Origin of the sequence: Endobacterium panacihumi, assembly GCF_050847465.1 — a bacterium.
Classification (GTDB): domain Bacteria; phylum Pseudomonadota; class Alphaproteobacteria; order Rhizobiales; family Rhizobiaceae; genus Neorhizobium; species Neorhizobium panacihumi.
This window is the reverse complement of record NZ_JBOZRA010000003.1, coordinates 503,250-544,591: the sequence shown is the minus strand read 5'-3', so window position 1 is coordinate 544,591 and position 41,342 is coordinate 503,250. Positions and strand designations below refer to the sequence as shown.

The window sequence follows — 41,342 nt, the reverse complement described above, 5'->3', positions numbered from 1 at the left end:
GCTGCACGACCCGGGCGGTCTGGCGAGGATTGGTTGCGGGCTTGGCCATGTTTCTTCCTTTCGAGCCGAAGCGGTTCCGGCCCCGTGCCGGCTTGCCCTTCGGTGCGGTCGACCCGAACCGGCGGAAGACGGGCGCTTCAAGGTCCGGGCTCGTCCAGTGCAAGCGGAGCCGATTTGCGAGCGAGCGGGGCAAAAGCCGTGCGATGTCGAGCGAAGCTGCTCCGTGCAGGATGGCGGGTCCGGCCGCCCTGCGGCGCGCTAGCGGCCTTGAAGCGCACGGACGCCGGTTCAGACCGCAGCAAAACCGAAGGACAAACCGTCACGGTGCCATGACTGGACTTTGAAAGGGACATGGCTCCAGCCCGCCCGGCTACCACTCCTCGACCTGACCGGTCTGTTCGCTCGATACCGCTACGCTGCCGTCCGGTCCGCTCCCGATGTCTGCGTTGGGCAACCGATAGGATTGAAGCCAGGTCGGGCCGTGGGTGTTTCGGAGAACTCGCCGCTTCCCCTGGAGATGTGGCCGAGGAGTATTTCGCTGATGCGCGCGACGGGAAACCCGTCGGCGCTTGTCCCGAATTCGACGCTATCGGCGGCGGGATTGGTGCATGCTGGATTGTTTGCACGTGGGTTTGAAGGTCCGTTCATTGCCGGGCTCCTTTTTAAAGGGTGCGGAAAAGCGAACCGCCGGCGCGGGGGGCGGCGGCGGAACGCTTGATCTGAGAGGGTCGGAGACTATTCGGCCGCGATACCGTACGCCGCCTCGTGATCGTCCAGCGTCGCCGCATCTTCCGCGGTGTCCGGCGTCTCGGGGAGGCCCGCCTCTTCGTCGTCATCCGTGACGAAGCCGTTAGGCTCTTCCTCCGTGGTATCGACGTCGTCTTGCGGCGCAGTCTCCTGATCAAGATGCTTGAGGAGGGCGACGGCGTCCGCCGGCTCCGGCGCGAAGAGTGCCGAGGGATGCACGAGGTTATTCTCGCCTTCGAAATGGGTAACGAGAGCGGAGCGGGTCTCGCGGACACGCGCACGCGGCTCAATCCCGGCATCCTTGGCAACGTTTTCCAGCGCCTGACGCGACAGGGATGCGAAAAACTCCTCCGACCCCATGTTCGGCAGATAGCTGTCCGCGCCGATCGCTTCTCCCGCAAGGCGAGAGACGACGCCGCTGTTCGACATGCCACGGCGGCATGAAAGCACGTCGATCAGAGTTGCTCGCGCCGCAACGCGAACGGTATCCATATCGAATGCGAGCCTGCCATCCTCCGTCAACAGACGAGCAACGTGACGGCCAAAGCGAGCACCGCCATAGAGCGCGCCGCCTGCGCCGGAATCGACCCGCACGTTCTGACCGGCAAAGGCGAGGACGAGCAGCGCCATCAGCATGTCGTCCTCGATCGGAGCGTGGCCGAGCGCGTCGTGCAGCGCATCGGTGCGGAAATCACCGATCATGTCGTGCCCCTTCTGCGTGACGTCTGGCCGGACCTTCGGAGTGACGATTGCGTCAACTTCCTCACTGGTTCCGACCGAGCCGCCACCAGCAGTGCCCTTTGGCTTCTCCGCCTCGGGCATGCGGTAGTAGACAGTCTGCACCTTGCCATCGCGATCGAGATAGAGCGCGGTGTGGTCGGACTTCGACGGCTTGCCATAGACCTGGGAAGCCTTTTTCGGCAGTTCCGGCTGGCCCCAGTTATTGACATCGACGATCCCGCCCTTCTTCGGCCGATTGCTCGTCATCCATTCATGCTGGGCGCCGAGGAAGCCCTCGACATTGGTGGTGTAGCGACCATCCTGGTCGGCCGGCGCGAAGAGGTCCTCGACCCATTCGATGCCGTAGGCGTCGCGCAGATCGTCGCCGAAGCTCGCGTCCTTGGCATACATCCGCTTCTTGGTCAGCGCGTTCGCGATCTGCCACCAAGGAGCCGTGTCGCCCTTTTTGGGCTTATGTGCTTTCCAAACCTCCTTCTGATCGACCTGGCCTGCGGCAGCGATGATGCGCAGCTGTTGCTCGGACGGCATGTCGCCGAGCGCCATCTGTTCGAGCATGGTCGGCAGCACATTGGCGAGCAGGCGCAGCTTGCGGATCTGGCGGACGGGAAGGGCGAGAGCGACAGCGATCGCTTCTTCGGTCCAGCCGAGAGCCACCAGCCTCTCAATGCCGCGCCACTGGTCGACCGGGTTGAGGGCTTCGCGAACAGTGTTTTCGACCATCGAACGCATTGCGCCGTTGTCTTTGGCGGCGTCGACAACCAGAATTTCGATCTCCTCGAGACCGGCGGCGATTGCAAGCCGGACCCGGCGATGACCGGCGTCGATGATATAGCCGTTGCCACCATCGACTTCCTGCGCAACAACAGGCGGCTGTACGATGCCCACGGCCTTGATGGTGGCCAGCATCAACGCATCGGCCTGCGGCGACGGCTTCGATTGGCGCATCCGGTCGGGATTTTCCCTCAAAGCGCGCGGGTCAACTTTCATGATCTGCATGGGATTCGTCCTTGTCTGGAGAGCATCGGACCGGCGCCTTGCCAGCCCTTCCTGTCTTCATATTTCTCGAAGACAGCTCCTGGACCGCCGAGCGGCCGGACTGCCGCAACTGCGGCCGAGCATCCCTGCCGGGCAGGACGAGCGGGGCCTCTGCCCTGCGATGGACGACCGGCCGAGATCGTGCAGGCGGCGGTTGAGCGTAAGCGCCGGCAGGAGGACCGATCTGCGACCAGTTCCTTCTTCTCCTCCATATTCTTTTTTGGGAGACAGCTCGGCAAAGCCGCACGTTGGGCTCTTCACGTCCATTCTGAGAGAAAGGTATCTCTGACTTTACCGCTGCGAGCGACGCCGGACGCCCAAGATGCTAGTCGGCGATTTGCTCAACCCTGTCGCCAGGGCGAAATTGCCACGTAATATCTGCCGACATAATCACGATATCAGGTCCGCCACGACATGAGCGAGCGGGCATCTGCCATCATGCGCTTCAAGACAGCTCGTTTGCCCTTCTCATCAACCGCCACGATCTTTTCGGTAGGCTGGTGGTGATCGTCCGCTTGCGCGTTTCCTGGTCGTACGTGCTCCTGCACTTCGCATTTGGCGGCGACGGTGATGTGCGAGATCGCGGCCTCGTCGAATTTCACACAAACAGCGACCGGCACGCCTGAGCAAATACGATCAATCGCATTCTGGGCCGCCGCTTCCTCGTTATCGGCTTCAATCAGAGTCGTCTGGGTGACAAGATAAAACGGCATTCGGTTCCCACGGTCTTTTCCGCAATGAAATCTCATCGACTTCGTCCACCCGTCAAGGGCTCGCGATGCCAAAAACGGCGCGGCCAATCGCGGGGAAACGCTTCGAATTGCGATATGTGGTGTCGGAACTTCCCATCACCAAGGCAACAAAAGATGCATGGCATGGGTTTCGCCCTGCCGTTTTTTAGGGGAAGAAAATGTATTCAGTTGGCGTTGAATACGATCGACTGTTACAGCTCGACACCGTCGCTGAACGCAAATCGAGATGACATGCCCACGGACCTGGAGACACGAAAATCAATGGCCCAGAGGGTCATCGACCATGCTCGTGAGCGTGGCACGCCGATAGACACGAACCCGGCATTCATCGCTCTGCTCGATCGGTGGGTCGGCGGCGAGATCAACTTCGACGAGCTGCGTGGGTACTACAACGATATGCTCAAGACGCAGGCCCGTGAGCGACGTGGCCGCTGGGCGCGCGGCGCCGGCGCTATCGAGACAGAAGCGGTCGATCTCCAATCAGGCGCCGATGGCCAAGAAAAAAAGGGCCAACGGTGAACCGTGGCCCATAAGATATGGAGGTCAAAACCTCCAGAGGGGAACAGCTGCTGCAGCGGCACTGGGAGGAGACCGCGAATACGCATCAGCTATGATTGCTTATGCCTGAACTTTCATCAGCCTGCACATAGAATTTGCGCATAGCGTTATGCACCTTGTGGCATGCCGTCGTCATCGGCAGCGTCGGCCGCCAATAACGTTTCGATCTGGCGGAGCGTCTCTCGCTTTCCGTTGAGCTCATCGGCGAAAGCAAAGCTGCCGCCATCACGCGATCGGTAAGACGTCAACCTGCGCTCCGCCTCATCAAGCCGCCGGCGATACTGGCGCTGCTCGTCGTCAAAGCCATCAAGCGCATGCTCCAGACGTGAGATGGCGCCGAGCGGCGTGACCGTGATGGATAGATCAATCTCATATTCAGCGCCGGTTCGCTGAAGCAGCGTTTCAAAACGATAGCCATCGCCCTTGCCGTAGCGCTCGCCCTCATAGGCCAGATCGAAGCCGCCAATCGTCGCCAGATGGACCTCACCCTCCTGCTGGATCTGCAATAGCGTAAGGATCTCCTTCATCAGCGCCCGACCGGCTTCCTTGCGCTCGGTGTGATCTTTACCGAGCACCACCATGGTGAAGGCATCGCCTGTGGTTGGAAGGAGACGCTGGATATCCTGGCCAATCTGACCGATGCGTCGCGTTGAAATCTCGATCTCACGCTCGGCGTCGCGCATCTGCCGACGGACAGCATACTGGTCGTCTTCATGGGCGGCGCGAAGGCGTTCGAGCCGGGCAATGTCGGCCTCCAGCCCAGCTTTCTGCATCAGCCGCTCGTCGCCGGACGCGATGGCCTTGGCCATGGCGAACTGGTTGGCCGCACCTTCCCCGACATCCTCCAACCGCCGGATGGAGGTGTCGCCCGACAACGCTGCAGCGATGAACCGCGCCTTGCGCTCGTTGTTTTGCCACATCGAGGCGTCGAGCGAGCCTTCGGTTGCATAGGCGAAGATATCGACCTCGTCGTGCTGGTTGCCCTGACGCACGATCCGGCCTTCGCGCTGCTCAATCTGCGACGGCAGCCACGGCACATCGAGATGATGGAGCGCCTTTAGCCGCAGCTGCGCATTGACGCCTGTGCCCATCGTCTCCGCCGAGCCGATCAGGAACCTCACCTTGCCGGCGCGGACATCGCCGAACAGCCGCTGCTTGGCCTCGGTCTTTTTGAAGTCCTGCATGAAGGCGATCTGCGACGCTGGCACACCGAGCCTGATCAGCTCGTCGCGGATGAACCGGTAGGCCGAAAAGCCGCGGGTCTTTTCGACATTGATCGTGCCGAGATCGGAAAAGATCATCTGGGCTGCGCCCGGCAGATCGAAATCCTTGCCGTCGGGGCGGCGATAGATGGCGTCGCCGGTCTCCTGCCAGATCCGGTGAGCATTGCGGACGAGGAGATTCAGCTTGTTTTCGGTCTCGTTGCCGGCCGCCGGCATGACGAAGCGCAGGTCGACCGCCGCATGGCGGCCGTCGGTGATGACTGAGAGCAGGATGTCGTCACCAGGCTTGGCCGGTCCCTCGCGCTTTTCGATCGCCTTGATCCGGGCGTCGAGGGTCTGCTGATAGGTCTTGAATAGCGGTGTCGGCTTCGCTGTCAGGATCTGACGGCGGCCCGTCGAGAGGTTGGGCACCCTGACATACTGACGAAGGTCGTCCGGCATGACCACGTCGGCAAACGAGCGGAACATGGCGATCAGCTCGGGCACGTTGACGAATGAGGCAAAACGGCTGACCGGCTTGTATTTGCCCGACGGCTGAATCTCGAGTTCGGTCGTCGTATCGCCGAAGCAGGATGCCCAGGCGTCGAATTCGTGCAGCCCGCGCTCGGCAAGGGCGTCACGGCCGAGTAGACGTTGGACCGAGAACATCTCGCCGAGCGTATTGGTGATCGGCGTGCCAGACGCCAGCACCAGTGCACGACCGGGGTTCTTCGTCTCGATGTAACGAGACTTCACATAAAGATCCCAGGCGCGCTGCGATCCATTCGGATCGATCCCCTTCAGCGTCGACATATTGGTGGCGAAGGACAGTTTTCGGAATTCCTGCGCCTCATCGACGACGATCTGGTCAACACCGATTTCCGAGATGGTGAGAAGATCGTCCTTGCGGGTGGCGAGGCCTTCAAGCCGCTCCTGCAATCCCTCCTTCAGCCGCTCGAGGCGCTTGCGCGAGACGCGGTCCTCGCTATCGACCTTGGTCAGCAGGTCCTCGTAAAGTTGTAGTTCGTCCTGGATCATTTGGCTCTCGAAGGCCGACGGCACGGCGATGAAGCGAAACGCCGAATGCGTGATGATGATCGCATCCCAGGTCGCCGTCGCCGCCCGGCTGAGGAACCGTGCGCGCTTGTCCTTCGTGAAGTTGGTCTCATCGGCGACGAGAATGCGGGCATTCGGATAGAGCGCCAGGAATTCGCGGGCGGCCTGCGCCAGGCAGTGGCCGGGCACGACGAGCATCGCCTTGGCGATCAGGCCCAGACGGCGCTGCTCCATGATGGCGGCAGCCATGGTCATTGTCTTGCCGGCGCCGACGGCATGGGCGAGATAGGTCGAGCCATCGGCGATGATCCGCCAGATGCCACGCTTTTGGTGCCCGTATAAAACAAAGGCGCCAGAGGCGCCGGGAAGTTTGAGATGGGAGCCATCGAATTTCCGCGGCGCGATATTGTTAAAGCGATCATTGTAATCTCGGGCCAGCCGATCGGTGCGATCGGGATCGATCCAGACCCAGTCCTGGAAGGACTGCTTGATCCTCTGCAGCTTGTCGCGCGCTGCCTCCGTATCAACCACATTGAGAACCCGGCGCTCGCCGTCAGCGTCCCTGAAGACGTCGAAGATCTGCGGGACCCGGCTATTGAGCGCATCGGCTAGCAGGTCGCCGGCGTTGCGACGGCTGGTGCCCCATTCCGATGTGCCGGCGGCGCTGTAGCCGAGCTGACGCGCCTCCACGGTCCATGAGCCAAGTTCCGGCATGTGATGGATGCGGACACCGGCGTCCATCTTCTCCTTCACGAAGGCGACGACGTCGGCAGCCGGGATCCACGGTGCTCCGAGACGCGCGGTGATGTCCGAGGCGCGAAGGTCGGCCGGTTGGACATCCTGAAGGGCGCTAACATTGCGCTCATAGGCCGGATCGAGCTCTGCTGCAGCCTGGGCGGTGGTGAGCTTGGTACGGACGGCGCCGGAGAGATATCCGTCTGCCGTTTTCCACGATCCATCGGTGGGATCGCGGAAGATGGCGTCGCCCAGCTCGTCGATTACCGCCGCCGGATCGCTGTGGAGCAGCTCGGCGATATGCTCGATATCGACATAGCCGCGTTCGTTCAGCACGACGGCCAGCGCATCGGCGGGGGAGGTGATCGTCGGTGCCGCCGGCGGCGCAATCACGCGTTCGGAAAAGATCGGGCCAGGCTTCGCCGTCTCGGTCTCCAGATCGTAATCCTCGATCGAGGCGACCAACCAGCAATCGGGATCATCGCGAAAGGGTGCAAGGTTCGGCTGGCGATGGGTTTCCTTCACCGCGCCGGTCTCCGGATCCTCCTGGACCGAGACAGTCGTGTGGTTGATCGGACCGAAATCGCGGACGAAAGCCGACCAGGCCAGACGCAAGCGAACCTGAAGATCGCGCCAAGGGCAGTCCGTTTCCTGCGCCTTCAGCACCTCGCGCACGGCATCGCGGATCGGGATCAATTTTGAAATGATCCGGACATGCTTTTCCGAGATCCCATCGCCCGACCGGCCTTTCCTGACCGTGACCGGTACGGCTACGCCGTCGAGCATCTGCATCAGACCCTTTGAGCGATCGAGGAAGAAGCTGCCTTCGCGAACACGCCCATCCTTCGGCTGCAGGTCAACGATCTCAGCCAGTTCATCCTCGAGATCGACGTCGATGGGCGTCGGCTCGCCGTCATAGATTTCGGCCGGCAGGAGATCGATGGCAGCGGCGAGGGCGGCTTCAAGGTCCTCTTCTGCGCGGAGAAGGCAAGTATAGGTTTCGCCAAAAGGCCCCGAGGTCAGCGCGTGTGTGCCGAGCACGAAGCCGGGGTGCCGGGCGAACCACCTGTTGATGCGGATCGCACCCTCGTCGTCGGTGGCGGGCCTGATCTCATCGACATCGAGCCACATCTGATCGCCTTCCGGCTCGCCGGGCTTGCGCTTGCGGAAGAAGAGGATGTCGACGACGACATCGGTTCCTGCATCCCGACGAAAGCTGCCCTCAGGCAGCCGGATCGCCGCGATCAGATCGGCCGACTTGGCGATATGCTCGCGTGCCGTGGTATCGGCCTTGTCCATTGTGCCGTGTGAGGTCACGAAGGCGGCCAGCGCGCCGGGCTTCAGGAGAACGATCGACCGTGCAATGAAATAGTCATGCAGGCGAAGGCCGAGCGACCGATAGGTTCGGTCCGAGCGGACGGTGCGATCGGAAAAGGGTGGATTGCCAATGGCGAGATCGTAGATCGGCGCCAGGTCGGTGCGGGCGAAGTCGCCATTGATGATGCGAGCCTTCGGCTGCAGCAGGCCGACGATACGGGCTGTGACCGGATCGAGTTCGATCCCGGTGACATAGGCTGCATCGCGGAACGGTTCCGGCATCAGGGCTGGAAACAGACCCGTGCCGATACCGGGCTCTAACACCCGGCCGCCGCGCCAGCCGAGTTTTGCAATCCCGGCCCAGATTGCCCGAATAATGAACTCTGGTGTGAAGTGGGCATATTGGGTGCAGCGGGCGAGCGACGCATAGTCCGCCTCGGAGACGGCAGTTTCGAGTGAAGAGCCGAGATCGTCCCAGCCGTGTCGGAAGTCGACCTCGCCTGGGCGGCGAAACATGCCGTTGGCCAGCTCGCCGGCGCCGAAGCCGGTGAAGCGGATCAGCTGCGCCTGCTCCTTGGGCGTTGCCGGCCGGTCCTTGGCAATTCCGTCGGCAACGAGGATTGCCGCGACATTCGCACGGGCGCGATCTTTCCAGGAGGTGGCCAGTTCGCGGTCACCGTCAAGATAGAAGTTTGCCCGAGACACTGCTCGCCGAACAGGCGTGGCAATGACAGGGAGGGCAGGGGCCGATGCGGGCGGAGTGGGATCCGGGTCGTCATCATTGGCTGCATCGGGAGAGAAACCGCCAAACGCGGTCACACCAAGCCCGAGCCCGGAGGACAGGGCAGAGCTGCCGAACATATCGAAGGTAAAGGGATCATTGCTCATGAAAAGCTCCTTTGGAATGCGGACGTGCGAAATCGTCCGGTCGAAGTTTCGACCGGCTACAGCGACCGGATTGTGGGGGTAGGGTCCGGCTTAAGCCGCCAGGACCGTGGGGAGGTGGCGCAGGTGAACCGGCAGCTTGGCGGCGATCTCGTCATCGGTCAGGTTGTCGAGCAGCTTCAGGAGAGTGCCTTCCTTGCCACCATAAAGCATGACCGTACGATGGCCCTGTATCGGCTTCGGCCAGCGGGTGCCGGCATAACCACGATAGTCGTCCGCGGTGGTGCTCCAGATGTGCTCGAGCCGTTCTTCGCGGCTCATCGCCCGAACCAGCCGGGTTTCGCGGTCGACGATCGCAGATCGCATCGCCTCGACCGAATTCGGATCAGAGAGGTCGCAGTAGGTGTGGAAATAGCGCACAACGTCATCGATCCGCATCACGTAGAAGACCGACGTGACAGAACCGGTCATGAACTCGCGCATCGCAAAGATCGGACCGCGCATCCAGAGTGGTGGAATGATGTCGAGCATATAGGTGTAGGAAGTCTCGGCGATCTCGAACCATTCGCCGGCATAGGTGGCAGACTGATCACCATCAAAACGGTCGGGGCGCCTGGCGTGCCGATCGAACATCCGGAACATGTCGTTGCGCTTGGCTACACCCTGAAACACTTTGCGGGGGAGGGACATTGAAGTCATCAGCTTGATCCTTTCGGGGTTCGGGGACCGAAGGCGGTGCTGTCCTCTCGACCTCACCCTTCTCTTCAGTCCCTCGTCACCGCCCGCTCGGCCGGCCTCGTGTCCGGCTGGGTCAAGGGCCGGCTCTTGCCGGGCGAAGCCTCCCTTGATGCGGTCGGCACGCATGCGGCAGACCTCATCTTTTCTCCGTCTTCCTTTCTCGCTTTTCCTTCTCCCTGTTTTGGAGAACCTCGTTCCAATCGTCCGCCGAAGGTCGGAGGCGCAGCCAGTTGCAGCCGGCACGCTCGGCGATGACACGCAGTCGTTCCGCATAGGCATCCCCTTGAGAATTGGCGTCGGTGGCGGCGACGAGATTGACCCCTGGGAAAGCGGCTAGCACAGAAAGAGCGGCATCTGTTGTGGGCGACCAGCCGCCGCCGGTGCTGAGATAAAGCGTTCCCTCGCGCGGCCCCTCGATGGCGGCGAGGCTCATCGCATCGATTGCGGCCTCGGTGACGCAGAGGCGAGAAGCATCGCTCGCTCCTATACGGAACAGCACCTTCGAGCCCCCCGTGGAAAATCCACGCCATTCGGGACCGCGCTCTTCCCAGCCGACCACCGCGCCACTGCCATCGAAATGCGCAGCCCACATGCTGCCATGAGGTCCTTCCCGCAGGATGTCCTGCCGAATGGCGTGCCGGACGATGGCAGGGGGGACCCCGCGCTCCCAACAAAGATAGCGCCAGGTGTCGGAGCCGGGCGACGGCGTCCGTCGGCTTCGCCAACGCTCCTCAAGGTCTCCCGCCGAGCCTGAAGAGCGCGGGGACGTCCATTCCGGACGGGAAAGTCGAAACCCGACCAGACCCGCGACCGCTTGCGCCGCGACCGGAAAAGTGACCTTATCAAGAAACATGGCGAGCGCGAAAACGTCGCCTTTCTCATCGCTCAGTGGATCAAACCAGCCGCGCCCGTCATGCGTCACGATAATGATGTTGCCGCCATGCCGGTATTTGACGGCTCGACGGGTACTTTCCCTCCCATCGAGTTCATATCCGGCCCGCTCCAGGACAGCTTCGCAACTGACCTTAGCGCGTAGCGCCTCCAATTCTTCCCTTCTCATATTTCCTTCGGCCGCAACGCGGCCGTCCCTTATTCTTCCCGCGAGTTTGCGGGCACAATTCCGCCCGCCGCGAAGAGCGGAGGGGGCAAGGGCGCGGCAATCAAGTTGCAAATTTGCACCTTGATTGCCGCGGCGAAGCTTCCCTTGCGGCCGACAGCACGCCAGCGGCAGGAGCATGCGGGTCTCAGTGAGACCCGCGAGGGAAATACTCGTGCACGATCTCCAGATCGTCTTCGTCATCGAGTTCGTCGGACGGAAGGACGCCGAATTCGTCCCCGGATCTGAACAGAGTGATGGGGACCATCAGGTCGTTGCAGAGGTGGAAAGCGTGCAGTTGAGCGAGAGAGAGATCGTGTGCCATGGTGAGAAGCTCCATCGGAAGCGGGCCAATTCCCGCTGATGGCTCCTCAAAGGAACAGGGACGGTCGCGATCACCGCGGAGACGGAGACGGAGCGGCGGCAGCTTGGCTGCCGACCCCTTGAGGGTTGATCGACGGAGATCCGGACCTGGTCCAGGACGCCATCACAAGAAGCGGGATTGAAGTGCTTTCGGTGTTGCCGGTCCTGAAGGTCGATCGCCGACCATTCATTGAAAAGCACGACGTAATTCCCACCGCCGACTATCCGCAAACGCCAGAGATGGCCGTGACATGATTGCGCGGAGACTGCTCTGGAGGGTGAACAATTCGCCCATCAAGGGTAATGAACGGCAAACCGCGTCACAGAGCTCATGGATTCCCGCCGAGCGGTCAAGCAAACGAGAGCCGATCCGTCGGCGACGAAGGCGGCCCGTCAAAGTGTCGATGCTGCAAAGGTGGCGCTCTGAGAGCGCGAACCCGTGTGGTGGGAAGACGGCGCACCGGACAACAATCGGAAGCTTGCCAAAAACACGTCGTATCGCGCGTGGTTCGAGATGCTGAAGCGATCCCCTTAGGGCTTTGAACCGCCAGCCGGGTTAGCTGGTGCCGCGAGGTTCTCCGGCTCGCCGTGCGCGGGTGCCGAAACGGATGACGTTGTCCGCGGATCTGTCGTCGGGCCGATAAGATAACTTCCCACGGCCGCCGCGATGGCGACGATGACCGCGGTCACTCCAATACGGATCATCCGTTTGTTTGATCGGTTTATTTCGCTCAACGTTAAACTCCCTATTCCTCTGCGAGCACACTCAGCTGCCTGGCGACGGCTCGGCCGCTTCTGCACCCGCAGTGCTGCCCGACGGCGTTCCATTGCCAGATTTCGCCTTACGTTCTTTGGCCTGGTCTTCCTGTCGTTGCAGATCACGTTCGATCGTCTCGCGCGAACCTTCTGCAGGGTCTTGCTCGGAATGGTTTTTCAGGTCGGTCATTCTCGATATCTCCCTTGTGTCTGCCCAACTTTCTCCGCACCCGGATGGTTCCGCTCGTGGTGCTCGGCGTTTTGCTGTTGGCTGCGCCTTGACAGCGGACTGACAGACGACATGTCTTGCGGATGAAACGCATATCGCCGCCCACGACAGACAGACATCCCGATCGATTTCTGCAATGCCAGGAAGCGATGGCCAGCGCGTTCGCGGATATTGCCTTGGAGGCCATCAAAGCCGGCTGGAATGCTGAAGAGGTTGCCTCGGCCATGGTGGAGCTGGCCGATCATATGATGCTGGGTATGATCGCCAACCGCGACCTTGCCCAGGACCTTTCGATCCTCAGGGGACGATGAACAGATGTGCGGACGGTTTACGTTTGAACACGAATGGCCGGCCTTTGCCGATCTCTACGACCTGCAATGGGATCAGGAACGGGGCCGAAACACCCAGGCTCGCTACAACATTTCTCCGACACAGGACGTTCTGATCGTTCACAACGATGCTGAGGGGCGTCAGATGGCCGAAACCGCTCGCTGGTGGTTGGTGCCGTTCTGGGCAAAGGAGCTCCCGAAGGGCGCCATGTTCAATGCCCGCATTGAGACGATCGGGACCTCGCCTGCGTTTCGCGATGCGTTCAAGTCGAAGCGGTGTTTGATCCCGGCCGACGGCTTCTACGAATGGACCTTCAATCAGGATGACGGCAAAAAGGACCCATGGCTCATCTATCAACCGGGCGGTAGCCCCTTCTCCTTTGCCGGGCTTTGGGCGCACAATGAGAAGCTTGGCATCACAAGCTGTACGATCGTCACAATGCCGGCAGCAGATCCGATGACGAAGCTGCACGACAGGCAGCCCGCCATTCTTGGCCCAGCCGCCTACAAGGAGTGGCTTGATCCATCAACGAGCGGGGCACGCGCGAAAGAACTCGTGGAAAAGCAGAACCTCGACGGAGTGCTGGAATTTCACCGGGTCTCCAGAGATGTGAACTCGTCGAGGTTTACCGGAAAGCCCGAGGTGAACCCGCTGTGACCATGGCCCCAGTTTCAGTGGAAGTTCCTGCTCTTCACCTTCAGCGTATCGATATGCAAATCCGGTATGAAAATGTCGCGAACCTTGTTTGGCCTCGGCCGATCCCGAGCATCTCCACCCCCGGGTGAACCGTGCGCGAACTCGTCGCCGCGTCCGGTCGGATGCCTGAACTCGGCGTCACGATCGGACAGGGCCGCAAGATCTTCGGACAGATCCTCGAGCTGCCGTGCGATCAGATGAACGACCTCGCCCTCGCGCTGGATTTTTCCATGGATGGCCATCATGCTCGCCCCAAGCACGACCCGTCGCCGCTTTTCGAACAGGCTCGGCCAGACGACAATATTGGCAATACCAGTTTCATCTTCGATCGTGATGAACATCACCCCCTTGGCGCTTCCCGGCTTCTGGCGGACCAGCACCAGTCCGGCGGCGCAGACAAAACTCTTGTCCCGCGCGTTCATCGCGTCTGCGCAGGTGATAATCCGGCGCGCGGCAAGGTCGCGGCGAAGGAATGATATCGGGTGCTCCCTCAGCGTCAGCCCGACATGCGCATAATCCTCGACGACGTTATGACCTTCTGTCATCTGCCTGAGCGTGACCTCCGGCTCCTGTTGCTCGGCCACGGCCCTCTCCTCCCGAGCCGCGGCGGCGGCGAACAGCGGAAGCGGCTCATCGCGAAGGGCCTTGATTGCCCATAGGGCATCGCGCCGCTCCAGTCCAAACGCCGGCCGGAACGCGTCGGCTTCGGCAAGCTGGACGAGCGCCTCGGCCGGCACGTCCGATCGTCGCCAGACATCATCGACAGTTTCGAATGGCCGCTCCATGCGCGCGGCAACAATCCGCGCCGCATCCGCAACTGCCAGACCGGCCACCTGCCGCATCCCCAGTCGGATGGCGTGCCGGTTAGTGCCTGAAATTTCCTCGAGTGTGCAGTCCCATCGCGAATGCTGCACAGAGATCGGACGGACCTCTACCCCATGCTTGCAGGCATCGCCGATGATTTGCGCCGGGGCATAAAAGCCCATCGGAAGCGAGTTCATCAGTGCGGCGGCGAAGGCATCCGGAAAGTGACACTTGATGAAGCAGGATGCGTAGGCGATGAGAGCGAAGGACGCCGCGTGGCTTTCTGGAAAGCCGTAGGAGCCAAACCCTTCGAGCTGTTTGAACGTCCGTTCGGCGAATTCGCGCGTATAGCCGTTGTTGATCATACCGTCGATCAGCTTGGCCTGAAACCGTGAGACACCACCGGTAAATTTGAACGTCGCCATCGACTTGCGCAGCTGGTCGGCCTCGCCGGCGGTGAAGCCTGCGCAAACCATGGCGACCTTCATCGCCGATTCCTGAAACAGCGGCACGCCCAAGGTCTTGCCGAGCACGGCTTCGAGCTCGGGCGTCGGGTATTCGACTGGCTCCTTGCCCTCGCGGCGTCGAAGATAGGGGTGAACCATGTCCCCCTGGATCGGCCCGGGCCGGACGATCGCGACCTGAACAACAAGGTCGTAGAATGTCCGGGGTTTGAGCCGTGGCAGCATCGACATTTGCGCCCGGCTCTCGACCTGGAACGTCCCGAGCGTATCGGCCTTGCGGATCATCGCATATGTGGCGCTATCCTCCTGCTTGACCCTGGCGAGATCGAGATCCTCTCCCTTATGCTCCCGGATCAGGTCGAACGCCTTCTGCATGCAGGTGAGCATGCCGAGTGCCAGCACGTCGACCTTCATCATTTTCAGCGCCTCGACATCGTCCTTGTCCCATTCGATCACCTGGCGATCTTCCATGGCGGCCGGCTCGATAGGCACAAGGTCATCGAGGCGCGAGCGCGTCAGCACGAAGCCGCCGACATGCTGACCGAGATGTCGAGGCGCCCCCATCAGCTCGCGTGCAAGCCGAAGTGTCATCACTAGACGATAGTCATCCGGGTTCAGGTTCAGCTCGCGGACATTGCGCTCGGTAATCTCTTCCGACCACGACCAGAGGCCCGATGACAATGCTTTGGTGACATCCTCGGGCAGGCCCATCGCCTTGCCGACATCCTTGATGGCGCCCTTGGCCCGATACCGGGTGACGGTGCAGACCAGTGCAGCGCGGTCGCGGCCATAGGTCCTGTAGATCCACTGGATGACTTCCTCGCGCCGTTGATGTTCGAAATCGACGTCGATATCCGGCGGTTCGTTGCGTTCCTTGGAGACGAAACGCTCGAACAGCAGGTCGTTGGTCTCTGGATCGATCGACGTTATGCCAAGGATGTAGCAAATGGCAGAATTGGCGGCCGATCCCCTGCCTTGACAGAGGATGTCTCGGCTGCGGGCGAAACGGACGATGCTGTAGACGGTGAGGAAGTACGGCGCGTAGTCCATTTCCCTGATCAGATCGAGCTCGTGCCTGACGGAGCGCAACACCTTTTGGGGAAGACCTTCGGGGTAACGGATCGGAATACAGTCACGAACACACTGTTCCAAGGACTGCTGGGCGTTCATCCCATCGATCAGCGCTTCCTCGGGATATTCATAGGTGAGCTCTTCCAGTGAAAACCGGCACTGCTCGACAATTTCCATCGTCCGCGCCAGCGCCTCCAGATACCGGGTGAAGAGCCGCTCCATCTCCTCCGGCGGCTTAAGATAACGGTCGGCAAACCGCTCCCGGTCGAACCCGAGCGTGTCGATCGTGGTGCGTTCGCGGATGCAGGTGACGATATCCTGAAGCTGCCGGCGGGACGGTTCATGGAAGAGCACATCGTTGGTGACGACGGTCTTAACCTTGAACTTCGCCGCCATGTTCGACAGCTCGTGCAACCGCATCTGATCGTTCGGCCGCCGTCGGAGGCAGAGCGAGACATAGGCCCGCCTCCCAAAGATGTCTGCCATTTTCCGAAGGTGGCGGCCGCATATCTCGTCCGGGATATCCGGCACCAGGATGCCGATCATGCCTTCCGCGTAAAGCGCGACATCATCGAGGTGGAGGATGCAGTTGTCCTTGCCGCCCCTGCTTTTGCCGAGTGTGATGAGCCGGGTGAGCCGTGAATAGGCTGCCTTGTCGATCGGATAGACGAGGATCGACATACCGTCCTGTAGATCGAGGCGACATCCGACGACGAGACGAAGGCCTGTGTCCCGTGATGCCTCAAGCGCGCGCACGATGCCTGCCAGTGAATTGCGGTCGACCACACCCAGTGCCTCGACGCCAAGTTCCTTCGCGGCCGCGAACAGCTCCTGTGCGGAGGATGCCCCTCGCAGGAAGCTGAAATGGGTCGTCACCTGGAGTTCGGCGTATTTCATGCGAAGATCCCGTGCATGAACCAGTTATGCGAGCCGGTCTCGGGGTCCACGCCGTCGCCGGACCGGAATATCCAAAAGCGTTCGCCGTCATCGTTTTCGATCACAAAATAATCGCGGACCGCGTCCAGCTCGTTTGGCCGCATCCACCACTCACCAAAAATGCGCTCCGGGCCATCGGCGCGTTTGACACGGTGGCGTTTGCCGCGCCAGGTGATGGTGGCGGGCGGATAGTCCGGCATCATCGCTATCGCCTGGATTTGTTCGGGTCGGCTGAACAGGCGAACCGGGCGTCGCCAATGACCGACCCAGCCTTCTTCGATTGCTTCCGCAACCGCTGAAACCCGCTGAACACTGCGCTCGGGGACATCGGAGGCGAAAGGAGCGACCCGGTAGACCCGCTGGCCACGATTGGCGAAGACATCAATCAATGGCGTGATATCGCTGTTTTCTTCCTCCACGAGTGACGAAACCTTCTGCTCTTGCGCCAAGGGCTCGGCGGAGACGGCCACCAGCGTCAGCTTCTCGATGCCGAAACCGGGTTCGATCTTTTCGGTACGGTCGCGGAAGAGCTTGGCGAGCCAGGCGATATCGCGTGCGGGCTTCGCCGTTCCGGCCCGGATCGCCTGGATCGTATTGTCGACCTTGTGGACGATGAGGTCGGTCCGTCGGGCACCAAGCCCGCGCTTCTCGAGCTCGGCAACGAGCTGTACGACCAGCCTGCCGACATATTTGTTGATCGTCTCGGCCGCACCTATCGGCTCCTGGAAGGATCGCGAGACCTCGACGAGGTCGGCGGTTCGGATGGGATCGATCGGCTCATTCATGCGCCCGAACATCTGATCGAGACGACGGCCGACTTCCGGCCCGAAGCGAAGGGCCAGCGGCGCCCTCGGCGTATTCGACAGTTCTCCGATCGATTGGAAGCCGAGAACCCGTAAATCCTGCACCACCTTTTCCGGAAGCCTCAGCAGGGAAATCGGCAGTTTCTCGACGGCGCGGACGATCTCGCCGCGCGGCACGATGACCGTGTCCCGTTTGATGGCGCGTACGCAGGCATGTGCCGCCCCCCAGGTGTCGGCGATTGCGACCTTGGCGGTGAGCCTTCTGGCCCGAAACATGTTGACGATGCCGGTGATCATCGGTTGCTCGCCGCCCTGGAGATGATCGGCGCCTTCCGTATCGAGGACGAGGCCATCGACGCCATCGACCGCAACGATGGGAGAATAGTGGCCGAGCGCCCAGAGGCCAAGGCGATCCAGCGCCATGGCATCGGCCGTGGGATCCGCATCGACGAGCATAAGTCCGCGAAAAATTGCCTGCGCCTTGGCAGCCGGCATCCCCACTTTGACACCGATTTGTCTGGCGGCGTTGTCTGCGGCAGACACCCAGCGCTTGGCTCCACTACTGGCAATGACGGCGATCGGGCGCTCATCCGGAATAGCGGGATCGTCCCGCCTGATCCTGTCCGTGGCCAGATCCGGAAGATAGATGGATACGACCCTTGTCATCACACGCTCCGACGTAAAACTCAGCACACTCGCCTGCACGCGAGCTCATCAACTCAAGGAACCATTGAGGGCGCCCGATCCCGGGAACCGGGAGCTCTTGCGATGGAAGCACGCTCACCCGCCATCGCGTGGCGGATGCCGTCGGCTGCCCAAAGTCGTTTGCCTCCGTCTGCCGCCGCCATCGCCGGACTGCCAAAGCAATGGTCCCGGATCGTTCGGCCACAAGCTGAAGCCGTCTGCTGACGACCATCGGCAGCCTCACAAGCTCCCCGACGACCGCCCCCAAACCGCCATAGGAAAGCGCTTCCTCCATATTGGCGGCAACGTCCTCTTGGCTGTCGCTTTCCACAAAGATAACTCTCTTTGGATGCAACCCCGCCTGAGCCAGCGCCGGAAAAAACAGATCCGGGCGCGTCAGACACCAGACCACCGGTCCCTTGGTCCTGGCGGCAATCCCCGCTACAAACATTGCAGCCGCGGCTCCGTCCACCGTTCCCGCGCCGCCGCCCGCGACCTCGTGCAGTGCGCCATTGGCTAGGCCGCCGCCGGGAAGTGTTGCGTCGATTTCCGCCACGCCGAATGGAAGACAGCCAGCCTTCTTCGCCGCCTCTCCTTCAATCGAAGAAATGCGTTCGCGCAACTCTGCGAGGACTTGAGCGCGGACAGCCGACATCGGTCGCGGGTCCCTTCCGGTTCGCGTTGGTTAGATTAAGACGACGTCATGTCGCCAGAACACTTGATGTTCTGTATCTGTTCCGTTAGTTGGAAAGAGTCAAGCGGGTGCAAAATAGGAATACAGTCTCATAATTTTAGCAAGATCGCGGATTTTCCATTTCGAATCAGATCGCTAGGACGAGCGCGTGGGAGATACACCGATCAAAGAAAAAATTGGGGGGCCGAACAGTTTGTTAAATCAGGGGAAGGCCGCATTGAAACGTCTTGAACCAAAGGTCCTCGATCTCAACGCGACACTTCGGCAGGTGAGAGTGCCTGTCATTACGATAGAATGCCGCGCATGTGGCCGCTCCGATGGAGTTGATCGTAAGGTGCTCGTTCGCAAGCATGGTGCAGAGATCACATTCGCGCGGTTAAGGAGGATGGCGGCAATGGGATGCGAGCGGCTTATCAGCACCGACGGAGACCAATGCGAGACAAGGTTTCATTGTGTCGACAGAAACTGAATGACGATGCCTTGCTATAGCCAGCACTTGGCTCGCCGGGGCCACAAACGCGTGTGCGGCAGTCCTCCCTATCGCTGTTTTCGAGGAACAATCGGATTTCCTTCGTGTTGAGACTGCTCGAGCAACAAGCGGAAACTTGGGAGTGTGTCATGATCGATCACGGAGAAAACGTGTCCGGCTCAACGGCTGCGGATTTAAAGCAAAAAGTAAGCGAAGATATCCAGTCGGTAACGGACTTTGCCCACCGAGAGGCGACTGCGGCGTCGGACAAGGCAAAAGAAGCCGCGACGGACCAGAAGAACATTTTGGCGAACAAACTCGGCGGCGTCGCCCAGGCTCTGGAGAAAGCCGCGGCTGAACTCGAAAACGGAGAGAACCGCGACATCGGCAAACTGACACGTAATCTTGGGACAAATCTGCGCAATGCCTCTGCGAGGATCGAGGACCGCAGCTTGAGCGAAATTGCCGGAATGGCTGAAGACTTCGGTCGCAAACAGCCACTTGCATTTCTGAGCATAGCGGCCATCGCGGGCTTGGCAGCAAGCCGCTTCTTGACCTCATCAGCTCCCAACTCGGGCGGAGAGCACGGCAGTACCTCTTCCTCCCCCAAGACACTTACTCCATCCAGAGCGCCGTCGACTTCGGTTGCACCCACCAGCCTCACCACCACGGAGGGCCGCGCCTATGACTAATTCAACCGATAACCGCTCCCTTCCAGAGCTCGTCACCGGCTTGGTCGGCGATATCTCCGGCCTTTTCCGCAAGGAAGTTGAGCTGGCGAAAACGGAAGCGTCCGAGAAAGTGTCTCATGCCTTGACGGGTGTGGAAGCGTTCGCCGCAGGCATCGTTTTAGCAATTTGTGCGGTTGGCGTGTTGTTGGCCGCGCTGGTCAACGGGATCACTGCGCTGCTCGTCTCGCAGGGCATGACGGAACCGAACGCCGATGCGCTTTCGTCGGTTGTTGTTGGCGTCGCCGTCGCACTTTTTGCCTGGGGCCTCGCTTCGCGCGGACTGAAAGTCCTCAAGGGCGAAAATCTCAAGCTTGAGCGCACGTCCGCCTCGCTGCAGCGCGACGCCCAGATCGTAAAGGATAGAACCTAATGGCCTACACGTCAGACAACTCGCGATCTGCAGAGATCGAACAGGAAATAGCACAGGATCGCCAGCGCATCGAGGAGCGGCTCGACGCAATTCAACAACGAATGTCGCCGGGTCAACTCGTGGACGAAGCACTCGCTTACGTAAAGTCGAGCGGCGGCGGCGAATACGCTTCAAACCTGGGCTTTGCGGTCAAGAACAATCCGATCCCGCTGGCCCTGATGGGTGTCAGCCTCGCGTGGCTGATGGCGGGACCGAAGACCAGCGTGGCTTCCTATGCTCAAAGCTCGGACGAAACTTATCCTCTCGCCACCACCACCGGCAATCTGCGTCGCATTGGTCCGCCGGAAGCAGAAGGCGATGCCCGTTATAGCCACTTCAGCGACGCTAGCGGAGGCCGCTTCAAAGCCCTAACCGACAAGACGGGCCGTCGCGCGGGGCATTTCGTTGATGCCAGTGGAAAAACGTACCGCGGCTTCGCAGATGCGACCGGTCGCCAAATCCATGAGATCCGAGACGAGGCTGGAAACCTTTTCGATGATGCTTCGGGGTGGGTATCGGATACCTGGCAATCAATCACCGACAAGGCCGGCAATGCTAGTCAGCGACTGTCCAATGCAGGCAGCAGTGCGACCGACATGGGCTCGCAGCTCAATGAAGCCGTGCTGAAGCACTTCAAGGATCAGCCGCTCGTCGGCGGAGCGCTTGCTTTTGCCCTCGGCGCGGCTATCGGAGCCGCTCTGCCTCACACGCAAACGGAAGACGAGGCCCTCGGCGAGACCTCCGATCGGCTGAAAGACTCGGTATCGGCTGAAGTCTCGAAAACAGTCGACAGAGTGGGAGAGGCGGCAGCAGACGTCTATCAGAAGACCGTGAGTGTGGCATCTGATGTTCACGATACGGCCCGGGACAGAATCGCTGAAGAGACCGGTTCTTCTGCCCCGAACCGCCCAGCCACGCCTTGATCCAAGTGTGTCAGCTACCTGCCCGGTGCAGGCCGGGCAGGTAGCTACCGATGTTGGCTGCAATTTTAGTGGCGGGCGCGAGGTCGAGGTCAAGAAACGCCATTGCGATAAGCGCAACGGCTCACACGTCCGACGTACCTGCATCGCACTGATGGACGAGACAGAGGCTCTCCGCCCGGCCCAATGGGAGTTCGTTACCCAACAATGTCTCCGAGCGAGGCGCTAACGTCATAAGGCGAGCGTGCGGCAGGGCAAGGATCTTATAGGCAGCCCCAGGGCTCGTTGAGATCAGGGAGGTAACGATGGACAGCATCGGCAACTGGAGGCATCTGTGTGTCGACACCCAAAGGATGTTCCTGGAGAGCACTCCTTGGACCCTGCCTTGGATGACGAACATCCTACCTCAGCTCGAAGCGCTGTCACAATATCATGCGGCCCGGACAATCTTTACGCGTTTCATTCCTCCTAAACATAGGGATGACGCCGCTGGGGCCTGGAACGACTATTATCGAAAATGGTGGATGATGACCGGCGAACACCTCGAAGGTGAATGGCTTGACCTTGCTCCATCCTTGCGGTCGTTTGTGCCGCCCGCGCGCATCTTTGACAAAACTACATATTCCCCCTGGATTGATGGAAGGCTGCTGTCTCACCTGCACAGTCAGAGCGTCGACACAATTGTCGTAACCGGTGGGGAAACGGATGTGTGCGTTCTCGCAACCGTTCTCGGTGCGATCGATCTTGGTTTGCACGTCATTTTGTTAAGCGACGCTGTGTGTAGCGGCGCTGACGAGACACATGATGCTGCCGTTGGCCTGCTGGAAAATAGGTTTTCTGTTCAACTGGATCTGAAGACCACGGAAGAATTCCTTTCCTTAACCACCTGAAGCGGCGGAGGTCGAACTGAGCTTGAAAACATTGTAGCCTCATCGGGGTACCAACACTCTCAACTCACACCACCATCCTTCCACCATCCTATATGCCAACGCATATCTGTCTGTCGCTGCCGGGCTAGGTTGCCCGTTTTCTCATCTAGCGACGCGTCCCGTTAAAGATGTCGGCTAGGGCGCGCCAAGCGCCCTAGCGAGGGTCTCATTTTGTGGCTGGTGCTGAGGCCTTGCCCAACTTGAGTGATGGCTCACGCCCCCAGATGCGGAGTTTTCCGAGGCTCGCCACAAATCCTGCCACACCTTCTTCTCCAGGAAGGACGATGGTTCCTTCATCCAGATCGGCAGCGATCCCAGCCTTCTCCAGCAGTGGCAGCGCGGAATTGTCATAGCCGATGAACTTGCAGTGCTGGAAGGCATCGGCCACGAAATCCCGGGCCGTGGCTTCATTGATTACATCTTCGATACCTTCAGGTGATGTCAGCAGTGCGACGGCATCAAACAGGACCGACGGCCCACCATCAATCATGTGATGGGCTTCGATCAGCTTACCGTCGGAGGCAGCGACACCGCCCACTTTAGGTGCGATGAGTTCAACAACACCCTTGTCGGCAACGACTGCGTTCACCAGGCCTTTGAGCAGCTTTGCATCAACCCCGTCCGTCACCAGAATGCCCAGTTTGCGCCCTTCAAAACGCTTGGGTCCGCGTTCGACAATGCTCAAAGCAGGCGAAGGCTCGAGGTCCTGACGGGTAGGCATAGCCGCATCTGCCGGCTTTGGCATGGACCGGATACCAAGTTTCTGGGCCACGGTTGTCGCAAGGGTCTCATCGACGTTCAGCAGGTGCGAGACCATGCGTTCACGAATGACAGGGTTTTCGACCTTGCTCAGCTCGAAAGTGAGAGCCATTGCGATATGCCGCTGTTCAGGCGGGGTCTGGCTGATGAAGAACTGCCGGGCCTGACTATAGTGGTCCGCGAAGCTTTCTGGGCGAAGACGGACCTTTTGTCCCTGTTCCTCAGATGGGAAGTGACGGTATCCGCGCGTCGGCGACTCCCTTGGGCCTTCACCGCGCGAATTCGGCTGATAGTTCGTCCTCCCGACCGGATTGCGCATCGCCATATGGCCGTCCTGCTGGAAATTGTGGAAGGGACACTTCGGCGCATTGATTGGAAGATGCGTGAAGTTCGGGCCGCCCAATCGTTTCAGCTGCGTATCGAGATATGAAAAATTCCGGCCCTGCAGCAGCGGATCGTTACTGAAGTCGATGCCTGGCGGCACGTTCTGGGTCATGAATGCGACCTGTTCGGTCTCGGCAAAAAAATTGTCGGGCATCCTGTCAAGGACAAGGCGACCGATTGGCTGGACCGGGAGGATTTCCTCCGGAATGATCTTCGTCGGATCGAGTATGTCGAAATCGAAGCTGTCTGCAAATTCCTGATCGAAGAGCTGAACGCAAAGCTCCCATTCCGGGAAGTTACCCGACTGGATCGACTGCCAGAGATCCCTGCGATGAAAGTCAGGATCGGCGCCATTGATCTTGACGGCCTCGTTCCAGGCGACGGACTGCAGACCGAGCTTCGGTTTCCAATGGAATTTGACGAATGTGGACTCGTCCTTGGCGTTGACGAAACGAAAGGTGTGGACGCCGAAACCTTCCATGAACCGGAACGAGCGAGGAATCGTGCGGTCCGACATGATCCACATGATCATGTTCATGCTTTCGGGCGTCAGGCTGATGAAATCCCAGAAGTTGTCATGGGCAGTCTGAGCCTGCGGAAAGGCCCGATCCGGCTCCTGTTTCGCTGCATGGATGATGTCGGGAAACTTGATTGCGTCCTGGATGAAGAACACCGGGATATTGTTGCCGACGAGATCCCAATTTCCTTCCTGAGTATACATCTTTACCGCAAAACCGCGGACATCGCGGGCGAGGTCGGCAGACCCCTTGTTGCCGGCGACGGTCGAGAACCGCACGAATACCGGGGTTTTCTCACCGGCGCGCTGGAACACGTCGGCACGTGTATATTTGGCAAGAGACTGGTATGTTTCGAAAAAGCCATGCGCGCCGTAACCTCGGGCATGGACAACGCGTTCAGGGATGCGCTCGTGGTCGAAATGAAACATCTTCTCCCGAAAATGGAAATCGTCCACCAATGCGGGACCGCGTGCTCCGACCCGTAGAGTGTTTTGATCATCCGAAACGGGGCCGCCTTGCGCGGTGGTCAGTATGTCGTGCCCATCCTCCGCAAATTGGTGCAGCTCGCCACCATTCCCCCGATGAAGTTGCTGGTCGTGAATGGTCACTGTATCGGACAACGCGCGCGGCTCAACGCCGACTGACTTCCTGGACACCTTTGTGGTTTTGGCCATTGGTCTCTCCTGAGAATATCGAATGAGAAAAGGCCGCCCGTGGGCGGCCTTGAGTGGAGCATAAAAAAGGCTTACGTGCCTTTGGCACCCTTTGAATTGGCGGATGCTTTGGCAAGCTGCGTCAGCTTCTTGTCTGTCGCCTCTTCCTCGGCGAGGTTTGCCTGGAGGAGCGGTATTGCGTCAGCAAGGCCGAGCTGGTTTGCCCATTCGATCAGAGTGCCGTACCGTGCGATCTCATAGTGCTCAACGGCTTGCGCGGATGAGATGAGGCCGGCATCAAGGGCTGGCGATCCCTTGAATTCTTCCATAATTTCCTCGCCCTCGGCGATGATGCCCTGAATTGCTTCACAGGTCTTGCCTCGGGCAGCCTTGCCGAGGAGTTCAAAGACCTGCTCGAGACGCTCGATCTGGTCTTGCGTCTCGTCCCGGTGCTGCAGAAAGCCGGCTTTGCCCTCTTCAGATTGCGCGGCCCGCGCCATTTTCGGAAGCGCTTTCAGGATCTGCTTTTCTGCGAAATAGATATCTTTCAGCGTGTCGAGAAACAGGTCATCGAGTGTCTTCGTGCTGGCCATGGTTGCTCCTCCTTTGAGATGGCATGGAGCCGATCAACTCCACCAGTTCACGAATGTTCCCGAAAACGTGAGCCCTGCTAATCTTTCCTGTCCTCACGCATCATCCGAGCCCTGATCCCCCCATCCATCTTCATGCCATCGTGCATCGGTCTGAAGATTGCCCCGCTATGGGATGATAATCTGCCGCCCCGGTCAGATTCCTTCTTCGCGACATTTGCCGACATTCGCTCCGTGAGGTCCGGCATCAGATGATGGGATATGTCGGAGGCTTTCGCCTTCCATCCGACAGGACGCTCTTCCTTGGGATTGAGACATGCTTTTACGATCGCATCCACGACAATTTCAGGATCGTCCATCATCGCCATACGTGGCTCGTGGCCGGTATAGTTGGCGGCATGGGTCCACCACGGCGTGTCGACCGCCCAAGGCATGATCGTGCCGACCTTGATGTCTTCCAGTCCTGCCAAGCGCAGTTCTTCATTGAGTGACCGGCTTAAGCTGAGAACGCCAGCTTTCGTCGCCGCGTAAGTATTTTGAAGGGCGAGTGGGACTTCGCTGTCGATCGAGCCAGTGTTGATCAGGGTGCCATATCCCTGTTCAGCGAACTGGCGAAGGGCAGCATGCGCCCCATAGATCAGACCTTTCAGATTAACATCGACGAGGCGGGCGTGATCCTCGATCGGGATATCCCAAAAGTATCCGATCGCGCCGACGCCGACATTGTTAATCCAGACATCGATGCTTCCGAACCGAGCGATGGCTGCCTCTGCGATAGCCGCAACCTGCGCAGGATCAGAGACATCTGCCTCTACCGCAAGGGCGCTCCCGCCTCCGCTCTCGATCTCAGAGACCATCTCATCGAGCATAGGTTTACGCCGTGCGGCGATAACCACAGACGCACCTTCCGCGGCCAGTTTGATGGCTGCACCCCGACCGAAGCCACTGGAGGCACCAACAACCACCACGACCAGATTACGCAAACTGTTGGGACGAGCGCTCATATCAGATCTCCATTGGTTTCTCGTGAGAAGAAGACCGAGCAGCCCAGGATGTTCCATCGTCTCCATCTGGATGATTAGATGGAGGGCGCTAATTGAATTGCGCAGCAGGGAGAAACTCGATGGATGAACCGCGACTTCGGCCTGATGGACTGCAACTTGACGAACATCGCCGCTTTCAGGAGCGCTTCTGGAAGCTTGAACGTGTAGCCTGGGTCGTCTTCGCGATTGTTACGATCAGTGCCGTTCTTGGATTGACTGGGGCAGGGGGGCCGCTTGCGACCGCGTCGGCAGAAAGCGGCAACGCGGTAATCTCGTATCCTCGCGTGGCGCGATGGGAGACTGCAGACGAATTGCAAATAGCCTTCAGGCCGAGAGACGGCGTCACCGAGCGAACGGTGATGCTCGCGCCCGAGTTCGCGAAAGCCTTTCAGCTCGAAGATGTTCAACCGAACCCGAGCGAAACCAAAATCAGCGATCGTGGCCAGATTTTGATATTCAGGAACCCTGACTCAAAAGGTGGCCTGGTGACCATGCATATCCGGGCACAATCGGTCGGCCGCAACGGATTCAGCATAGCGGTCGATGGGGATGAATCGACCGTTCTCACGACTTACGTCTTACCTTGAGGCCACCACCATGGAAACGGTTATCCGCGGCGCATCGATCTACTTCATTCTTCTCGTCATTTTGCGTTTGTCCGGCCGCCGCACTGTTGCCCAGATGACCCCGTTCGACCTGGTTTTGCTGTTGGTTGTATCGGAAACGACGCAGCAAGCTCTACTGGGAGACGATTTCTCGATCACCAATGCCGTCGTCCTCATGATCGTTCTGTTCGGCATCGACATCGGCCTGTCCTTCTTCAAACAATGGGCGCCTGGCGCCGCCAGATATATGGACGGTGCTCCGACCGTTCTCATCTCCGATGGCGAGGTGGATTTTCGTGCATTCCATCGCGCGCGCGTAAGCCTTGATGACGTGTTGACGGCAGCGCGCCAGAACCAGGGGCTTGAGCGTTTAGACCAGATCAAGTCAGCCGTACTCGAAGCTGATGGTGCGGTCAGCATCATACCGGTCTCGTAGGCAGATGTGTGGCGTAGGACGTTCTGGCTGACCACGTGAATGTCGGAACATCGGACAGGCTGCTGCATTCCTCATGTGCAATGCAGCAGCCGGCAGCATTGCTCCCCCAGATAAGCAATATCCGAGAGCACAATGCCGACACCCGAAAAGAAGATCCGTTACGCCGTCGTCGCCGGAGGTCAAATCTCCCAGCAAGCCTTCATGCCGGGTATCGCACAGACCGACAACTCCGAGCTGGCCGCATTGGTCACCGGCGATCCAATCAAAGCCGACAAGCTAGCCGGCCAATATGGGATCAAATCCTGGTCCTACGAGCAGTATGACGAGCTCTTGAAGTCCGGTGATATCGACGCCGTCTACGTTGCCACCCCGAATTTCCTGCATACGCCGTTTGCAGTCGCCGCTCTTGAAGCAGGTATCCATGTCCTCCTTGAAAAACCGATGGCGTCCAGTGTCGAGGAAGCGGAGCAGATCCTCGCCGCGCAGAAAAAGAGCGGCGCCAAACTGATGATTGCCTACCGGCTTCACCACGAGCCGGGCAATGTCGAGTTGTTCACACGCGCCCGAGCCGGCGATTTTGGAGATCTTAGATCGTTTACGTCGGTTTTCGCGCAGAACGTCGCTGAGGAGAATTCGCGTGGCCATAACGGCTATTGGTGTGGGCCAGTTCCGGACATGGGCACATATCCGCTGAATGCCATCCGCAACCTCTTTGGCGCTGAGCCGATCGCGGTGCACGCGGTCGGAACCAAGACCAAGGACCGCGGCTTCAACTTCGACGACACGGTTGCCGTGACATTGCTGTTCCCGGAGGAACGCACGGCCCAGTTTACGGTGAGCTACGCGACCGCGTCGGCTGAGAACTTCTCCTTGGTCGGCACCAGGGCAACGATCGAAGCCTCTCCCTGCTTCATGTTCGGACCGTCCGTCGGCATCGCCTACAAGGAGATCACCGATGAGGGCGAAAAACAGCACGCGTTCGAGCCGGTCGAGCAGTTCGGAAATGAAACGCAATACTTCTCTGACTGCATCCTCAACGATCGCGAACCCGAAGCCAGTGGCGAAGAGGGGCTGATGGACATGCGGGTGCTGGCCGCGGTCGAAACGTCCCTGCGAACCGGAGAGACAGTAACTCTTCCTCCGGCATCCCGAAGCCGTCGTGTGGATGCTGACCAGACGCTGAAACTGAAGCCTGCCAAACAGCCCGCAGAAGATGAAATGATCAACATCATCCCGCAGTCAAAATAGGCGGAAATCATCCGTAACCTGCCGACGGGCTGGCCTCCTTCAATCGATAAGGAACTTGCCGCGCATTGTAAGGTTACGCATTACACCACAAACATGGAAGGAGCTCTTCGATGGGACTGAAAGCGATTGCGCTCAATGCCACACTGAAGGCGTCTGGAGGCGAGCCGTCGTCGACGGACCGCATGCTTTCGCTGATAGCGGAAGCCATGGCGAAGGACCGCGTCGATACCGAGACCATCCGTCTTGCCGACTTCAACATAAAGCCGGGCGTCACCTCCGACGAAGGGGAGGGAGACGACTGGCCGTCTATTCGGCAGAAGATCCTGGACGCCAACATCCTCATTCTCGGCACACCGGTCTGGCTGGGCCAACCGAGCAGCGTTTCGAAGCGCGCGCTCGAGCGAATGGATGCTTTTCTCGAGGAAACGGACGAGCAGGGCAGGATGGTATCCTACGGCCGGGTCGCGGCCGTCGCCGTCGTCGGTAACGAGGACGGTACCCATCATGTCTCAGCCGAAATCTACCAGGCCTTGAACGATGTCGGTTTTACCATTGCGCCGAACGCTGTGGCCTACTGGGTCGGCGAGGCCATGGGATACACGAATTTTGTCGACCTTGAAAAGGTCCCCGAGGCTGTCACCACTGCCGTGAACATGCTGGCCCGCAACACGGTTCATTTAGCGAAACTGACGGTCAAGAACCCCTATCCTGGCGAAACGTGACATCGCGTCCAACACATCTCATCTTGAAAAAACAGGGAAATCACAATGGCGAATGCCAATCAGTACGATATCCAGAATCCGCTCACCCAATATCCTCAGCCGGAATTCCCAAAACAGCCACAGCCGGTTCCGGGTCTTGCAAGCAAGATGCAGCCGGTCCCCGATCATGGCGAGACGAGTTACAAGGGCTCAGGTCGTCTCAACGGCCGCAAAGCCCTGATTACGGGTGGGGACTCCGGCATCGGCAGGGCGGCTGCGATCGCATTCGCCCGAGAAGGCGCTGATGTAGCGATCAGCTATCTTCCGGAAGAGCAGTCGGATGCCGATGAAGTCGTCAAGCTGGTGGAAGCCGAAGGACGAAAAGCCGTCGCTATCCCCGGTGATCTCAAAAGCGAAGAATTCTGCAAGACTCTGGTCGAAACGGCGCACCGCGAATTGGGCGGTCTCGATCTGGTTGCCAATGTCGCAGGCCGGCAGAAGTCTGTCGAGAGCATTGCAGAGCTGACCACTGAACAGTTCGACGAGACGTTCAAGACCAATGTTTACGCACTTTTCTGGGTCTGCAAGGCAGCGCTGCCTCTTCTCCCGGAGGGCGCGACGATCATCAACACCTCTTCCATCCAGGCGTATGAGCCGTCGGCGAGCCTGCTTGACTACGCGCCAACCAAGTCTTCAATCGTCGCGTTCAGCAAGGCGCTGTCGAAGCAGGTGATTAAAAAAGGCGTTCGAGTCAACGTTGTCGCGCCCGGTCCGGTCTGGACACCGCTACAGACATCCGGTGGGCAGCCGCAGGACGCGATCGTCAAATTCGGAAGCCAGGTACCGATGAAACGCCCGGGCCAGCCGGCTGAATGTGCGCCGCTCTACGTCTTTCTGGCCTCACAGGAATCCAGCTATATAACCGGCGAGGTATTCGGCGTCACCGGTGGCAACACGCTGCCCTGATGCTGTTTTCTCTCACACCAGAACGCTTGGGCGGCTTTCTGCCGCTCGAGCATTACGCAGCTATCGGCGAAGGCCGCTCGGTTGCGCTCATTGGAGCGGACGGCTCAATCGACTGGTGGTGCGCACCTGATATGGACTCGCCTCCGCTGTTCAACCGGATGCATGACCCTGACGGCGGACGCTTCTCGCTCACCCCGACGACCCCGTTCAGGATCGAGCGGCAGTATCGTGAAGACAGCAACGTCCTCGAGACGACATTTATCACTGCAAACGGTCGGGCCCGCGTGACAGAATCCTTGAACAGCGGCGCCGGGGGACGCTTGCCCTGGTGCGAACTTGCTCGCCGCATCGAGGGGCTTTCCGGCACGGTCGAGTTTGACATCGTGATCAACCCGATATGCTCCCAGGGCAAGGTACGTCGGGTCAATCATCCAAACGCTGCCATTCGCTATATCGGCGATCTCACCACAACATTTTGCCATCCGGACGCCGTTTCCGTCGTTGTGGATGAGGATCACACCACCGCGGCCCGATACCGTGCGGAAGCCGACAGCCGGATCTGCATTGCCTATCTTGTTGCCGACAAGGCGCCCCTCGCGATACCGGAACTATCGGAGATCGACGCGAGGATCGATTTCAGTGACGGGGAGTGGCGGCGCTGGGCAGACAAGCTTTCCTATGATGGCCCATTTCGCGATGACTTGGTGCGTTGCGCGCTGTCTCTCAAGTTCCTTCTCTATTCGAAAACCGGCGCGATCGCAGCGGCCGCCACGTCAGGACTGCCTGAGCGATTGGGCGGGGACAAGAATTATGACTATCGCTTCGCGTGGATTCGCGATGCCGCCTACACCATTAAGGCGCTTCTTCGTGCCGGTGGGCTGTCGGAAGCGATTGCTGCGTTTGGCTGGCTTGTGCGGACGATCGATGAGGATGGTCCGACACCGTCGGTGGTCTATACGCTCGACGGCGGGGAGGTCCCCGATGAAGAGATCATCGACGTTCCAGGTTACAAGGGATCGACGCCCGTGCGGCGGGGCAACCGCGCCAAGCGACAGGTCCAGCTTAGCTGCTATGGAGATGTTCTGGAGACGGCGTCGCTGTTTGCCGACAAGGGGCATGTTCTTGATCCGAGAACAAGCCGCCTGCTAGAGCGGCTGGCGGATCAGGTCGTCGATCGCTGGCAGGAGAAGGATGCCGGCATCTGGGAGCTGGAGGATCAGCAACACTACACATTCTCGAAAATCGGATGCTGGCTGGCGCTCGATCGGGCGGCTCATCTCGCCCGCGAGGGACATATCGACGGAAATGCATCTCGATGGGAGGCAGAGTGTGATCGGGTGTTGGCCTGGATCGACGCCAACTGCTGGTCCGAAGAGCGTCAGGCATATACCTTCTACGCCGGAACTGAAAAGCTGGATGCCTCGCTGCTCCTGACGACACGCTTTGGTTTTGAGCATGATGATCGGCTCAGGCTCACGCGCAATGCGATTGAAACTGAGCTCGCCGTCGGCCCGCTGGTCTATCGCTACAGCGAAGCCGCCGAAGAGGAGGGCACATTCGTTGCCTGCGCTTGCTGGCTCGTCGAAGCCTACGCCTTCCTTGGCGAGGTCGACCGCGCCGAGGACATGCTGAAGTCGCTGTTGGAAAAACTCGGCAACAATTTCGGCATCCTGTCCGAGGAAATGGATGCCGAAACAGGCGAGGCGCTAGGCAATCTCCCCCAGGGCCTCAGTCACCTTGCCCTTCTTCACGCGATTTACGCATTACAGGAGAACCGATCATGACCGATGTAAAAGTTCTCGACGCTTCCCTGCTCCCGGATCAACTCGGCGAGGGCGTGTTTTGGGACGGCGATGCCGGCGCCCTTTACTGGGTGGATATCGAGCGACAGGTCATCCATCGCTACCATGTTGCGACCACTGCGCATCACTGCTGGAAAGCGTCAAAGCAGGTGAGTTTCGCCTACCCACATGACGGTCATCTCATGCTGTGCCTGGCGAACGGCGTTCATCGTTTCGATCCGCAGACCGCAATCGAGACCCCGGTCGCCGTCCTCAACCTGCCAAGCGATCACCGCCTTAATGACGGAAAGCTCGATCCATTTGGACGGCTGTGGGTCGGCACGATCAACACGAGTGAGGATCCTGCCGAGACTGCCGCACTTTACGTCTTGAGAGGTGACGTTCTGGAAGAGGTCGAGAGTGGATATGTTAACGCCAACGGGAAAGCGTGGAGCCCTGATGGAAGGGTAATGTACCACGCGGATACGGACCGCGGCACGATCTGGCAATACGATTATGATGGTGAGACCGGCACGGCTTCCGGTAAACGCGTTCTGGTCAAGTTTCAGGAAGGAAGTCCCGACGGGCTATGCACCGACGAGGACGGGAACATCATCGCTGCCATGTACGGCGGCGGTTGCCTCAAGGTTTTTTCCTTCCGAGGTGATGAAAAAGCGCAAATCGACCTGCCGGTATCAAATCCGACAAGTTGTGTTCTCGTTGGTTCCAATCTGTACATCACAACGGCCTACGACGGACTGACGGAAGATGAGCGTAAGCAGGAGCCACACGCAGGGCGATTGTTCGTCACGCGCTACTCTCCGCCGAACGATGGATAAGTCGAAAAGTCGGGTGCAGCATTTCTGCTCCAGCCTGCGAACCGTCATTGCTGACAGAGGTTCGCCGCTGGAGCGCGAGGTCAACAAGCCTTAAATCATGATTTCGCCGCCGGTTACCGGGATGACCGCCCCAGTCATGTAGCTACCCAAATTGGAAGCAAGAAGGACATATGCCCCTGCAAGTTCAGCGGGCTGACCAGCACGCCCGATCAGCGTCTGCTCTCCGAACTTCGCCGCCTTTTCCGCCGGCATCGTCGAGGGAATGAGCGGTGTCCAGATCGGTCCAGGCGCTACGGCATTAACGCGGATCCCCTTTTCAGCGACCATTTCCGCCAATCCAGCCGTGAAATTCGAAACAGCACCCTTCGTCGAGGCGTAGGCGAGAAGCTGCGGTGACGGCTGTCTCGACTGGATCGAAGTGGTGTTAATGATCGAACTGCCGGGTTTCATGTGCGGGATAGCCGCCTTTGACAGAAAGAACGGCGCATATATGTTTGTGCGAAACGTCTCGTCCCACTCCTCGGCTGTGATATCGGCGATGTCGGCATAGGTCCGCTGGAATGCTGCGTTGTTCACCAGAATATCGACGCCACCAAGTTCGCTCACAGCGCGCTCCACGATATCGATGCAGTGATCTTCTGACTTGATATCGCCAGCGACCAAGAGGGCGCGTCGCCCTGCCTTTCCCACCCAGCTCGCCGTGTCTTCGGCATCGTCGTGCTCATCAAGGTAAGAAAGCAGAACATCCGCTCCTTCCCTTGCAAAGGCGATCGCGACTGCACGTCCAATGCCGGAATCAGCGCCTGTGATAATCGCGACTTTTCCATCGAGCTTGCCATCGCCGCGATAGGTATGCTCACCATGATCAGGGACGGGCGTCATCGCATCGGTCTTCCCGGGCGGTTGCTGTTGCTGCTCAGGATAGGGTGGCTTCGGATAGTTTGTCTGATCGTTCATTATTCTCTCCTCGCTTCTCACAGACTGGTAACCGCTCAAACGCATCGACGGTTCCTCAGGAAGCGTCGCAAGTGTTGCAGCGTGTCGCACGGAGCCCGTGGCGTTTCAGCGAAGAGCGAGATGTGTGGCTGTCATGCTTGCTAACAGGACTGCGGTCAGAGGCGTCACTCAAGGTGCGACTTCAGTTTTCTGTAAAGGATGTACCCTGCAAGAAAGAAACACGCAGAGTTGGTAAGGATGATGGGCCATTCGTGTCGAAGGATCCCGAATGTCGACCACAAGGCAAAGCCGATCACCGTCACCGTGTACATGCGCGCTGAAATTGCTGCGGTATCGTCGGATCTGACCACCTTCATCACCTGTGGGATGAAACTCGTCACCGAACACACCGAAGCCAGATAACCGATGATCAGGACGAAATCCATTCTCGACTCTTTCTTTGTGCAGGGGATAGGTTAAACCGGCCCTTCTTTCCTAAGTTCCCAAAATCAAAGCCAGCTGGCACTCGCGACCGTGTCTCGCCAAACAGGATAACGTGGAACCACCGTCTCCGATGGTTGATCGCAGATTTAAAATAATCCCTTGAGGAACAAATCCAACTTCGGGCTGTTGCAGCCTCAACGGAGTGGAGGATTTCTCGGATGACGATTAGGTTTCTTGGCGTCGCATCGATCGCGGCGGCTTTACTTTCGTGCGGCGTTGCTTTCGCCCAACAGGGTGACGGCACTGAAGTCCGGATCACGACGAATGTATTCAAGCCGAACAAAGTGGCGCCGACCAGCGATCGGATCGGTCAACTCAAGCTTCCGGAAGGCTTTTCCATCGAGCCATTCGCTCAAGGGCTCGGAAATAGTCGCATCATCGCTGTTTCCGACAAGGGCTACGTCTATGTCAGCCGGCGCGAGGAGGGCGATGTCCTCCTTCTGAAAGATGAGGATGGTGACGGAAAAGCTGACACAGCCCCCGTTCAGGTGGCGGCGCGAGCCCAGGCCCATGGCCTGGCGATCAAGGATGACAAGCTGTATCTCGTGACGGTCAAAGAGGTTTTCGTCGCCGACATCAGGGGTGACGGTACGCTTGGTCCGCTTGAGATGATCATCGGCGACCTTCCAGACTCTGGCCAGCATCCAAACCGGGTCATGGCCTTCGGTCCTGATGGGATGCTGTACATCAGTGTCGGATCGACCTGTAACGCTTGTAACGAAAGCAATGCGGAGAATGCCACGGTGTTGCGAGCAACGCCGGATGGGAAAAGCCGCACCATCTTTGCGTCAGGGTTGCGCAACACGATTGGTTTTGACTGGCACCCAGCAACCGGAGAACTCTGGGGCCTTGACCACGGGATCGACCTTTTGGGCGATGACGTCCAGCCCGAGGAGCTCAATCGGCTTGAGCAGGGTAAACAATATGGCTGGCCGCACGTCTTCGGTTCCGGGGACATCTACCCTCAGTCCACCCCCGTCGGCGGGCTGACGAAGGAGCAGTGGCGCGATCAGAGCGAGCCGATGGTGATCGGTTATACGGCCCACGCTGCACCGATGCAGCTCAAATTCTATACCGGATCGTCGTTTCCGGCCGAATATGCCGGCGATGCGTTTGCCACGATGCGCGGATCATGGAACCGAAACCCGGCCTCGGGCTACGAGATCGTTCGGCTTCGTTTTGAAAAGGGTCAGCCCAAGACGATCGAACCGTTTCTCACCGGCTTCCTGACCGATGGCGGCAAAACCCATTTCGCGCGCCCGGTTGGCTTGGCGGTTGCCAAGGATGGCGCGCTCTTGATGGCCGACGACGCCAACGGCGTAATCTACCGGATTTCCTATTCCGGGAATGCGCAAAAATCCGCCTTCGCAAAGGGTGCGCCTGCCAACGTCATGGAGGCACAGGCAACGAAGGGTGTCGGCGTTCCGCTGGCGCTTGATCGATCTGAGACCGATGGCCAAGGCAAAATCACGGTGCAGTCGGAAGCCTTCGACACCGGTGCTTCCATTCCGCTGCAACACAGCGAATACGCCGACGGCGTGTCTCCTGCCATTCGTTGGAGTGCTGTACCTGGGGCCGCCTCCTACGCAATTATCATGGAGGATCCAGATTCCTCACCGATCAAGCCATTCGTTCACTGGCTTGCCTGGAACATTCCCGGCACGGTGACCAGCCTGCCAGAGGGTCTGCAGGAGCAGTTGCGACTGGTCGAGCCAGAAGGCGTGCTTCAGGGACGCAATAGCTCCGGTACTCATGGCTATTTCGGGCCCAAGCCACCCGTCGGCGACAAGGCGCACCGTTACCATTTCCAGGTGCTCGCCCTCGATTCGGTGCTTGATATCCCGCCAACCTCGGATCGGGACGCGTTGCTTGCAGCCATTGCCGGCCACGTGATTGGCAAGGGGGAACTGGTGGGTCTGTACCAGCAGAAAACCGAACCGCCGAAGCAGTGACGCCAAATCATCCCGCTTAAATCTGAGGAATATAAAATGCGTATATTGAACTCACCCTTGGCCGCCGGCGGTCTTGCGCTTCTCCTGCTGTCGTCGTCCGCTACTATCACGTCGGCGCAACAGCCGGCTCCATCGCAACCCGCGACATCGGTGCCGCAGTCCGGCGAACAACAGCCCGGTAAACCCGATGCGCAGATGCAGTCAGTCCTTGATGCCCTGAAAGCCCTCCAGGCCAAACCCTTCGCCACCCTGGACGTGCCTGACGCGCGCATCCAGGCAAGTGCTGCCGACGCGGCGCGGACCGTGCAACGGGATAGGAAGATCTCACCATTCCCTGAAGCAAAGGTCGCGACGAAAGACATCGCCATACCGAGCCCGGCTGGCGCATTGCCCGCTCGCGTTTACATTCCCGAGGGCAAGGGGCCTTTCCCGGTCATTCTGTATTTCCATGGCGGCGGCTGGGTGGTGGGGGATATCAACACATACGATGCCACGCCGCGGGCGCTCGCTCTCGGATCCAAGGCGATCGTTGTCTCCGCTGACTATCATCACGCACCGGAAAGCAAATTTCCCGCGCAGCATAACGATGCCTGGTCAGCCTACATCTGGACTGTCGAGAACATCCACACAGTCAATGGCGATTCCAAGCGGATTGCCGTTGCTGGCGAAAGCGCCGGAGCCAATCTTGCGGCGAACGTCGCGCTGATGGCAAAAGAGAAAAAAACGATGATGCCAGTCCATCAGCTTCTCGTCTATCCGATCGCCGGCAATGACATGAACACCGCTTCCTACCGTGAAAATGCCAACGCCGCGCCGTTGGGCAAGGCCGACATGGAGTGGTTTGTCTCATATGTCTTCAAATCGAAAGACGAGACGGCCGATCCCCGCATCAATCTTGTCGGCCGATCGGATCTAGGGGGCCTACCTTCGGCAACCGTGGTGACTGCGCAGATCGATCCACTTCGGTCCGAGGGACAAGCGTATGCCGAGAAAATGAAGGCGGCAGGCGTAACGGTCAACCTCATCAACGTTGAAGGCGTAACCCATGAATTTTTCGGCATGGGCAAAGTGATCGACAAGGCGAAGGCCACCGTCGATGCGGCAAACGCCGATCTCGCCAACGCATTTGCGGCCGCGAAGTAACCCTGGCTGAGGACACATCCGATGAAAATCACCCTTTATACACTTGTAACTGCGTCACTCGCGTTCGCCTGCCAGCCGGCGCTTGCTGAAGCCATGAAACCAAAACCTCCAGGCGACGCCGCTCCCATGATGGTGATGGACCGCGCGACCTTTGTCAGGGTCGTGCCCAGCGCAAATGAGTTCGAGATCAAGTCCAGCGAACTGGCGCTTGAAAAGGCTGAGGCGTCGGATCTGAAGGACGCCGCGAAAATGATCATCGCCGACCACAAAAAGGCGGGCGAGAAGCTGCAGGCAGTGCTCAAGGAAAAAGGCGTTGACCTCGCCGAGCCGGGGGACCTGTCGCCAAAGCATCGAAAGATGTTGGAGCAGCTCCAGGCAGCGAGCGGCAAGGACTTTGATACCCTCTACCTTGATATGCAAGCCCAGGCACACATGGAGGCGATCAGCATTTTCCGCACCTTTGCCGGATCTGGCGACGATCAGTCGGTCGTCGGTTTCGCAAAAGAGACACTGCCAAGCCTCGAAACGCACATGGCCCATGTCGAAATGCTTATCTCGGCGCGTTAAGTCGTGTGAGTGCGCACCGGTCCGCCAAACTGTTTCCGATCAGGGTCCTTCATCTCGCCGATCAGGCAGCCCAGCGGAAGGAGAGTTTACGTTCTCGGAATATGCTGAACCGGTCGGAAAACTCGCCTGATCGCTTCAGACGCGCGATGACCAGATCGGCTGGCGTCCTCAATCCGCCAGCCGAAAAGCTAGGCTTCGGCGCGCAAACGGGCGTCGGATTGACGGTCCACAATCAGCGCTTTGCACCGGGCCAATCTTGATCACTAGCTGTGATGACTTTGTTTGCTGGCATTCAGGTGCTGATCGTGGGAGGCACCGTGCTTGCCGGATGACGACAACTTGCCCGCCGCGCACGCTTGCTTGGAGCTGGCAGCAGATTTGCTTTCGCCCGCGTTCTCGCGGCTCTCACGCCCTGCCTTGACATGCTGTTCGTGCGTCCAGCCATGGTTGGCCGATATAAGACGTGTATCTCTTTAGATTTCAAAGATTCCAAAAATGGATATGTCCCGTGCCGGCGGCTTTCGACATTTGGAACGATGCAACAACCGCAGCGTTGCCTCGTTGGTAGTGACATCCTGAGGAAATTCCGTTGAGTGACAAATTACCGCCGCCATCGTCGGGACGGCACAGAAGGGCCATGGCTTTTCTGTTCGTGCTTTGCCTTGGCTTGTGCGCGTTGGTATTCCTCGGGCAGTGGTGGATGACCGAGCCGAGCGGGACGGTAGATGGCCGCTCAAGCGTCGTTGATCCTCCGTGATAGACGGTTTTGATCACCCATCGCTCGCGATGGAAACGCACCTCGAGTGCCCTATGTTTTCCGTAGGGGGGCCAACACATGAAAATTCTTATCGTTGAAGACGAACTGCTCATTGCACTAGAACTTGAACGCATCGTCGCTGAAGCTGGCCACACGGTCATCGGGCCCGTGGCAACTCTGGAGCAGGCTTTAGCCTATGCCGCGCAGTCAGAGCTTGTGCTGCTGGACGTGAGGCTTGCGGACGGCAACACGGGCGGTGCGATCGGCCGCCGGTTGATGGACCGATTGGGTCTCAAAGTGATTTTCGTAACCGCAAACCCGGCCAGTATTGGCTATGGCCTTGAAGGTGCGAGCGATGTGATCATGAAACCCTTCACCGACAGTGACATCATCTCAGCGATCGGTCGTGTGCTGGCAGACGGGCGACCAAATTGTTTGGGCTCAAGCGAAACCAAGGACCCCACGAGCGCTTTGTCAGCAACCAGCCGTTAGTCCTTGTTCGAATACATTACCCTCGAGAATTGGATCGCCTAAAACCACACTCACGGCCCGATGCGGCGGCTCTCGGCCGCCACTTCTGGCCTTGCATGGTCATTCTCGAAGTACACCACATCTGAACGCGAAACCAAGGTTTCCCATGAAAGATATTACTGATCGCAATTTCGAAATCGCGGCTGCGCGCCATTTAGGGGAGCCGTTGGATTCATTGGCGCTGAAACACGGACTTCATATTAATTCGGTCAGCCGCATAGCTCAGGAAAATGCCGTTCTGGTGACGCGTCGAAACAACCGTCGGATCCCGCAGGGCTTAACAGTTCGGGCGGCCGTTGCCCTCGAAGACGCCCTCGGTCTTTGGCCCACCGAAAAGAACCGTAGACAGATTGCTGCGCGCTTTGAAGGCATTTTGAGGAATCCAGTGCGTCGAGCAGTGTTATCAGAGATTAAAGACTGGCTACGTGCTCCACCAGTCAAGCCTCCAGCCTGACAATTTAATTGTGAAAAGCATCGTCTCGTCGCCTGCGTGTCGACGTCTGAAATAGGGCTTGGCTGTGTCAGTCCTTGAGGGGGTCGTGGCCCCAGTTCATAAGCGCGTGCCGCCATGTAGAGCCCTCGACGTCTTTTCTGGGACCTCCCTGCGCAAGATGGCGATGGACATAGCCGACCACTTTACGCATGTGGGCATAGTCGTCGTCGGTCAAGGCGGTTTTCGACTTGTTTTTGATCTCGACGATCCTGCGACCTGAATGATGTCCCACCGTTTCGCCGCCACCATCTCCTGACCATCCAGCAGACTTGCTCTCGTCGGTTTTCAACCACTTCTCAAGTTTCGCCGGGGACATGTTCACGGCCTTACCGAAGTCGTCCCAGATCTGGTCTTTGTCGAGCGCTTTGCCACTCATACGGCACCTCCCGCGACGGCATCGACTGCAGTGCGCTCGATGCGACCGTTTTCCTCGCCGTCCCAGTACTCGATCGACCGAGCCGACACCTTGATCAGAACGATGCCTGGGGTGTCGATTCCCTCGGGAAACCAGCGCTCCAGATCCTTTACCCAATGTGCTTCAAACTGGCTCTTGTCACGGATTAGGTCGGCTTCTCCATCGACCGCGATAAAGATGCCCGGCTTGCCAAGGAGGCTGGGCGGAGCGGTGAAGGTCAGGGTGACACCGATGTCGCGATTGATGTCTCGGACCTTCTTTGTGTCTTCGTAAGAAAAGAACCAGGAGTCACCGTCATAGTCGACGTCCCCGTTATTGCTCATCGGGCGACTGACGATGCCCTCGAGACTGTTGGTATTAAACATGCAGAAATCGATCTTGCCGAGCTTCTTGGAGAGCTCTTCCATCGTCATGGTGGTCATTCGAATCCTCCTTATCGGTCATGATCAGAGAACAACTGGCGTCACTCAACGTTCCCCACGACATCTTTCGTGTATGAACTGATCTCGATGAGGCTGCCGTCGGGATCGCGGCAGTAGACCGACGTGAGCCTGCCGCGAGCGCCGTCGCGTGCAACTGGACCAATAATCACTCGAACACCGCACGCCTTCAAATTGGCAACGATATCATTCGGCGAGGCTTCGGTCAGGAAGCATAGGTCGTCGCTTCCTGCTGCCTCATGGTCAGCGGTGAACCATTCGTTTTTGCTCAACGAAACGGGTCGAAGGTTGATGCGCTGCGTTCCGAACAGCATGGCTGTTCTAGGATGCTCAGGATCCGTGTCGTATTCCAGCCGATCCATTCCCAGAACGCGACTGTACCATGCGGCTGATCGTTCGACATCAGTGACGTTCACGACAATGTGGTCGATACCCTGAACCTTGAACGCTGAATTCATCTGCGATCTTTCCCTTCTTTGCCATTGGCCATTTGCATTGGGCGGCCGGGAGCCATAGCGTGTGTGCCATGCGCGGAAGATTACCAGCAGATGTCGCACTTCGCCCGGACGACTTGGCAAAACTCGAAAGAGTGTTTGCGCAAGTCATCCCGGAGCACGACACACATCCGGACGAGTTGGCCATGCTGCTTATCCGCCTCTTTCAGGATGGCATCAACGACGAGCGTGAGTTGCTTGCCGCCGCTGAGAAGTGGTTCCGGTAATATTGATCACCCTAACGTCGCGAAGTTGCATGATCCCACGCAGTTGCCCCGAGAACTGCACGAGGAAAGTCCATCTCAAGCGCTCAGGTCCCGAGGTTTTCGGGATGTGATGATTTCCGCCACGCGCATTGGCTTCAATCCACGCGCATCGACACCGACATCGAACTGTCGAGGAACTGGTTTGAGCCTCCCGTGCGAGTGTCCGTGCAG

The 41,342-nt window shown here is 59.1% G+C and carries 39 protein-coding genes (1 of these 39 only partly in view); 21 read left to right on the top strand and 18 right to left on the bottom strand.

Annotated elements, in window-relative coordinates; genetic code table 11:
* Positions 1-735: 735 nt before the first annotated feature.
* Positions 736-2,484, bottom strand: coding sequence for a ParB N-terminal domain-containing protein (locus ACRQ1B_RS18145; protein ID WP_432295263.1), 1,749 nt, complete (start codon positions 2,482-2,484; stop codon positions 736-738).
* 437 nt (positions 2,485-2,921) lie between these two features.
* Complete coding sequence (locus ACRQ1B_RS18140; protein WP_432295261.1) at positions 2,922-3,236, bottom strand: hypothetical protein; 315 nt, start codon at positions 3,234-3,236, stop codon at positions 2,922-2,924.
* A 162-nt stretch (positions 3,237-3,398) separates the two neighbouring features.
* Between ACRQ1B_RS18140 and ACRQ1B_RS18135 the strand changes: the two genes are divergently transcribed.
* Entirely contained in the window at positions 3,399-3,794 is a 396-nt protein-coding gene (locus ACRQ1B_RS18135) for a hypothetical protein (protein WP_432295259.1), read from the top strand.
* A gap of 146 nt (positions 3,795-3,940) precedes the next feature.
* On the opposite strand, the gene ACRQ1B_RS18130 is transcribed toward ACRQ1B_RS18135, so the two are convergent.
* The 3 genes from ACRQ1B_RS18130 to ACRQ1B_RS18120 form a co-directional block, all read right to left on the bottom strand.
* Entirely contained in the window at positions 3,941-9,031 is a 5,091-nt protein-coding gene (locus tag ACRQ1B_RS18130; protein ID WP_432295257.1) for a DEAD/DEAH box helicase family protein, read from the bottom strand.
* Between the two features lie 90 nt (positions 9,032-9,121).
* Complete coding sequence (locus tag ACRQ1B_RS18125) at positions 9,122-9,727, bottom strand: DUF1419 domain-containing protein (RefSeq protein ID WP_432295255.1); 606 nt, start codon at positions 9,725-9,727, stop codon at positions 9,122-9,124.
* A gap of 175 nt (positions 9,728-9,902) precedes the next feature.
* On the bottom strand, positions 9,903-11,003 hold the full coding sequence (locus ACRQ1B_RS18120; protein ID WP_432295253.1) for a DUF3991 and toprim domain-containing protein: 1,101 nt from the start codon (positions 11,001-11,003) through the stop codon (positions 9,903-9,905).
* 34 nt (positions 11,004-11,037) lie between these two features.
* Between ACRQ1B_RS18120 and ACRQ1B_RS18115 the strand changes: the two genes are divergently transcribed.
* Entirely contained in the window at positions 11,038-11,226 is a 189-nt protein-coding gene (locus tag ACRQ1B_RS18115; RefSeq protein WP_432295311.1) for a hypothetical protein, read from the top strand.
* A 765-nt stretch (positions 11,227-11,991) separates the two neighbouring features.
* On the opposite strand, the gene ACRQ1B_RS18110 is transcribed toward ACRQ1B_RS18115, so the two are convergent.
* Complete coding sequence (locus ACRQ1B_RS18110; RefSeq protein WP_432295251.1) at positions 11,992-12,171, bottom strand: hypothetical protein; 180 nt, start codon at positions 12,169-12,171, stop codon at positions 11,992-11,994.
* Positions 12,172-12,359: 188 nt separating this feature from the next.
* On the opposite strand from ACRQ1B_RS18110, the gene ACRQ1B_RS18105 reads away from it, so the two are divergent.
* Positions 12,360-12,521, top strand: a complete 162-nt coding sequence (locus ACRQ1B_RS18105) for a hypothetical protein (RefSeq protein WP_432295250.1) — start codon at positions 12,360-12,362, stop codon at positions 12,519-12,521.
* 4 nt (positions 12,522-12,525) lie between these two features.
* Positions 12,526-13,197 carry an SOS response-associated peptidase gene (locus tag ACRQ1B_RS18100; protein WP_432295249.1) on the top strand — a complete coding sequence of 224 codons (672 nt, stop codon included), beginning with the start codon at positions 12,526-12,528 and terminating at the stop codon, positions 13,195-13,197.
* A gap of 14 nt (positions 13,198-13,211) precedes the next feature.
* Here ACRQ1B_RS18100 and ACRQ1B_RS18095 read toward each other — a convergent pair whose 3' ends face one another.
* From ACRQ1B_RS18095 to ACRQ1B_RS18085, 3 genes are read right to left on the bottom strand one after another with little or no spacing between them, the layout of a single operon-like run.
* A complete protein-coding gene (locus tag ACRQ1B_RS18095) occupies positions 13,212-16,472 on the bottom strand; it encodes an error-prone DNA polymerase (protein WP_432295247.1) in 3,261 nt (1,086 codons plus the stop codon).
* Entirely contained in the window at positions 16,469-17,980 is a 1,512-nt protein-coding gene (locus tag ACRQ1B_RS18090; RefSeq protein ID WP_432295245.1) for a Y-family DNA polymerase, read from the bottom strand. The genes ACRQ1B_RS18095 and ACRQ1B_RS18090 overlap by 4 nt, the downstream gene beginning before the upstream one ends.
* Positions 17,901-18,653, bottom strand: coding sequence for an ImuA family protein (locus ACRQ1B_RS18085; RefSeq protein WP_432295243.1), 753 nt, complete (start codon positions 18,651-18,653; stop codon positions 17,901-17,903). The genes ACRQ1B_RS18090 and ACRQ1B_RS18085 overlap by 80 nt, the downstream gene beginning before the upstream one ends.
* Before the next feature lie 657 nt (positions 18,654-19,310).
* Between ACRQ1B_RS18085 and ACRQ1B_RS18080 the strand changes: the two genes are divergently transcribed.
* The 4 genes from ACRQ1B_RS18080 (at position 19,311) to ACRQ1B_RS18065 (ending at position 22,111) form a co-directional block, all read left to right on the top strand.
* A complete protein-coding gene (locus ACRQ1B_RS18080; protein ID WP_432295241.1) occupies positions 19,311-19,853 on the top strand; it encodes a nutrient deprivation-induced protein in 543 nt (180 codons plus the stop codon).
* Positions 19,846-20,262, top strand: a complete 417-nt coding sequence (locus ACRQ1B_RS18075) for a phage holin family protein (RefSeq protein ID WP_432295239.1) — start codon at positions 19,846-19,848, stop codon at positions 20,260-20,262. Before ACRQ1B_RS18080 ends, ACRQ1B_RS18075 begins: the two co-directional genes overlap by 8 nt.
* Positions 20,262-21,224 carry a DUF3618 domain-containing protein gene (locus ACRQ1B_RS18070; RefSeq protein WP_432295238.1) on the top strand — a complete coding sequence of 321 codons (963 nt, stop codon included), beginning with the start codon at positions 20,262-20,264 and terminating at the stop codon, positions 21,222-21,224. The genes ACRQ1B_RS18075 and ACRQ1B_RS18070 overlap by 1 nt, the downstream gene beginning before the upstream one ends.
* 302 nt (positions 21,225-21,526) lie before the next feature.
* Positions 21,527-22,111 (top strand): cysteine hydrolase family protein, encoded by a 585-nt coding sequence (locus tag ACRQ1B_RS18065; RefSeq protein WP_432295236.1) that lies wholly within the window; start codon positions 21,527-21,529, stop codon positions 22,109-22,111.
* A gap of 205 nt (positions 22,112-22,316) precedes the next feature.
* On the opposite strand, the gene katE is transcribed toward ACRQ1B_RS18065, so the two are convergent.
* From katE to ACRQ1B_RS18050, 3 genes are all read right to left on the bottom strand, one after another.
* Positions 22,317-24,485, bottom strand: a complete 2,169-nt coding sequence (gene katE / locus ACRQ1B_RS18060) for a catalase (RefSeq protein ID WP_432295235.1) — start codon at positions 24,483-24,485, stop codon at positions 22,317-22,319.
* A gap of 71 nt (positions 24,486-24,556) precedes the next feature.
* On the bottom strand, positions 24,557-25,057 hold the full coding sequence (locus ACRQ1B_RS18055; protein ID WP_432295234.1) for a YciE/YciF ferroxidase family protein: 501 nt from the start codon (positions 25,055-25,057) through the stop codon (positions 24,557-24,559).
* Between the two features lie 77 nt (positions 25,058-25,134).
* On the bottom strand, positions 25,135-26,058 hold the full coding sequence (locus ACRQ1B_RS18050; protein ID WP_432295232.1) for an SDR family NAD(P)-dependent oxidoreductase: 924 nt from the start codon (positions 26,056-26,058) through the stop codon (positions 25,135-25,137).
* 119 nt (positions 26,059-26,177) lie between these two features.
* On the opposite strand from ACRQ1B_RS18050, the gene ACRQ1B_RS18045 reads away from it, so the two are divergent.
* From ACRQ1B_RS18045 to ACRQ1B_RS18015, 7 genes are all read left to right on the top strand, one after another.
* Complete coding sequence (locus tag ACRQ1B_RS18045) at positions 26,178-26,684, top strand: hypothetical protein (RefSeq protein WP_432295231.1); 507 nt, start codon at positions 26,178-26,180, stop codon at positions 26,682-26,684.
* Positions 26,685-26,694: 10 nt separating this feature from the next.
* A complete protein-coding gene (locus ACRQ1B_RS18040; RefSeq protein ID WP_432295229.1) occupies positions 26,695-27,138 on the top strand; it encodes a DUF421 domain-containing protein in 444 nt (147 codons plus the stop codon).
* Positions 27,139-27,270: 132 nt separating this feature from the next.
* Complete coding sequence (locus ACRQ1B_RS18035) at positions 27,271-28,386, top strand: Gfo/Idh/MocA family protein (RefSeq protein WP_432295228.1); 1,116 nt, start codon at positions 27,271-27,273, stop codon at positions 28,384-28,386.
* Between the two features lie 110 nt (positions 28,387-28,496).
* A complete protein-coding gene (locus ACRQ1B_RS18030; protein ID WP_432295226.1) occupies positions 28,497-29,108 on the top strand; it encodes a flavodoxin family protein in 612 nt (203 codons plus the stop codon).
* Positions 29,109-29,153: 45 nt separating this feature from the next.
* Positions 29,154-30,053, top strand: coding sequence for an SDR family oxidoreductase (locus ACRQ1B_RS18025; protein WP_432295224.1), 900 nt, complete (start codon positions 29,154-29,156; stop codon positions 30,051-30,053).
* Positions 30,053-31,837, top strand: coding sequence for a glycoside hydrolase family 15 protein (locus ACRQ1B_RS18020; protein WP_432295223.1), 1,785 nt, complete (start codon positions 30,053-30,055; stop codon positions 31,835-31,837). Before ACRQ1B_RS18025 ends, ACRQ1B_RS18020 begins: the two co-directional genes overlap by 1 nt.
* Positions 31,834-32,673: an SMP-30/gluconolactonase/LRE family protein gene (locus ACRQ1B_RS18015; protein WP_432295221.1), complete on the top strand. Its 840-nt coding sequence runs from the start codon at positions 31,834-31,836 to the stop codon at positions 32,671-32,673. The genes ACRQ1B_RS18020 and ACRQ1B_RS18015 overlap by 4 nt, the downstream gene beginning before the upstream one ends.
* A 90-nt stretch (positions 32,674-32,763) precedes the next feature.
* Here the strand turns inward: ACRQ1B_RS18015 and ACRQ1B_RS18010 are convergent, their stop codons facing one another.
* Both ACRQ1B_RS18010 and ACRQ1B_RS18005 read right to left on the bottom strand, forming a co-directional pair.
* Positions 32,764-33,630 (bottom strand): SDR family oxidoreductase, encoded by an 867-nt coding sequence (locus ACRQ1B_RS18010; protein ID WP_432295220.1) that lies wholly within the window; start codon positions 33,628-33,630, stop codon positions 32,764-32,766.
* A 164-nt stretch (positions 33,631-33,794) separates the two neighbouring features.
* The gene (locus ACRQ1B_RS18005; protein WP_432295218.1) at positions 33,795-34,055 is read right to left on the bottom strand and encodes a SemiSWEET family sugar transporter; all 261 of its coding nucleotides are present in this window, start codon (positions 34,053-34,055) and stop codon (positions 33,795-33,797) included.
* Between the two features lie 216 nt (positions 34,056-34,271).
* On the opposite strand from ACRQ1B_RS18005, the gene ACRQ1B_RS18000 reads away from it, so the two are divergent.
* The 5 genes from ACRQ1B_RS18000 (at position 34,272) to ACRQ1B_RS17980 (ending at position 39,517) form a co-directional block, all read left to right on the top strand.
* On the top strand, positions 34,272-36,065 hold the full coding sequence (locus tag ACRQ1B_RS18000; protein WP_432295216.1) for a YbhB/YbcL family Raf kinase inhibitor-like protein: 1,794 nt from the start codon (positions 34,272-34,274) through the stop codon (positions 36,063-36,065).
* A gap of 57 nt (positions 36,066-36,122) precedes the next feature.
* On the top strand, positions 36,123-37,208 hold the full coding sequence (locus tag ACRQ1B_RS17995) for an alpha/beta hydrolase (RefSeq protein WP_432295214.1): 1,086 nt from the start codon (positions 36,123-36,125) through the stop codon (positions 37,206-37,208).
* A gap of 21 nt (positions 37,209-37,229) precedes the next feature.
* Positions 37,230-37,775 carry a DUF4142 domain-containing protein gene (locus ACRQ1B_RS17990; protein ID WP_432295212.1) on the top strand — a complete coding sequence of 182 codons (546 nt, stop codon included), beginning with the start codon at positions 37,230-37,232 and terminating at the stop codon, positions 37,773-37,775.
* An 835-nt stretch (positions 37,776-38,610) separates the two neighbouring features.
* Positions 38,611-39,024: a response regulator gene (locus ACRQ1B_RS17985; RefSeq protein ID WP_432295211.1), complete on the top strand. Its 414-nt coding sequence runs from the start codon at positions 38,611-38,613 to the stop codon at positions 39,022-39,024.
* 145 nt (positions 39,025-39,169) lie between these two features.
* Positions 39,170-39,517, top strand: coding sequence for a hypothetical protein (locus ACRQ1B_RS17980; RefSeq protein ID WP_432295210.1), 348 nt, complete (start codon positions 39,170-39,172; stop codon positions 39,515-39,517).
* 67 nt (positions 39,518-39,584) lie between these two features.
* Here the strand turns inward: ACRQ1B_RS17980 and ACRQ1B_RS17975 are convergent, their stop codons facing one another.
* From ACRQ1B_RS17975 to ACRQ1B_RS17965, 3 genes are read right to left on the bottom strand one after another with little or no spacing between them, the layout of a single operon-like run.
* Positions 39,585-39,932, bottom strand: a complete 348-nt coding sequence (locus tag ACRQ1B_RS17975; protein WP_432295209.1) for a DUF3140 domain-containing protein — start codon at positions 39,930-39,932, stop codon at positions 39,585-39,587.
* Positions 39,929-40,393 carry a pyridoxamine 5'-phosphate oxidase family protein gene (locus tag ACRQ1B_RS17970; RefSeq protein ID WP_432295207.1) on the bottom strand — a complete coding sequence of 155 codons (465 nt, stop codon included), beginning with the start codon at positions 40,391-40,393 and terminating at the stop codon, positions 39,929-39,931. Before ACRQ1B_RS17970 ends, ACRQ1B_RS17975 begins: the two co-directional genes overlap by 4 nt.
* Before the next feature lie 41 nt (positions 40,394-40,434).
* Positions 40,435-40,869: a VOC family protein gene (locus tag ACRQ1B_RS17965; protein ID WP_432295205.1), complete on the bottom strand. Its 435-nt coding sequence runs from the start codon at positions 40,867-40,869 to the stop codon at positions 40,435-40,437.
* Positions 40,870-40,982: 113 nt separating this feature from the next.
* On the opposite strand from ACRQ1B_RS17965, the gene ACRQ1B_RS17960 reads away from it, so the two are divergent.
* The gene (locus tag ACRQ1B_RS17960) at positions 40,983-41,132 is read left to right on the top strand and encodes a hypothetical protein (protein ID WP_432295204.1); all 150 of its coding nucleotides are present in this window, start codon (positions 40,983-40,985) and stop codon (positions 41,130-41,132) included.
* 75 nt (positions 41,133-41,207) lie between these two features.
* On the opposite strand, the gene ACRQ1B_RS17955 is transcribed toward ACRQ1B_RS17960, so the two are convergent.
* Positions 41,208-41,342: the 3' end of a hydrolase gene (locus ACRQ1B_RS17955; RefSeq protein WP_432295202.1), read on the bottom strand. The gene runs 375 nt beyond the window's last position; 135 of the gene's 510 nt are visible here — the last part of the coding sequence; its start codon lies off the right edge, out of view — the gene reads right to left on this strand; it ends in the stop codon at positions 41,208-41,210.

Bases quoted from the DNA above. Each gene is read 5' to 3' on its own strand.
- ACRQ1B_RS18110 (WP_432295251.1), bottom strand. From the start codon at position 12,171: ATGACCGACCTGAAAAACCATTCCGAGCAAGACCCTGCAGAAGGTTCG.
- ACRQ1B_RS18090 (WP_432295245.1), bottom strand. From the start codon at position 17,980: ATGACAAGGGTCGTATCCATCTATCTTCCGGATCTGGCCACGGACAGG.
- ACRQ1B_RS17970 (WP_432295207.1), bottom strand. From the start codon at position 40,393: ATGACCACCATGACGATGGAAGAGCTCTCCAAGAAGCTCGGCAAGATC.
- ACRQ1B_RS18065 (WP_432295236.1), top strand. From the start codon at position 21,527: ATGGACAGCATCGGCAACTGGAGGCATCTGTGTGTCGACACCCAAAGG.
- katE (WP_432295235.1), bottom strand. From the start codon at position 24,485: ATGGCCAAAACCACAAAGGTGTCCAGGAAGTCAGTCGGCGTTGAGCCG.
- ACRQ1B_RS18050 (WP_432295232.1), bottom strand. From the start codon at position 26,058: ATGAGCGCTCGTCCCAACAGTTTGCGTAATCTGGTCGTGGTGGTTGTT.
- ACRQ1B_RS18070 (WP_432295238.1), top strand. From the start codon at position 20,262: ATGGCCTACACGTCAGACAACTCGCGATCTGCAGAGATCGAACAGGAA.
- ACRQ1B_RS18135 (WP_432295259.1), top strand. From the start codon at position 3,399: ATGGGTTTCGCCCTGCCGTTTTTTAGGGGAAGAAAATGTATTCAGTTG.
- ACRQ1B_RS18040 (WP_432295229.1), top strand. From the start codon at position 26,695: ATGGAAACGGTTATCCGCGGCGCATCGATCTACTTCATTCTTCTCGTC.
- ACRQ1B_RS18025 (WP_432295224.1), top strand. From the start codon at position 29,154: ATGGCGAATGCCAATCAGTACGATATCCAGAATCCGCTCACCCAATAT.
- ACRQ1B_RS18095 (WP_432295247.1), bottom strand. From the start codon at position 16,472: ATGAAATACGCCGAACTCCAGGTGACGACCCATTTCAGCTTCCTGCGA.
- ACRQ1B_RS17985 (WP_432295211.1), top strand. From the start codon at position 38,611: ATGAAAATTCTTATCGTTGAAGACGAACTGCTCATTGCACTAGAACTT.
- ACRQ1B_RS18015 (WP_432295221.1), top strand. From the start codon at position 31,834: ATGACCGATGTAAAAGTTCTCGACGCTTCCCTGCTCCCGGATCAACTC.
- ACRQ1B_RS18000 (WP_432295216.1), top strand. From the start codon at position 34,272: ATGACGATTAGGTTTCTTGGCGTCGCATCGATCGCGGCGGCTTTACTT.
- ACRQ1B_RS18020 (WP_432295223.1), top strand. From the start codon at position 30,053: ATGCTGTTTTCTCTCACACCAGAACGCTTGGGCGGCTTTCTGCCGCTC.
- ACRQ1B_RS17990 (WP_432295212.1), top strand. From the start codon at position 37,230: ATGAAAATCACCCTTTATACACTTGTAACTGCGTCACTCGCGTTCGCC.
- ACRQ1B_RS18035 (WP_432295228.1), top strand. From the start codon at position 27,271: ATGCCGACACCCGAAAAGAAGATCCGTTACGCCGTCGTCGCCGGAGGT.
- ACRQ1B_RS18140 (WP_432295261.1), bottom strand. From the start codon at position 3,236: ATGCCGTTTTATCTTGTCACCCAGACGACTCTGATTGAAGCCGATAAC.
- ACRQ1B_RS18085 (WP_432295243.1), bottom strand. From the start codon at position 18,653: ATGTCGGCTGTCCGCGCTCAAGTCCTCGCAGAGTTGCGCGAACGCATT.
- ACRQ1B_RS18010 (WP_432295220.1), bottom strand. From the start codon at position 33,630: ATGAACGATCAGACAAACTATCCGAAGCCACCCTATCCTGAGCAGCAA.
- ACRQ1B_RS18120 (WP_432295253.1), bottom strand. From the start codon at position 11,003: ATGCTCCTGCCGCTGGCGTGCTGTCGGCCGCAAGGGAAGCTTCGCCGC.
- ACRQ1B_RS18030 (WP_432295226.1), top strand. From the start codon at position 28,497: ATGGGACTGAAAGCGATTGCGCTCAATGCCACACTGAAGGCGTCTGGA.
- ACRQ1B_RS18080 (WP_432295241.1), top strand. From the start codon at position 19,311: ATGATCGATCACGGAGAAAACGTGTCCGGCTCAACGGCTGCGGATTTA.
- ACRQ1B_RS18045 (WP_432295231.1), top strand. From the start codon at position 26,178: ATGGATGAACCGCGACTTCGGCCTGATGGACTGCAACTTGACGAACAT.
- ACRQ1B_RS18145 (WP_432295263.1), bottom strand. From the start codon at position 2,484: ATGCAGATCATGAAAGTTGACCCGCGCGCTTTGAGGGAAAATCCCGAC.
- ACRQ1B_RS17965 (WP_432295205.1), bottom strand. From the start codon at position 40,869: ATGAATTCAGCGTTCAAGGTTCAGGGTATCGACCACATTGTCGTGAAC.
- ACRQ1B_RS18125 (WP_432295255.1), bottom strand. From the start codon at position 9,727: ATGACTTCAATGTCCCTCCCCCGCAAAGTGTTTCAGGGTGTAGCCAAG.
- ACRQ1B_RS18100 (WP_432295249.1), top strand. From the start codon at position 12,526: ATGTGCGGACGGTTTACGTTTGAACACGAATGGCCGGCCTTTGCCGAT.
- ACRQ1B_RS18105 (WP_432295250.1), top strand. From the start codon at position 12,360: ATGGCCAGCGCGTTCGCGGATATTGCCTTGGAGGCCATCAAAGCCGGC.
- ACRQ1B_RS18055 (WP_432295234.1), bottom strand. From the start codon at position 25,057: ATGGCCAGCACGAAGACACTCGATGACCTGTTTCTCGACACGCTGAAA.
- ACRQ1B_RS17975 (WP_432295209.1), bottom strand. From the start codon at position 39,932: ATGAGTGGCAAAGCGCTCGACAAAGACCAGATCTGGGACGACTTCGGT.
- ACRQ1B_RS17980 (WP_432295210.1), top strand. From the start codon at position 39,170: ATGAAAGATATTACTGATCGCAATTTCGAAATCGCGGCTGCGCGCCAT.
- ACRQ1B_RS18075 (WP_432295239.1), top strand. From the start codon at position 19,846: ATGACTAATTCAACCGATAACCGCTCCCTTCCAGAGCTCGTCACCGGC.
- ACRQ1B_RS18130 (WP_432295257.1), bottom strand. From the start codon at position 9,031: ATGAGCAATGATCCCTTTACCTTCGATATGTTCGGCAGCTCTGCCCTG.
- ACRQ1B_RS18005 (WP_432295218.1), bottom strand. From the start codon at position 34,055: ATGGATTTCGTCCTGATCATCGGTTATCTGGCTTCGGTGTGTTCGGTG.